The 57,272-nt window shown below is 60.5% G+C and carries 53 protein-coding genes and 2 pseudogenes (1 of these 55 running past the window's edge); 30 read left to right on the plus strand and 25 right to left on the minus strand.

What is annotated here, in order from left to right; genetic code table 11:
• The 8 genes from QZ964_RS01075 to QZ964_RS01110 all read left to right on the plus strand — a co-directional run.
• Positions 1-685: TniB family NTP-binding protein (locus QZ964_RS01075; protein ID WP_292528079.1), on the plus strand; the 685-nt coding region annotated here is incomplete at its 5' end.
• Entirely contained in the window at positions 682-1,725 is a 1,044-nt protein-coding gene (locus QZ964_RS01080; RefSeq protein WP_292528080.1) for a TniQ family protein, read from the plus strand. The genes QZ964_RS01075 and QZ964_RS01080, both read left to right, overlap by 4 nt.
• Positions 1,726-2,125: 400 nt before the next feature.
• Positions 2,126-3,082: a DUF1403 family protein gene (locus QZ964_RS01085; RefSeq protein WP_292528082.1), complete on the plus strand. Its 957-nt coding sequence runs from the start codon at positions 2,126-2,128 to the stop codon at positions 3,080-3,082.
• 68 nt (positions 3,083-3,150) lie between these two features.
• A complete protein-coding gene (locus tag QZ964_RS01090) occupies positions 3,151-3,861 on the plus strand; it encodes an SMC-Scp complex subunit ScpB (RefSeq protein WP_292528083.1) in 711 nt (236 codons plus the stop codon).
• A gap of 144 nt (positions 3,862-4,005) precedes the next feature.
• Positions 4,006-6,684: a DEAD/DEAH box helicase gene (locus QZ964_RS01095; RefSeq protein WP_292528085.1), complete on the plus strand. Its 2,679-nt coding sequence runs from the start codon at positions 4,006-4,008 to the stop codon at positions 6,682-6,684.
• Positions 6,685-6,689: 5 nt separating this feature from the next.
• Entirely contained in the window at positions 6,690-7,805 is a 1,116-nt protein-coding gene (locus tag QZ964_RS01100) for a hypothetical protein (RefSeq protein WP_292528087.1), read from the plus strand.
• 76 nt (positions 7,806-7,881) lie between these two features.
• Positions 7,882-8,250: a HepT-like ribonuclease domain-containing protein gene (locus QZ964_RS01105; RefSeq protein WP_292528088.1), complete on the plus strand. Its 369-nt coding sequence runs from the start codon at positions 7,882-7,884 to the stop codon at positions 8,248-8,250.
• A gap of 39 nt (positions 8,251-8,289) precedes the next feature.
• Positions 8,290-8,712: a hypothetical protein gene (locus QZ964_RS01110; RefSeq protein WP_292528089.1), complete on the plus strand. Its 423-nt coding sequence runs from the start codon at positions 8,290-8,292 to the stop codon at positions 8,710-8,712.
• 49 nt (positions 8,713-8,761) lie between these two features.
• On the opposite strand, the gene QZ964_RS01115 is transcribed toward QZ964_RS01110, so the two are convergent.
• From QZ964_RS01115 to QZ964_RS01125, 3 genes are all read right to left on the minus strand, one after another.
• Positions 8,762-9,352 (minus strand): hypothetical protein, encoded by a 591-nt coding sequence (locus QZ964_RS01115; protein WP_292528091.1) that lies wholly within the window; start codon positions 9,350-9,352, stop codon positions 8,762-8,764.
• Positions 9,336-9,782 carry a hypothetical protein gene (locus tag QZ964_RS01120; protein WP_292528093.1) on the minus strand — a complete coding sequence of 149 codons (447 nt, stop codon included), beginning with the start codon at positions 9,780-9,782 and terminating at the stop codon, positions 9,336-9,338. Before QZ964_RS01120 ends, QZ964_RS01115 begins: the two co-directional genes overlap by 17 nt.
• Positions 9,783-10,030: 248 nt before the next feature.
• Complete coding sequence (locus tag QZ964_RS01125; RefSeq protein WP_292528095.1) at positions 10,031-10,180, minus strand: hypothetical protein; 150 nt, start codon at positions 10,178-10,180, stop codon at positions 10,031-10,033.
• A gap of 239 nt (positions 10,181-10,419) precedes the next feature.
• Between QZ964_RS01125 and QZ964_RS01130 the strand changes: the two genes are divergently transcribed.
• Positions 10,420-11,700, plus strand: coding sequence for a DUF5624 domain-containing protein (locus QZ964_RS01130; protein WP_292528096.1), 1,281 nt, complete (start codon positions 10,420-10,422; stop codon positions 11,698-11,700).
• Here QZ964_RS01130 and QZ964_RS01135 read toward each other — a convergent pair.
• Positions 11,697-12,122, minus strand: a complete 426-nt coding sequence (locus QZ964_RS01135) for a hypothetical protein (RefSeq protein ID WP_292528098.1) — start codon at positions 12,120-12,122, stop codon at positions 11,697-11,699. The two genes, QZ964_RS01130 and QZ964_RS01135, sit on opposite strands and share 4 nt — an antisense overlap.
• Positions 12,123-12,232: 110 nt before the next feature.
• Between QZ964_RS01135 and QZ964_RS01140 the strand changes: the two genes are divergently transcribed.
• From QZ964_RS01140 to QZ964_RS01185, 10 genes are all read left to right on the plus strand, one after another.
• Complete coding sequence (locus tag QZ964_RS01140; RefSeq protein ID WP_292528100.1) at positions 12,233-13,243, plus strand: hypothetical protein; 1,011 nt, start codon at positions 12,233-12,235, stop codon at positions 13,241-13,243.
• A 408-nt stretch (positions 13,244-13,651) separates the two neighbouring features.
• On the plus strand, positions 13,652-14,104 hold the full coding sequence (locus tag QZ964_RS01145; protein ID WP_292528102.1) for a hypothetical protein: 453 nt from the start codon (positions 13,652-13,654) through the stop codon (positions 14,102-14,104).
• Between the two features lie 523 nt (positions 14,105-14,627).
• Positions 14,628-14,837, plus strand: a complete 210-nt coding sequence (locus QZ964_RS01150; RefSeq protein ID WP_292528104.1) for a hypothetical protein — start codon at positions 14,628-14,630, stop codon at positions 14,835-14,837.
• Positions 14,838-14,933: 96 nt separating this feature from the next.
• Entirely contained in the window at positions 14,934-15,473 is a 540-nt protein-coding gene (locus QZ964_RS01155) for a hypothetical protein (protein WP_292528106.1), read from the plus strand.
• A gap of 46 nt (positions 15,474-15,519) precedes the next feature.
• A complete protein-coding gene (locus tag QZ964_RS01160) occupies positions 15,520-16,551 on the plus strand; it encodes a GlxA family transcriptional regulator (RefSeq protein WP_292528108.1) in 1,032 nt (343 codons plus the stop codon).
• A gap of 70 nt (positions 16,552-16,621) precedes the next feature.
• Positions 16,622-18,622, plus strand: a complete 2,001-nt coding sequence (locus QZ964_RS01165; protein WP_292528110.1) for a hydrogenase maturation protein — start codon at positions 16,622-16,624, stop codon at positions 18,620-18,622.
• Positions 18,623-18,904: 282 nt separating this feature from the next.
• Positions 18,905-19,168, plus strand: a complete 264-nt coding sequence (locus QZ964_RS01170) for a hypothetical protein (RefSeq protein ID WP_292528112.1) — start codon at positions 18,905-18,907, stop codon at positions 19,166-19,168.
• 157 nt (positions 19,169-19,325) lie between these two features.
• Positions 19,326-20,060, plus strand: coding sequence for an SMC-Scp complex subunit ScpB (locus QZ964_RS01175; RefSeq protein ID WP_292528113.1), 735 nt, complete (start codon positions 19,326-19,328; stop codon positions 20,058-20,060).
• 102 nt (positions 20,061-20,162) lie between these two features.
• On the plus strand, positions 20,163-21,245 hold the full coding sequence (locus QZ964_RS01180) for a beta-propeller fold lactonase family protein (protein ID WP_292528114.1): 1,083 nt from the start codon (positions 20,163-20,165) through the stop codon (positions 21,243-21,245).
• A 169-nt stretch (positions 21,246-21,414) separates the two neighbouring features.
• Positions 21,415-22,253, plus strand: a protein-coding gene (locus QZ964_RS01185) for an IS5 family transposase (protein ID WP_292528115.1) whose coding sequence is annotated in 2 segments (ribosomal slippage) — positions 21,415-21,802 and positions 21,802-22,253 — 840 coding nt in all. Because the reading frame shifts where the segments join, the coding sequence is not laid out codon by codon here.
• 84 nt (positions 22,254-22,337) lie between these two features.
• Here QZ964_RS01185 and QZ964_RS01190 read toward each other — a convergent pair.
• A complete protein-coding gene (locus QZ964_RS01190; protein ID WP_292528117.1) occupies positions 22,338-24,014 on the minus strand; it encodes a hypothetical protein in 1,677 nt (558 codons plus the stop codon).
• A gap of 642 nt (positions 24,015-24,656) precedes the next feature.
• Between QZ964_RS01190 and QZ964_RS01195 the strand changes: the two genes are divergently transcribed.
• Positions 24,657-25,997 carry a cytochrome P450 gene (locus QZ964_RS01195; RefSeq protein WP_292528119.1) on the plus strand — a complete coding sequence of 447 codons (1,341 nt, stop codon included), beginning with the start codon at positions 24,657-24,659 and terminating at the stop codon, positions 25,995-25,997.
• Positions 25,998-26,249: 252 nt separating this feature from the next.
• Here QZ964_RS01195 and QZ964_RS01200 read toward each other — a convergent pair whose 3' ends face one another.
• Together QZ964_RS01200 and QZ964_RS01205 are read right to left on the minus strand one after the other, a co-directional pair.
• A complete protein-coding gene (locus QZ964_RS01200) occupies positions 26,250-28,391 on the minus strand; it encodes a M12 family metallo-peptidase (RefSeq protein ID WP_292528121.1) in 2,142 nt (713 codons plus the stop codon).
• A 270-nt stretch (positions 28,392-28,661) separates the two neighbouring features.
• Complete coding sequence (locus QZ964_RS01205; RefSeq protein ID WP_292528122.1) at positions 28,662-29,915, minus strand: Tn3 family transposase; 1,254 nt, start codon at positions 29,913-29,915, stop codon at positions 28,662-28,664.
• A gap of 319 nt (positions 29,916-30,234) precedes the next feature.
• On the opposite strand from QZ964_RS01205, the gene QZ964_RS01210 reads away from it, so the two are divergent.
• On the plus strand, positions 30,235-31,905 hold the full coding sequence (locus tag QZ964_RS01210; protein ID WP_292528180.1) for a caspase family protein: 1,671 nt from the start codon (positions 30,235-30,237) through the stop codon (positions 31,903-31,905).
• Positions 31,906-31,928: 23 nt separating this feature from the next.
• On the plus strand, positions 31,929-32,819 hold the full coding sequence (locus tag QZ964_RS01215; RefSeq protein ID WP_292528124.1) for a serine protease: 891 nt from the start codon (positions 31,929-31,931) through the stop codon (positions 32,817-32,819).
• A gap of 95 nt (positions 32,820-32,914) precedes the next feature.
• On the opposite strand, the pseudogene QZ964_RS01220 reads toward QZ964_RS01215, so the two are convergent.
• The 3 genes and pseudogenes from QZ964_RS01220 to QZ964_RS01230 form a co-directional block, all read right to left on the minus strand.
• A pseudogene (locus tag QZ964_RS01220) lies at positions 32,915-33,140 on the minus strand (IS5/IS1182 family transposase); the annotation flags it as partial.
• A gap of 280 nt (positions 33,141-33,420) precedes the next feature.
• Positions 33,421-33,795, minus strand: a pseudogene (locus QZ964_RS01225) (ISKra4 family transposase); the annotation flags it as partial.
• A 177-nt stretch (positions 33,796-33,972) separates the two neighbouring features.
• On the minus strand, positions 33,973-34,929 hold the full coding sequence (locus QZ964_RS01230; protein ID WP_292528182.1) for an N-acetylmuramic acid 6-phosphate etherase: 957 nt from the start codon (positions 34,927-34,929) through the stop codon (positions 33,973-33,975).
• 215 nt (positions 34,930-35,144) lie between these two features.
• On the opposite strand from QZ964_RS01230, the gene QZ964_RS01235 reads away from it, so the two are divergent.
• On the plus strand, positions 35,145-36,179 hold the full coding sequence (locus QZ964_RS01235; RefSeq protein ID WP_292528125.1) for an SIS domain-containing protein: 1,035 nt from the start codon (positions 35,145-35,147) through the stop codon (positions 36,177-36,179).
• A complete protein-coding gene (gene nagA, locus QZ964_RS01240) occupies positions 36,176-37,342 on the plus strand; it encodes an N-acetylglucosamine-6-phosphate deacetylase (RefSeq protein ID WP_292528126.1) in 1,167 nt (388 codons plus the stop codon). The genes QZ964_RS01235 and nagA overlap by 4 nt, the downstream gene beginning before the upstream one ends.
• Before the next feature lie 132 nt (positions 37,343-37,474).
• Here nagA and QZ964_RS01245 read toward each other — a convergent pair whose 3' ends face one another.
• The gene (locus QZ964_RS01245) at positions 37,475-37,768 is read right to left on the minus strand and encodes an integrase core domain-containing protein (protein ID WP_367119183.1); all 294 of its coding nucleotides are present in this window, start codon (positions 37,766-37,768) and stop codon (positions 37,475-37,477) included.
• Positions 37,769-37,833: 65 nt separating this feature from the next.
• Positions 37,834-38,445 (minus strand): nitrile hydratase subunit beta, encoded by a 612-nt coding sequence (nthB, locus tag QZ964_RS01250; RefSeq protein WP_367119184.1) that lies wholly within the window; start codon positions 38,443-38,445, stop codon positions 37,834-37,836.
• A gap of 150 nt (positions 38,446-38,595) precedes the next feature.
• On the opposite strand from nthB, the gene QZ964_RS01255 reads away from it, so the two are divergent.
• Entirely contained in the window at positions 38,596-39,624 is a 1,029-nt protein-coding gene (locus QZ964_RS01255) for an IS110 family transposase (protein WP_292528129.1), read from the plus strand.
• Positions 39,625-40,236: 612 nt separating this feature from the next.
• Here QZ964_RS01255 and QZ964_RS01260 read toward each other — a convergent pair.
• Both QZ964_RS01260 and QZ964_RS01265 read right to left on the minus strand, forming a co-directional pair.
• Complete coding sequence (locus QZ964_RS01260; protein WP_292528131.1) at positions 40,237-40,626, minus strand: DUF5615 family PIN-like protein; 390 nt, start codon at positions 40,624-40,626, stop codon at positions 40,237-40,239.
• A gap of 12 nt (positions 40,627-40,638) precedes the next feature.
• Complete coding sequence (locus tag QZ964_RS01265; protein ID WP_292528132.1) at positions 40,639-41,220, minus strand: DUF433 domain-containing protein; 582 nt, start codon at positions 41,218-41,220, stop codon at positions 40,639-40,641.
• 759 nt (positions 41,221-41,979) lie between these two features.
• Between QZ964_RS01265 and QZ964_RS01270 the strand changes: the two genes are divergently transcribed.
• From QZ964_RS01270 to QZ964_RS01290, 5 genes are all read left to right on the plus strand, one after another.
• Positions 41,980-42,366, plus strand: a complete 387-nt coding sequence (locus QZ964_RS01270) for a single-stranded DNA-binding protein (RefSeq protein ID WP_292528134.1) — start codon at positions 41,980-41,982, stop codon at positions 42,364-42,366.
• A gap of 603 nt (positions 42,367-42,969) precedes the next feature.
• A complete protein-coding gene (locus QZ964_RS01275) occupies positions 42,970-43,719 on the plus strand; it encodes a ParA family protein (RefSeq protein WP_292528135.1) in 750 nt (249 codons plus the stop codon).
• Complete coding sequence (locus QZ964_RS01280; RefSeq protein ID WP_292528136.1) at positions 43,716-44,708, plus strand: ParB/RepB/Spo0J family partition protein; 993 nt, start codon at positions 43,716-43,718, stop codon at positions 44,706-44,708. Before QZ964_RS01275 ends, QZ964_RS01280 begins: the two co-directional genes overlap by 4 nt.
• A gap of 355 nt (positions 44,709-45,063) precedes the next feature.
• The gene (gene mobC / locus QZ964_RS01285; protein ID WP_292528138.1) at positions 45,064-45,585 is read left to right on the plus strand and encodes a plasmid mobilization relaxosome protein MobC; all 522 of its coding nucleotides are present in this window, start codon (positions 45,064-45,066) and stop codon (positions 45,583-45,585) included.
• A complete protein-coding gene (locus QZ964_RS01290; protein ID WP_292528140.1) occupies positions 45,582-46,607 on the plus strand; it encodes a relaxase/mobilization nuclease domain-containing protein in 1,026 nt (341 codons plus the stop codon). The genes mobC and QZ964_RS01290 overlap by 4 nt, the downstream gene beginning before the upstream one ends.
• A 493-nt stretch (positions 46,608-47,100) precedes the next feature.
• Here the strand turns inward: QZ964_RS01290 and QZ964_RS01295 are convergent, their stop codons facing one another.
• The 11 genes from QZ964_RS01295 to QZ964_RS01345 all read right to left on the minus strand — a co-directional run.
• Entirely contained in the window at positions 47,101-47,397 is a 297-nt protein-coding gene (locus tag QZ964_RS01295; protein ID WP_292528142.1) for an addiction module antidote protein, read from the minus strand.
• Between the two features lie 2 nt (positions 47,398-47,399).
• Complete coding sequence (locus QZ964_RS01300) at positions 47,400-47,699, minus strand: type II toxin-antitoxin system RelE/ParE family toxin (RefSeq protein ID WP_292528183.1); 300 nt, start codon at positions 47,697-47,699, stop codon at positions 47,400-47,402.
• A gap of 423 nt (positions 47,700-48,122) precedes the next feature.
• On the minus strand, positions 48,123-48,971 hold the full coding sequence (locus tag QZ964_RS01305) for a P-loop NTPase (RefSeq protein ID WP_292528143.1): 849 nt from the start codon (positions 48,969-48,971) through the stop codon (positions 48,123-48,125).
• 745 nt (positions 48,972-49,716) lie between these two features.
• The gene (locus tag QZ964_RS01310; protein WP_292528145.1) at positions 49,717-50,529 is read right to left on the minus strand and encodes an LPD7 domain-containing protein; all 813 of its coding nucleotides are present in this window, start codon (positions 50,527-50,529) and stop codon (positions 49,717-49,719) included.
• Positions 50,522-52,597: a type IV secretory system conjugative DNA transfer family protein gene (locus QZ964_RS01315; RefSeq protein ID WP_292528147.1), complete on the minus strand. Its 2,076-nt coding sequence runs from the start codon at positions 52,595-52,597 to the stop codon at positions 50,522-50,524. Before QZ964_RS01315 ends, QZ964_RS01310 begins: the two co-directional genes overlap by 8 nt.
• Positions 52,587-53,660: a P-type DNA transfer ATPase VirB11 gene (gene virB11 / locus QZ964_RS01320; protein WP_292528148.1), complete on the minus strand. Its 1,074-nt coding sequence runs from the start codon at positions 53,658-53,660 to the stop codon at positions 52,587-52,589. The genes QZ964_RS01315 and virB11 overlap by 11 nt, the downstream gene beginning before the upstream one ends.
• Positions 53,657-54,814, minus strand: coding sequence for a type IV secretion system protein VirB10 (gene virB10, locus QZ964_RS01325; RefSeq protein ID WP_292528150.1), 1,158 nt, complete (start codon positions 54,812-54,814; stop codon positions 53,657-53,659). Before virB10 ends, virB11 begins: the two co-directional genes overlap by 4 nt.
• A gap of 30 nt (positions 54,815-54,844) precedes the next feature.
• On the minus strand, positions 54,845-55,708 hold the full coding sequence (gene virB9, locus QZ964_RS01330) for a P-type conjugative transfer protein VirB9 (protein ID WP_292528152.1): 864 nt from the start codon (positions 55,706-55,708) through the stop codon (positions 54,845-54,847).
• On the minus strand, positions 55,705-56,379 hold the full coding sequence (locus tag QZ964_RS01335; RefSeq protein ID WP_292528154.1) for a virB8 family protein: 675 nt from the start codon (positions 56,377-56,379) through the stop codon (positions 55,705-55,707). Before QZ964_RS01335 ends, virB9 begins: the two co-directional genes overlap by 4 nt.
• Complete coding sequence (locus QZ964_RS01340) at positions 56,372-56,680, minus strand: hypothetical protein (RefSeq protein ID WP_292528156.1); 309 nt, start codon at positions 56,678-56,680, stop codon at positions 56,372-56,374. Before QZ964_RS01340 ends, QZ964_RS01335 begins: the two co-directional genes overlap by 8 nt.
• Before the next feature lie 43 nt (positions 56,681-56,723).
• A protein-coding gene (locus QZ964_RS01345) for a type IV secretion system protein (protein ID WP_292528157.1) crosses the window boundary here: on the minus strand, positions 56,724-57,272 show its 3' portion. It continues 435 nt past the right edge of the window; 549 of the gene's 984 nt are visible here — the last part of the coding sequence; its start codon lies beyond the right edge, outside the window; the stop codon is at positions 56,724-56,726.

The following is a 57,272-nucleotide window of genomic DNA, read 5'->3' on the forward strand; positions in this document are numbered from 1 at the left end:
GTCCGGCATGGGCAAGACGATGATCGTCGAAAAGTTCGCGCGCGATCACCCCGCCTATTTCGACGCCGTCAATGGGCTCAAGCGCATGCCGGTCGTGCTCGTCCAGATGGTCTCGGGGCCGGATGAAACGCGATTTTACAAGCGGCTGCTCGCGGCGATCGGCGCGCCGGAGCCGTCCCGGCCGACGCTCGGCGCGCTGGAGAATGTGGCGTTGCGCGTGCTGGAGCAGGCGCAGCCGGGCATGCTGGTCATTGACGAGGTGCATAGTCTGCGGGCGGGGACGGTGCGCGAGCAGGCGCGGTTTCTCAACATGCTGCGGTTTTTGGGCAACGAGCTGCGCATCCCGCTCGTCTGCGTCGGCACCCAGCAAGCCCGAAATTCACTCAGGACGGACGAACAACTCGTGCGCCGCTTCGAGGCCATCGCGCTCCCGCCCTGGCGAAACGACCAGGATTTCGCGGCGTTGATCGGAAGTTTGCAGCGCACGCTGCCGTTGCGCCGGCAAAGCGAGATCGGCGAGCGGGCGCTCAAAAGCATCCTCGAGACGACGGGCGGCGTCACGGCGGCGATCTTCTCGCTGATGACGCGATTGGCCGTCGCCGCCATCGTGAGCGGTGAGGAGCGGATCATGGGATCCGATTTCGAGGACGCCAAGACGACCTCGTTGCTCGGGGAGGCGGTGTGAACGCGGAGGCGCTCGCCTCGCTCTTGCCTGTCGCGCCGCGACCGGCGCCCGAAGAGCGCCTGTCGTCATGGCTGTCGCGGGTCGCGGAGATATACGGCATGTCAGCGAACGCGCTGCTCGCCCATTTCAGGCTCGCGGGATTTTCGGCGCTGAAGCTCGAACAGGGTTTATCGCCGGGGCAGGGGGCCTTGATCGCGACGCGCGCCGGGTTGAGCGCGCGGACGATCGACAACATGACATTCGCTGCTTTGGCGCCGCACGCCCGTGTCATGATCGCGCCGAGCGCCAGATATTTTTGCCCGAGTTGCGCTCAAACCCCCGCGATCGGCCGCAAGGATGCGGCGCTGCCCTGGACGTTTTGGTGTTCCGTGCACGGCGTTCGGCTGTGGGCGCGCGACAAGCGGCCGATGAAAAGCTTTCTGCCCGAAAGTGTTCTCGAACGTCTCGATCGACTGGCGCGCCGCGGCGCCGCCCGCTTGGCGGCCTGGGCCGAGGATTGCGACGCCGTGGGCGAGATCGACCCGCCAACGGTTCCGGAGCTGCTGCGGTTCCTGACCACACCCTATCGTCGCCCGTCGCCGCCATCCCTGGCGGAGCAGCCGCGACTCTCACTCGAAGCGCGCCGCGCCAACCACGCGTTTCTGACCCGACCGATCGTCCGCCAGGCCCTGCTTGTCGTCGCGCCGGAATATGATCGCTTCGCGCCCGTGCTCGCCAAGCCAGTTCGCCCGGGGCTCGCCGCTCTCGCGTGCGGCTCGCTCTTACAGAACTACGCTTTGGCGGTCGGCGTGGCGCGCCTGACCGAAAACCCCGTCGAGCGCGCCGCGGCGGCGCTGGCGGCCGCCGACGCCGAGGGGGAAACGAACTTACGCCGAGTTTTGGGGGCGTGGCCCTCTGCGACGCGTCGGCGCATCGACGTCGAGTTGCGACGCCTGACCGACGCGCAGCCGGCTGGAAAGGCTCCGCGACGGCGTCGATTGCAGCGCAGTTCCATAAATTATGCGCGAGTCCCACAAATTTCGGCGCGGCTTGTCCCATGAATTGTGAATCGGAATTCCGAAATTATGCGCGGTCCCGCCGCGCCGAGCGCCCAATCCCACAAATTATGGCTGTCCGACATCGGGCTCGAAAAATCCGACGCCTCGGAACGCGCGCAGCGCCCGATTTCGGATCCGAGCGCCCCGGGATCCGGGCGTCTCGAATCATGTCCGATAAGCCCACATTATCGGACATGGAAGAGAGAAGACAAGCGCGGCGGATTGGGCGCTAAATTTAACGATAAAGCGCCGCCGTGGCTTGCCGCCAGACTCGTTCGGGGGCTAGATTCCGCCCATGCTGCAGAGCGATTCGTGCGACTCATTTGAGCTTGATCCCCTCCCAACCGAGGGGCCGCCGCGTGGCCGTACCAGGCGGGATTCAGGGCCGTCGCTTTCACAAAATGTGAGAGAGATTCAGCCGCTGCCACGCTGGGCGCGGTTCGAAGCGAGCGCCCGTGATGACGCCAAAACGGCGGCCTTCCTCGCTGGCGCCAATCTTCTTGCTCTCGACCAGATTTTGCGATCCGGCGAAGCGGGCGGCGAACCCGTTTTCTCTGGCGCGTTGCGCCAGCGTCTGGCCCTCAAGGCCGCTGCGACGTGCGCGCGGCTCTCTCGATTTCGAGAGGACGAAACAGCATTACGAGACGCCGAGCATCTTGGCGGCGGCGGCGAGACAAGTCCTGCCGGACGCGTGCATCGCCTGTTTCGGCTCTTTGCGTCGCGCTGCGTGAGATTGGATGTGGCGACTCTATCACTTGCCGCCGAACATGTGGGAGCGCAAGATGCCGTGAACGTGCAGGAACTTGCCGACGCATTGCGCAAAGTCGTCGCAAACGCCAGCGACCCACTTGCCGCGGCGGCGGCCGCGAGCGAAGCGGCGACGTCTTACCTGGCGGCCGTCTCCCCGATTGACGGCGAAATCTTCGCCCTGTGGTTCGCCGACGTCGCTTTGGCGCAAAAGCTCGGCTGGCAGGCGCCGGTTCCGCTGCTTGCCACGGTGATCGCTCACCCCGCATTGCGCAGCGGCCCAAACGGCCGCCGCCCGCGTCCAGGCGACCGCGACTGGTCGAACGCGCTCGCCGGCGTCTACGCGCTCGCCGCGGGTGAGGCGATGGATCTCGCTGGCGCCTTGTCGCGACAAACACAAAAACTTTTCGATGCAGCGCCGAAACTGCGCGCCAAAGACGCGGCGCGCGTGATCGAAATGTTGCTCGATGACGACTGCGTTTCCGCGGCGCGCGTGGCGAAGAGGGCGAAGCTCTCCGACCGCAGCGCGCGACGGTTGTTTGATCGGCTGACTGAACTGGGGGCTGTGCGCGAGCTGACCGGGCGCGCCAATTTCCGCCTCTATGGGTTGTAGCCTTCTCGGGCGACGCGGGAATCAGATCGCATAAAGCAGGCGCGACAATGCAATGTGAGGCGCGGATCATGGGCCGTCCGAAAAAGCGCGAAGCATACGAGGATTTCGATCCCATTCTAGCCGACCTGCCGGAAGCGGCGCGCTGGCGTGAATGGATGGGGCGGGTCGAAGCGGTGATTTTTGCCGCGCGAAACCCCGTGCCGCGCGATGCGCTTGCAAGACTAGTCGGTTCATCCTGCAATCTCGACGACCTCATCGCTGACATCCGCGACGATTTGCGCGCGAGGCCCTATGAGCTCGTATTCGTCGCCGGCGGCTTTCAACTGCGCACCAAGCCGCGTTTCGCGCCAGCGATCCGGGCGGCGAGTGGCGAGGATTTGCGCTCTGCGGGCGCGCCCGAATTGACGCCAATAGAGCTTCTGGCCGTGACGGCCATCGCTTATCTGCAACCCGCGACCCGCAGCGACTTGTCCCGACTTGCCGGCCGGGAGATCAGCCGCGACGTGATCGGGGCGCTCAGGCGTCATGGGCTGATCGACGGCGCGCTTCGCGCGCCAGAACCCGGCGCGCCTTTCGCCTATGTGACGACGAGGAAGTTTCTGGAGGTGTTTGGGCTCGCCTCCTTGCGCCATCTCCCCGATATCGAGCGACTCGAGGACGAGGGGCTGCTGCAACGGCCTCAGTCGGACATTGATCTCGACGGGGCGATGGGCATTTTGCGAGAGAACGACCCGCTCTTCGTCGACGCCATGGAGCTAGGCGAGGCCGATGAGGGGTGAAATTCGCACCATGCGCGGCGGCTATGGCCGATATCGTCCCGGTTTCTTGCGGACAATCGGGGACCTTGCGCGCTTTGACGTCGAAGCGCCTTTGCGCTGCGTGTTAGGCAGAGGGATGAAATCGGCAAAAACTTCGCGCTGCTGATGCCGCGATCGCTGACATCCGTGCTGACGCCGCACGGCGTCTTGCGCCTGCAGCCGGGCGAGTCGGAGGCTCCCCTCGACGAAGCGGTTGCGGAGCGCCTTGTAGAGCATTTCGCCCGGGGGCCGGGACACGGCCTTTTGCAATTGGGGTTGAGCGAGACTGGAACTCTCCTGCCGCCGGCGCTGGCCTTTTGGCGCAGCTTCGCCATGCGCTTTGTCGCGGCGCTCTGTTCCCGCACGGAGGCGATAGCGGTTCCTCCGCCGTCATTGAATGAGCTGGGAGTGCTGATCGACGCCGCGCCGCCGATGCTGGGCGGCGAATATTTGCGCCCCGAAGTCCTGCTTCAGTTCTGGCGGGCCTTGCAGGAAGCGCTTCAAGGAGAGCTTTCGGCCGGCGGCGGGTCGCTGCAGGAGTTTCTCAAGAGCCGCGACAGCCGCTGGCGGTTGGTCGGGCGCGTGCACTTCAATCTCGCCGAAAATCGGCGCGACCCAGACTTCCCTTTCGCCTTCATGGCGACCTACGTCGCATCGCTCGCCGAACACGGCGCCTTGCGCCATTCACCGCTCGGCCAAGCGCTGCATGACTACGCCGGCGAAAAGAAAAAACTGCTCGACTTGCTCGAGCCGGTCAGCCGTGCCGCGGATCGCCTCGATTGGCTGAAGGAGATCGTCGACGCCGGCGAGATCTTCCATCCCTTGCGTTGGACGCCCAAGGACGCCGTGCGCTTCCTCAAAGACATCGAGGCGATGGAGCAGGCCGGGCTCATCGTGCGCATGCCGGCGAGCTGGCGCATGAATCGTCCGAGCCGTCCAAGCGTGGAGGCGACGGTCGGCTCCGCAACCCCTTCGATGGCCGGCGTCGCCGCGCTGCTCGACTTCGACCTGCGCGTTAGCCTCGACGGCGAGGCACTCACCGCCGAGGAAACCGAAGAGTTGTTGCGGACGACCGAGGGCCTCGCGCTGCTGCGGGGCAAATGGGTCGAGATCGACAGCGAGCGCCTGAAGGCGACCCTCGATCAATTCAAGGCGGTGGAGCGTCTTGCACGCAAGGAAGGCCTTCCCTTCGCACAGGCGATGCGGCTGCTCGCCGGCGCCGACCTGGGCGATGCGAGCCGCCCTGCTACCGACGTCAAATGGGCGCGCGTCGAGGCCGGTCCCTGGCTCACTAAGACGCTGGAAGGGTGCCGGGATCCGCAGGCGCTGGCCGAGGCCGACCCGGGCGCGGCGCTGAAAGCGGAGCTACGGCAATACCAAGAAACCGGCGTGCGTTGGCTCGACTTTCTGACCCGGCTTCGGCTTGGCGCCTGCCTCGCCGACGATATGGGGCTCGGCAAGACGATCCAGGTGCTCGCCCTGTTGTTGACATTGCGGCGGCGGGAGCCGGCCGGCAGTCCAAGCCTCCTCGTCGCGCCGGCGTCGCTGCTTGCCAACTGGGCGTCGGAAGCGGCGCGTTTCGCCCCAAGCTTGCGGGTCATGCTGGCGCATCCCGCTTTCGCTCCCGCTGCCGAGCTGAGGGACTCGACGCCGGAACGCTTTGCGGCCTCCGATCTCGTCGTGACGAGCTATGGCTCGCTGCTGCGGATCGAGGCTCTCGCCAAGACGCCCTGGCGGCTCGTGGTGCTGGACGAGGCGCAGGCGATCAAGAACCCCAACGCCAAGCAGACGCGGGCGGTAAAGGCGCTGCAAGGCGAGGCTCGCATCGCACTGACCGGCACGCCGATCGAGAACAATCTGCGCGACCTCTGGTCGATCTTCGATTTCATCAACCCGGGTCTGATGGGATCGTCGAAAGCTTTCGCCGATTTCGTCAAGCGCCTCTCCGCGCAGGAGTCGCCCTCCTACGCGCCGCTGCGCAAGCTCGCCGCGCCTTACATCCTGCGCCGGCTCAAGACTGACAGAAACGTCATCGCCGATCTGCCGGACAAGACGGAGGTCAAGGCCTTTTGCTCGCTCAGCAAGCGACAGGCGGCGCTTTATCAGGCGACCGTGGCCGAGCTCGAGCAGAGGCTGAAGCAGGCCGAGGACGACATAGCGCGGCGCGGGCTGGTGCTCGCCATGCTCATGCGTCTCAAGCAAATCTGCAATCATCCGGCGCAATGGCTCGGCGACGGCTCCTATGTCGCCAAAGACAGCGGCAAGTTCGCCCGCCTCGTTGAAATCGCCGAGACGGTCGCCAGCCGCCAGGAGAAGCTCTTGGTTTTCACCCAGTTCAAGGAGATCATTCCGCCGCTGGAGCGACTGCTCTCCGGCGCCTTCTCGCGCCCGGGGCTGGTCCTGCATGGCGAGACCGCCGTCGGCAAGCGCAAGGAGCTCGTCAAGAAATTCCAAGAGGACGAGTCCGTTCCCTTCTTCGTCCTCTCGCTCAAGGCCGGCGGGACGGGCCTCAATCTGACCGCCGCGTCGCATGTCGCGCATTTCGACCGCTGGTGGAACCCCGCCGTCGAAAACCAGGCGACCGACCGCGCCTTCCGCATCGGGCAAAAGCGCAACGTTCTCGTGCACAAATTCGTTTGCCGTGGCACGATCGAGGAGCGAATCGACGCGTTGATCGAGACGAAGCAGCAACTGGCTCAGGACGTTCTTGGCGGCGGGCAGGAGGTAATCCTGACCGAGATGAGCGACCGGGACCTGCTGGCGCTCGTCAATCTCGATCTCGACGCTGCGATGAAGGAGGGGTGAGGCAGATGAGCTTCTGGAGCTACCGCCCCTATGTTCCCGTGGCCAAGCGCCGCGCGCAGGCGGCCAAGGAAGTTGATAGGCTAAAGAAGAAGGGCCGCGCCATCCTCCCTGTCGTCCTTGAAGGCCGCAAGATCGCGCAAAGTTTCTGGGGCAAGGCTTGGTGCGACAATCTCGAACGCTATTCGGATTTCGAGAATCGCCTGCCGCGCGGTCGAACCTATGTTCGCAACGGCTCGGTCGTCGATTTGCAAATCGCGCGCGGCGGTGTGCGGGCCTTGGTCAGTGGCTCCGATATCTATGAAGTGAAGATCGATATCGCGTTGGCTGCGCCAGAGCGATGGAAGGCGATCTGCCGGGACTGCGCCGGCTCCATCGGTTCGCTGGTCGAGCTGTTGAAGGGCAAGCTATCGAAGAACGTCATGGAACGCGTGTGCAGGGAGAATGACGGTCTATTCCCAGCGCCGCGCGAGATCAAAATGTCTTGCACCTGTCCGGACTGGGCCGATATGTGCAAGCATGTGGCGGCGACTCTTTACGGCGCTGGGGCGCGTCTCGATTCGGGGCCGGAGCTTCTGTTCACCTTACGGGGCGTCGACAGCGCCGAATTGATCGCATCGGCCGGCGCCGACGGCGCCCTCTCCGAAGCGGCCGCCTCGAGCCACCGCATTTTGGCGGATGAGGATGTTGCGGCGATGTTTGGAATCGAGATGGCGCCGCCGCCTCCCCGAGCCGCTCCGCCAAAGAAGAAAGCCGGCAAACGAGCCAAGGAAAAAACGCCCGCCACGAGCAAGCAAAGCAGCCAAGGAAACGCTGACGAAACCCTCGGCTCCGACAAGAAGCCGATGAAGGCGCCAAGCACGCGGAAAGTCGTGGCGAAGGCCGGGGCTCGGAGCAAAGCTCGCGAGCCGCGTCCTTCCGCGCCGACGGACGTAAAGAAGGGGAAATCCGCGGCGCCAAGGAAGGGCGCGATGCGTGCGAGAAAGATGGAAACACGAGAGCCGATCAATCTCCAGACTGTAGCCAGCGCGTCGATCGGCAAATCGCGCAAGAACGAGCAAGCTTCCGGACGCACTCGCGCGGCCAAATGGATCGGCGCCAAAAAGCGAAAATCGCGCGGTTAAGGTCTACCGTTGCGCCAGCCATCGGCCCTCTGCGCCCATAGGGGCATGATGGCGAGGTCGGGCAGAAGGGCAGGGGATGGCCGACATTATCGAAGCGATCGAACAGGTGCGGCACGTTTTGGGAGACATGCCGCTCGAAGCCTTCGAAGCGGAGTGGGAAAAGCAGTGGCTCGTCGAGCGCGGCGTCGAGATCATTTCCGAGGCCGGTCATCACTTGCCCGACGACCTGAAGATACGCAACCCGGAGATTCCCTGGAAGAAGGTCGCCGGCGTCGGCAACCTGCTGCGCCACGATTACGAGAGCATCGCGGCTCCCGTCATGTGGAAGCTGGCGCACGAAGATCTCTTTGATCTCGAGCGCGTGTGTGCCACGAACTGGAAGCCGAAGAGAAACGTAGGTGAAATGGATGTAGGGCAGGGGGACCGGTCGGGTCAGGAAGGGTAAAGGACATGGCATTGGACGATATCCCGGTGCGAGGAAGCCTTGCGGGTCAGCTTTAAAGACCTACAGGAAGCCTTCGAATTCGTGTCCGCGGGCGGCGGAGACGAGCACGGAGCGTTTCTGTGCAAAAAGACCGGCAAAATTTATTGCCATTCCGAGCTCGTCGACGATCTCGGCCCATTGCCCGACGACATCGGCGACAGTGACAAGTTCCTTCAAATCCCGGACAAACGCGAGCTCGATCTCGGCAAGCCTCTCGCCTTGGACTTCGCTCACGAATTCCTGGCCGATGACTTTGATGAGGTTCGGCGGTTCTTCGGCAAAAAGGGCGCATACGCCAGATTCAAGGAACTGCTGGAACGAAGAGGCTTACTCGATCAATGGTATGCCTTCGAGGCAGAAGCCGAGGAAAAAGCCCTGCGGGTGTGGTGCGAGCTCAATTCTATTGCAGTCGCTGATGAATAGCGGCCTGTGTTGGGAGCCATCTTGGCTGAGACTGGCAAAAAGCTGGGGGTCAGGCGGCTTGTCGAAACGCGTTGTCGTTGGGCCATGTCCATTCAACGTGCTGTGGCAGACCGCAGTGGCGTTTGAGGATTCCGTTGAGATGAGCAGTCCGGACGTGAAGCATCAGCTGAGCGCCTAGCCGAGGCCATCGCATCTGGCGCTTCTTGCACATGCGTTGATTGACCAATTGGTTCACCGTCGATTCGATGTTGGCGGTTGCGATCCGTTCGCCTTGGCGCCACGTCCTTCCATAGTCGGTTAGCGAACGGATGTTCGAATAAAGATAGCCTTCAAGTTCTTTGAAGCGCTTGTAAGCGGCTTCAATTTTCGAAAGATCGTCGCCAGCCGCGTCAATTTCATTGCGATGAGAAAGCAGCTGCGCACCTAATCGAGACAGCGTTATGATCCATCGCGCATGGCGTGATTTGCCGTAATGCCAAACATTCCAGCGCACGCTACGCAGATTGCGTCGGTAACGAGCAAGCCTTTCCTTGAAGGCGGGCTCGACATAATTTAGCGCCCAATAAATACTTCGCCAGAGCCATTGAATTCGGCGGCGCAGGTGAAACCAATCCAGCCGATGTTCAACGCGGCCGTTCAACCAATTTACCCGCCATCAGTCTCATGGCGTCCTCTCCGTCGGAAAGAACGGTGAGATTGGTGGCGGGCCCACGTCCGGCGCTGCGAAGAGCGAAGCGAACCCGTTCACGCGCGAGATCGTCGAGATCGCGGACGGCGGCTAAAATTTTGTCCTGGCGCCCGCAAGGTTCGATCCGGCCGAGCACGATCTCGAAATTCCTGCGTTGATTTTTCGAGCGCGTGGCTTTGACAAGCGCCCCATCAATGCCAACGATCAGATGCTCGACGGGCTTTTCGACGGTCGGCTTTCCCGCGATCTCGGCTCTCGTTTCTGTTTCGATCGCCTTTCCCACGGCGAGGACACGATTGCGTGTCGTCGCATGATTGAAACAAGAGAGATCTGGGAGAAATTCATTCAGAATATCGGCGGTTGCTGATAGGAAAACTTGCATCCAAGCTTGGTCTGCAAATATCTCAATTCCGGCGTAGAGCGATGCGGAAAGAGGACGGCCATGGGAGACGGCGCTGCGGAACCCCCGCAAGCACAGGCCTCGAAGCGAGGCGCATGAATGCGCAGATGTCCAAACACCGTGTCGATCCGCCGGCGCCGATGATCTTTGATGGAGCGGAGTCGACCACAGCAAGGACACGGCCGAATTTTCGAGATAAAGGCGCGAACCTGATCTTGGGCAATTTCCACCTAGACGCGCCGGATCAGGAATTTGCCGTCGTCATGGGTGAGACCAAGGTCGGACTCGGACGTCAGCTCGGGCCGCTCGATGTGGCCGACTGTTGCGGAATGAAAATTTTCAGCCTCGTCGATGCGCTCCAACTTCACCGTCCATTTCATGGAGAACTCCCTCAGGCAATTTCCCAAACGATATTCGTCCTTTATCTTTCGACCCCCAACTTCTTTCCGGTCTCGATACATCCGCAACCAGGAAGTCGAATATGCGCGTTTGGAGTAGTTGAACCTGTGGCGAGGACGCTGCGCCGCGGTTTTGCCGGGGGGATACTTACACGACCCCCCCACTTCTTTCCGGTTTCCCAAGCCACTCTTGTGCCATTGCAACAGAAGGAGCCCGAGGGATGCGATCCATTTGCCTTTCTTGGTTCGCGCTGAGCATCCTGCAGCTTTTCGCCACGCCTGGTCTGACGCAGACGACTAGCGGATATACCGCGCCCCCCGAATTCATGAATCTGTTTTTTGACTTCACCGGTAGTGAAGAACCTGACTATCCTGTCGGGCAACCCACTCTGGGTCAGATGCTCACACAGGCCATCGTAGCCAAAGAATCGGCAAGCGGCGCTCCCGGTCCACTAGTGCTCGTAGTCGGCTCCGATATCTACGTCTACGATTCGACCAGCCGGGCTCGGCTGAGCCAGGAACAGTTTCGCGCGGATCGCGGCAGCGGTTTCTATGAGCTGACGGCAATCAGCCATATTGGGCCGGCGCTCGCCTACTTGGCCCAGATCAAGGCCAACGGCGATATGCGCTGGAAGGCGCGCCTCGCTTCCTTGCAGACGCACGTTACGCAGGTGCGCGCGCTCAACCGGCGCGCGGCGAACAACTGGCTTGATCAGCTAAACCAACCCGCTTGGAGCGCGCGCAAGGCACAAATTCGCAACATGATCGATTATGCCTGCGCCCGCACGTTGGACTACATCGGCTCTCTCGGCAAGGGCGACCGCTTCACCGTCGACGGCGTGAATGACGATTTTTTCAACGGCGCGTCGGCCCGGTATCCGATCCCATACATCAATGTGATGATTGGCACTTTCATGCTCGAAGCGCTGCGCGGCGCTTCGAACGTCCATGACTCGTTGGCCCGCCTCAAACTCGACTGGCCGCATGCGATGGTCTTGGTGAGCAGCCGAGCCGGGACCAACGTCTCTTCAGGATTGACCGAAGGCACCAATTGGCTGCCGCTATTCCTGAAGGCGCTATCCGGTTTCACCTTGCCCGACGATCGGATCAAGATCGTCCCCTACGCTGAAGTAAGGCCTTCGCTCGGTGAAGCGCAGTTGGCGCCAGCGGATCTTAGTTATTATGTTCAGCGCGTTTGGGGCCCGTTGTTCTATCGCAAGGTCGTTTCCGATAAGGTGTTCGCGGGCATCTCAACAATCTACCTTCCTGACCGCCCGCCGTTGCCAGGCGATTATTTCGTGACCGAGAATGGCGCCATCGATCAGTTCATGATCCGCATGAAGCATTCGCTCCGCGATTCACGCGAGATGCTGTCGAATACCGTCGCGTTCTGGATGGTACAGGAACTCGCAAATAAGAACTGGGATCCGGGCGCGGTAAACATTCCCGGCCTGACCATTGGCTTCGCGGCCGGTGTCACGGGATACCCGCAGGTCCCCTAAAATAAGGGCTCCGAGTGAAACTCGAAAGAAAATTGTGCGTCCATTTGTGCATGCGGAGCGAACGCACGTTCGGTCACGCACGAGGTCAATGAAGCGCCAATGGCAGACATGTCTTTTTCATTGCGATTCACGTTGTTGCTCGCAGGAAAACCGGCAGCCACTACACATTCTCTGGCCGCTCGGTCAAGGCGGGGAGCAATGCACGTCAGAACGAAGCCTGCCGCGAGTTCTTCGTCGTCGAGGACGCAAACGGCGTCGCGCTCGCCTATCTCTATTTCGAGGACGATCCGACCCTGCGGGCGCCGACGCCAGAGGCCGTTGCGCAGATGATCGCCAGGGCGCTGACGGCGCGGAGCGAGACGGCGACCTGTTAACGAAAAAAGGGATTTGAGGAAAACCGACTTATGTCGCATCTTGCTCACGCCGCTTTTCCCTCAATGCTCCCGTTGCGTCGTGGACATCTTCGCGGTTTGCCGGCAGCTTTGTTGGAATTTCTGTTTTATTTGGGTCCAGCTTCACTGGAGTTCAGCGCATGAGCACCGCTTCAGAGTCCGCTCCTATTCTTGTGAGCCCGGTTCCGCTATTCAACTATCCCGATTTATCGGTCAGCGACTATCGTTTGGCAATTAGCCCGGACGGCTCGCAGGTCATTTTCGAGCGGAACGTTGAGGGCGCCCAAACGCAACTTTACATCGCCACACTCGGCGACACGGTGGCGCCAACTGTCTTCCCGCCAGTTAGCCCTTTTATTCCCTCCACGCGTCCTGATTGGTCCTGGACGAATGGTCAGGTCGCTTTCTGTGCCGGAAAAGGCGAAGAGATCGTGATCACGGACGCGGCGGGGACGAGTATCCGTGAACTGCAAGACACCGCCAAGATGATCTATCCAGCTTGGCTGCCGTCCGGTCTTTCTCTCGCCGTCATGAATCAAAACGCCCGCAATAAGAAAACGCACAAGAAATTTATCCACCCGCGAACGAGCATCATTGACAGCTTCGGAGACATAGAACTGAACATCGTCGCCAATCATACGGTCTGGGCAGGAATGCCTTGCGTCAATCCGGGGAACGCCAACCAGTTCGTCTTCGCCGGGCAGTGGCGGCAATCGGACGAAAAATACCATCAAGACAAAAATTACGTCTGGTTCGTGGACAGAAGCACCGATCCAATTACGCTTCGCCCGCTCGATCAGAAGGCCAATCAGGGTGGCGCTTATGAACCCAAATTCCAGGGGCGGGCGCCATGGTATTCGCCGGACGGCAATTGGGTGGCCTTCGAATCGAGTCGCGCCGATCCCAACGCCTATAAGAAAGGTGTCAAACTTAAAGATTTGCGTTATGCGATTTTCATACAGGATGCGGCGGGTGCCAGTCCTGCGATGCAAGTGACGGACATTGAATACAACGCCAACCATGCGAAGTGGTTTCCCAACGGCATCGAACTTGCCGCGACCTTATACCAGACGCCCTTTCAATCGCTTCAGCCCAAGAAGCGGGGCCTCTATCGCCTCGATGTGACGAGTTTTGTTAATCCGGCAGGCTAACGCTGCCGCGCCTCAAATCCTCGAGCATATCCGCCTGGCTCTTTGCCCCAATCATCGCAGCGCGTTCGTGTTGACGACGACCCCCGAACTTCCGAGCGATTCCGTTCTTTCACATCACCCCCATGGTCGCCCTCGATTGCATGTCGCCTTGCGGTGATAATCCTTCCTCGGACTCAGACTTCGACGCATAGGTTCGCCTTTCCCAAGGAGGCGACCTTAACCCTCGATAATGCACATACTGCCCACAACCTTGCATGCTCTCGACGCCCAATTGGGCGTCCATTTTGACGTCTCTCATCATACAGCCATCCTCGAAAGTAAGGTGACCCCAACGATTTTCGCGGCGGCAAACGCGCGCCCGCCCGCTTCGTCGACTGGCAGACTTTCTTCGATTTCGGCGATGGCAATGTGCGGCCGAACAAGAAGATCGACACCAAACTGTCGAGCCCGCTGTTCGACCTTCCGGGATTCCCGCCAGGCGATGTCCAATCGCTGGCGCAGCGCAACTTGCTACGCGCGCTCACTTTCAGCTTGCCGTCGGGCCAGAGCGTCGCCAAGGCCATGAGCCTACCGCCGCTCGACGCCATACATTTCGACGACCTGAAGCCGCTTCATCTGCACGTCCGCACGCCGCTCTGGTTCTATATCTTGCGTGAAGCCGATGTTCAGCAGGATGGAAAGCAACTGGGGGCGGTAGGCGGACGCATCGTCGCCGAAGTGTTCATCGGGCTGCTGCAAGGAGACGCGTTGTCGTATCTCGCGCAGGATCCTGCCTGGACGCCGACTCTGCCCGGCGCCGCCGCTGACGATTTTAAAGTTACGGATATGTTGAGATTCGCAGGCGTGGTGGCGACTCTGTAGCGTGGTCGGGCGCGGGGCAAAGAAGCTCCCATTAGGCATGGGTTCGAGGCTTCGCTCGACACCTGGACGCATCTTTGCCGCACTCAGCACGGCGAAAGCACAATCAGCGCCTCACCGGCGCGCTGCTCGACCGCCTCACGCTCATGTCCATATTCTGGAGATGAACGGCGAAAGCTATTGGCTCAGGCAATCGAAAACACGTCGTCGCAAAGACCCGGCGACGTCAGACGAGCCGTTCATCGATCCAGAGACCGGCTCGGCCCGCCGGTGCGTGTTGGCGATGTTGTCCTGCTGGCCCGGTTTTACTCCGCCGGTTGGAAATTGCTCCGCCGTTGACAAGCGTCATCTTGTCTTGGCCGAAATCGAGGGATTTTTGGCCTTGCGATCACTGAAATTGCGAGTGAGCATGGTTTGATCGATTGCGGTTGTATGGATAGGGACCGCCTAACTCTATCTGCGGGCACTCGTTCTTTAGCTGAGGTGGAAGAGCATTCATACTGAAATTGCAATGAGGAGAACACAAATGACAAGTCATTTAGAACCACCAACCAGGCTGCAGTCGTCGATCGACGAACCCGGCAACTATGACAACATTTATCGGCAGGCGTCGGATGCTTTCGAACGCCTGCTTAGGCAACAGGAAAAGCTTCAAATGAGGGTTTCGGATTCTGAAGAAATTTCAGATCATGAAGCAGAGGGAGCCATGCTCTATGTCATGTCGCGAGGTCGATGATCTGACCGATTGCATCGATGTTGATGCTGCGATGCGCCACAGCCCTCCGATGTGAGCCTGCACCTCCCGAGCCCCTTTTATCGCATGGGGGAAGCCATGAGAATTCTGACGGACTGCTCGTTTTTAACCAACAAGCAAATCAGAAAAATCGAGGAAAGATACGGCGCGAGGTATGTCTTTGAATCGCAGTTGAAGCTGCGGAGCGAAAAGTGGAGCGACTTTTCATCGGCGGTTTTTTATACGGATGAGCCTCATCCCGAAGGATCGAACTGGTTTGCCATATGGGATAATGATGGGCGTTTCATGATCTCCAATGCGATCTCCGCCGTCGAAGAACCGTTCTTTGGCGCCCTGGCGGAAAATGGGGACGTCATTTACTCCCGCCATTGTCGCGATTTCCGGGAAAGCGACGACAAAACGGTTTTCGTCGACGGTGGGAGGGACCGGCTTCGTCATGATCTAATTCATGAGATTCTCAAACTTAAGGTTCTGAGAGACAGGGTGGTCGTTGTGCCGCGGGAAAATAGGAGGCCTGGCTGCGAGGTGCCGTTCACGGCAGAATTAGATTGGGACATAAATCAACCTGAGTTCTCCTATTCTGGCGATCCCCTGCCAGTCGGTGCTTTGAGCAAGTAAGGGTTTTGGTTCTTGTGGCAAAAAATGCATTATCGAGGGTCACATTATGGACATGCAAATTTCAGAACGGGCCATGGAAAAGACCGGTCGCTTCCGTCGCGTTGGCTTTTTGATTTTCCCTGATTGCGAGATCCTCGACATTTGCGGTCCGCTTGAAGCGTTCTTCTTCGCAGACCATTGGTTGGGCCGCCTCGGGAAGACAAAGGAGCCGGGCTACCAATCCATCATCATGGCCGCGGCTCCAGGACCGGTCCAGACCATGTCCGGAACTCAGATCGTGGCCACGCACTGCTTCAGTGAGATAAGCGATGGCTTGGATACGCTGATCGTGGCTGGGGGAACGGGTGTTGAACAAGCGAGCAAGGATGAGAGGCTCGTAGAGTGGGTGCGATCGATGGCGCCAAGGGTACGGCGGGTGGCGTCGATTTGCTCAGGCGCGTTCATATTAGCCGCCGCTAAGCTTTTGCATGAAAGACGCGTCACCACGCATTGGATGTTCTCCGAGTTGCTTGCCCAGGAGTACTCGTCCATCGAGATAGACGCGAGCAAACTCTTCGTCCGCGACGGGAATATTTACACGTCGGGCGGGATCACGGCGGGCATCGATTTAGCGTTGGCTCTTGTGGAGGAAGATGTTGGGCCGGAAGTTATGCTTGCTGTCGCTCGGACAATGGTGGTCTTTCCACGGCGCCCCGGCGGCCAATCCCAATTCACTGCTCAAACGAGTTTGATGGAAAAGACGGACCGTCCAGACCTTGCGGAACTTCGAACATGGATGATGGCTCACCCCGAAGCGGATTTAAGCGTGCCTGCTTTGGCGGATCGCATGTCCATGAGCCTTCGCAACTTCTCGCGGCTTTTTCAAAATGAGGTCGGAGAAACGCCAGCGCATTTCGCCGAGAGAGTTCGAGCTGAAGCCGCGCGCTGCAAGCTTGAACAGACCACTCTGCCGATCGAGAGGATCGCAAGAGATTGCGGCTTTGGCGATCCGGAGCGTATGAGGCGAGCGTTCCTACGGCTTTATGACGCAAGCCCAGCCGATTACCGCGCGCGTTTCCGGTCGGCTCTACTCACTTAGGGAAATGAATAAGAAGCGCGGTACGAGATGGGGATTGCCGAGCAAAAATAATAATCGAAGGAGTAATGCCGTGGATATTCTGTTTTTGACTTCGGCCCATAACAGCCTCAGCCAACGACTTTTCATTGAGTTGTCTGAACGCGGCCATGAAATAAGAGTCTGCGTGGTGACGAGCGAGAAGGATATGATCGATGCGGTCTCAGAGCGAGCGCCTGATATGGTCATTGCGCCAATGCTGAAGAGCGCAATTCCGAGCGAAGTGTCGTCTCGTTGTCTCTGCCTAATTGTGCATCCAGGAATTAAAGGGGATCGAGGCCCGTCTTCGCTGGACTGGGCTATCGCCAATAACGAACGGACTTGGGGTGTATCAATCTTAGAGGCTGCACCGGAATTCGACGCAGGGCCGATTTGGGCGTCGCATGAGTTCCGCCTCGAAGCCGTTCCTCCGGCGAAGAGCAGCCTTTACCGTGGCCCGGTTACGGAAGCTGCCGTTCGCGGCGTCCTTGAGGCGGTGTCGCGAATTGAGTTGGGCGAGTTCAAGTCAGGAGCGTGGCGTCCCGAGGCGCTTTCCGATGCGTTATCCTATGCGCGCGGCCGCTTGCGCCCGGCGATGAAGCAGTTAGACCGGGCCATCGACTGGCGTCAGGATTGTACGGCGGCGATTATTAGAAAAGTCCGCGCGGCGGACAGCGCGCCTGGCGTTCTCACGACCCTCCTTGGAACGAGTTGCTTTCTTTATGGAGCGCACGCGGAGGACTGCATTAAGGGGCCCGCCGGGCAGATCCTTGCCAAGAGAAATGGCGCGATTTGCATCGGGACAATTGACGGCGCCGTTTGGATTTCCCATCTGAAAGCCAAGGGCGATCCCAAGGTAAACAGTGAAGCTTGCCAGAGCGCCCAAGCGGGCATCGCGTGTGACTTCTGTTACGTTGAATTCTGCGCCGTCGCTGGGGTCAAGTTGCCCGCTACCCAGGTATTAGGGCCGTTGCTTCGTGGAGTGCCTGAGGTGCCGCTCCCAGTAGACGCACCAACTGACCATCAGACCTTCCGTGAAATCGTCTATAGAGAGGAAGGGCAGGTCGGCTATCTTTCATTTGATTTTTACAATGGAGCAATGAGCGCAGACCAATGCCGCAGGCTGCGCGACGCCTTCCTGCATGCCCGTTCGCGTCCCACCAAAGTGATCGTGTTATTGGGCGGCAAAGATTTCTGGTCGAATGGCATCCATCTGAACACAATCGAAGCTAGCGCCGACGCGGCTGAAGAATCTTGGCGCAACATCAATGCCATCGACGATGTCGTCTACGAGATAATCAATACATTCTCCCACCTCGTCATTGCCGGACTGCGCGGCAACGCTGGCGCGGGCGGCGCGATCCTCGCTCTTGCAGCGGACCACGTGTATGCCAAGTCCGGGGTTGTCCTCAATCCTCACTACCGGAGCATGGGCGAGCTGTATGGCTCCGAGTATTGGACCTATCTGCTTCCGCGCCGTGTTGGGCAGGCCAAAGCTTTCGAATTGATGCAATCGTGCATGCCAATCGGCGCGAAGACTGCATGCACGATAGGATTTCTTGACGACGCCTTCGGCTGCGATGGCGAGATATTCGAGGCGGAGCTGCGGGACCGTGCGACGCGCTTGGCGCAAGACCCATGTTTGCGAGTTATGTTACAAAAAAAACATATGATGCGTCTCGACGATGAGGAATCCAAGCCTCTCGCATGCTATCGAGCTGAGGAACTCGAACGCATGAAGGCCAATTTTTTTGGCCCGGACCGTGCCTATCACGAGGCGCGTCGCCGCTTTGTCTTCAAGGGCAACGCACCAGCGAACGATACTCGTCGGGCCCTTGTTTCGCAGATCGACGTAGAATTTGGCGAACGGGCAAATAAAGCCTCACACCCCGTGTGCAACCAAGCCAGCTTAGTTTCTCGTGCTCGGCAAACCAATGGCGTCGAGCTTCCGGATATAGAGAAACCTGACTCGAGGGTCAAACTTTCGGGCGCTTTAGAGCTCCGGCTGATAAAGATGCTTCGGCAAGCTATGGTGCCGTTTAGACATGATTACTGATATTGTCACTTTCGCGTGTGTCGCGTTGCTCCGAGTCGGCGAGCGATATCGGCCGCGACGGCGTGTCGCTGCCGAAATCTAGATTCGAGCGTACTGATAATTTAGCCCGCCAAGGATTGGATGTGCAACGACGTCTCCGAACCGCTCAATCGGCCGTATGCGGGGCGCATCCTTCGCGAGCGAAACATGCGTTCGCGCCTTCTTATAATAGGCGGCGTATTTCGCGAGGATTCATGGAAGGTGCTGCGCGTTGAACGCGATCAAATGATCAGAGATCAATCAATGCAATCTCCGCCGCATGATTGCAAAGTTGCGGGGCCGCTCGAGCGGCAGCTGGTCGACAGTGACGTCGTAACGTCCGCGCCGCGGCCCGCGCCTTTCGTCGCGCAGACGCCGCTAGACGTCGACGACGTGGCCCTGGACATCGCCGGGGCCTGCAACATGGGCTGCACATACTGCTTCGAGTCGGACATCGGCGCCCGGCGCGGTCCCATGGACGACTCCACGCTCGACCTCATCTTCGCAGCTCTTCATAAAGCCTCATAAGCGTCAGCTGTTCCCGCGACACCTTTCCTTCTGAAGCCTTTTCGAACCGAAGTGGACGCCGGTTCGACGCGGGAAACGCGCTTTAAAGAAGCGCTTTTCAAAAGGTGGAGCCGGTTTGATGAAGCAAACGCGGCAGGAAGCAAGGTGAGGCGCAAACATGGGCCGCCCCAAGAAAAGCGAGCTGCATGACTCATTCGATCCCCTGCTTATGGAGTTGCCGGAAGCGGCGCGCTGGCGCGAGTGGATGGGACGCGTGGAAGCCGTCATCTTCGCAGCGCCAAGCCCCGTGCCGCGCGAGGCGCTCGCGCGGGTTGTCGGCTCGACCTGCAATCTCGACGATCTTATCGCCGACATCCGCGACGAATTGCGCGCGCGGCCCTATGAACTCGTCTTTGTCGCCGGCGGCTATCAACTCCGCACCAAGCCGCGCTTCGCGCCGGCGATCCGCGCGGCGGGCGGCGATTTGCGCGACGCCGGCACGCCCGAATTGACGCCGACCGAGATCTTGACGGTAACGGCGATCGCCTATCTGCAACCCGCCTCCCGCGCCGAACTCTCGCGACTCGCCGGCAAAGAGATCAGCCGCGACGTCATCGGCGCGCTCAGGCGCCATGGGTTGATTGACGGCGCCTTGCGCGCGCCGCAGCCCGGCGCGCCATTCGCCTATGTGACGATCAAGAAATTCCTGGAGGTCTTCGGGCTTGCGACCCTGCGCGATCTTCCTGACATCGAACGGCTTGAAGACGAGGGCTTGCTGCAACGAACTCCATCGGAAATCGATATCGACGCCGCCGTGGGGCTCGTTCAGGACGACCACATCGAATTTGACGACGTCGCGCTCGAGGACATCGTAAAGGCCTCTTGGAGACAGGCTCAAAACCCGTCATATTAGAGATTGGGAAATTTTTAATGAGATTATCGGCCCCCGTTGAGCTCCTGGTGAGTTGGGTGGGGCGCCGGCGATAAGATCGTTCGATAATGAGGGATATACTTTATGGACCGCATTAAAAGAAACGGGAACGGCGCCTCGCGGCCGCCTGGATTTGTTGAAGTCTTCGGCATGCTCGCGCTGGGGCTCGGCTTGGCGTTGGCGGCTTTGCCAGCTGCGGCGCAGCCCTTCGCCTATGTCACGAACTCCGAGTCCGAGGATGGCGCCGTTTCGGTGATCGACACAGCCACAAACACCGTGCTGACGGGGAAAGGGTTTCCGATCTTTGTTGAGTCTTCCCCAATTGGGGTCGCCGTCAGTCCGGATGGGAAACGCGCCTACGTTGCAAATCAGACCTCCAGCAGTGTTTCGGTGATTGATGCGGCCACTAACAAGGTGGTGGCCACGGTCGCGCTCCCGGTGGCTGGCGGCCCCTCTGGGGTCGCCGTCACCCCGGACGGGAAATACGTTTATGTAACGAATAGTTTCACCGATCATGGAAACACCGTCTCGGTGATCGACACGGCTACAAATACCGTGGTGGGCCATCCGATCCCGGTGGAGAGATCCCCATCCATGGTCGCTATCACGCCGGACGGGAAACGCGCCTATGTCACGAACCGGTTCTCCGACAACGTCTCGGTGATCGACACGGCCACCAGAACAGGGGTGGGGAGCCCAATCCCTGTGGGCCATTTCCCACGCTGTATATCGATTACCCCCGATGGGAACCATGCCTATGTCGCGAACCAAGACGGCACTGTTTCGGTGATCGACATCACCACCAACACGGTGGCGGCCACGATCCAGGTTGGCGCCAACTCAATTGGGGTCGCCATCACACCCGACGGGAAACGCGCCTATGTTACGAACTTCGGCGACGGCACTGTTTCGGTGATCGACACGGCCACCAAAACCGTGCTGACGGGAGCGGGGCTCCCGGTCCCGGTGGGGATCGGCCCCTTTGGGGTCGCCGTCGCCCCGGATGGGAAACGCGCCTACGTCGCGAATAGGCGCTCCAACAATGTTTCGGTAATTGACACGGCCACTAACACCGTAGTGGGAACTCCACTCCCGTTAGGGACTCTGCCCACTGCCGTGGGCATTATTCCGCCGGCGGGGGGTGCAATTCCTCGCCTTAACCACTAAGCCCAAGTGTAGGTGCGACGATTCAACCTACGCGCAAGCCCACGAGCGGCCAAGTCTTCGATATGCTGCCGGTGCTGATGCCTTTATCTTAGTGTCTGTCCGAGGGGAAGTTGAGTCGGATGAGTCTTTTATGATTCCATGGGCGGCCTGATTCTCGAAGGGGTCGCCGATGTGGACGAACGAAAATCGTGCTCGCTACGACCGTAGTGGTCTGCGCTATCCGAGCGATCTGACGGATGCGGAATGGGAACTGGTCAGCCCCTTGATCCCGCCGGCAAAGCGCGGCGGCGGCAAGCGCAAGGTGGACATGCGCCAGGTCGTGAACGGGCTGATGTATGTTCTCTCGACCGGCTGCCAGTGGCGCGCGATCCCGAAGGATTTGCCGCCCAGGAGCACGGTTTACGGCTATTTCGATCTTTGGACCTATGACGGCACGATCGATCGTCTCCACCATGCGCTTTACGTGAAGTGTCGCGAGGCCGCCGGGCGCGAAGCCAGCCCGACCGCCGCCGTCATCGACAGCCAGAGCGTGAAAGCGGCGGAAAAAGGGGGCGCTGCATTGATCCGCACGGCTATGATGCGGGCAAAAAGATCAACGGCAAGAAGCGGCATATTCTCGTCGATACGATAGGCCTGCTGCTGCATGCAATTGTTCATCCCGCCGACATCCAGGATCGGGACGGCGGCGTTCTCGTTCTGCGCACATTGTTCGGGAAATTTCCGTTTCTGCAAAAGCTATTCGCCGATGGCGGCTATCAGGGACCTATCTTTCGCAAGGCGCAGAAGAAAGCCTTGCCAGGCCTCGTGACGGAAATCGTCAAGCGTTCCGATGCGGCGAAAGGCTTCGAGGTCTTGCCGAGGCGGTGGGTCGTCGAACGAACTTTCTCCTGGCTCGGTCGGTGTCGAAGATTGGCCAAGGATTGGGAGTGCCTCAACCGAAAGGCGCTCGCTTTTCTGCGCATCGCATCCATCCGGCTCATGCTCAGAAAGCTATGCATTCCCGCATGATGTCTTCGGACAGACTCTTAGGTCCGCAATGGAGGCGGGTGAAGCCGCTACCTTGCTGATCGGTGACACGATATACCTCATCGCTCAAGACCGATCGAGCTGAGATGGAGAGCGTTCGAGGTGCGCGCGCCGCGCCACGAGCGCATCCCAGCAATCCCACTCCCAGTAGCTTCGCGAGGCGCCCGAGGGGTCCTTTGGACGCCCTTCCGCCTCGCGTTCGTGTTGCCATGCTTGGTCGTAGAGAGGTAGTGAGTCCGCGGCGAAATAGGCGGGCTTTTTTCCGTGAAGTGCAAGGCCGGCGGCATGAATGCTGCACGTCCAGCGCACCGGATCGAGAATGTTCTGGGCGAGAGGCTCGTCCTGCTGAATAATCTCCGCCACCTCCTGCTCGAACCAATATTCAGGGTCCGACGCTGGCGATCCATTGCGCTTTCGTCGAATGGCCATTTCTTTGGCGATGTTCGGGAAGTGACGCGCCACCCACGAGTGTTCGACGACGCGAGACGGTCCGGTGATCGTGATCGACGATAACGCGGTGTGGTCGTCCCAAATAACGATCGCTCCTCGCGGGTTCGACCAAAGCTTGGCCGCATGCCCGTGCACGGCGTTCCCGGAAAAATAGGGAACAAGCAGACGCGTCTTTTTCCCACGTCGCGCAATGAACGCCGCTTTGCCGATGTCGCCATTCCGAGGGGAAGCGCCAGGCAAGCCTGACGACGATGCGGTAACTTGGAAAAGCTCAAATTGCGATGCGACCAGTTGATCAAGCGGCTGGACGGGGCTCCAATTTGATCGCCGTGCTGCGCCGTGCCCAACAGCTGCCGCTTCGGCCGGTCGCTTTACGAAGAGATTTTGGGAGCACTGCGTGAAGGCTTCTTCGACGCCGCCGACGCAAAACCGAAGTAGGCAGTTTTGGCTCCAAGCGGCATACCGCCACGGGTATAAAGTGTCGGCATCCATAGCATAGTCGTGCTGCACGGTTTCGATCGTTAGCGCCTCAGTCCCAAAGAGCGTGAGGTGTAGCCCCATGGCGTCGGGGTCGTAAGGATGCAATGCAAGAACCGCGAGCTTGCCGGCGTTTCGAACCGCGTCGACAACTTCGATCAGAGCGCCTACGGCGGCGCGGCGGAGCGCGCGAGCGTAGGGCGTCGCGCAAGATACTATGTTGCCCTCAACGAGTTGCCGATAGGAAGGCGGCATTTGGCCGTCCCCCGCAAGCCAGCGATCGATAGCAACTATCTCCTCAGGAGTTGCGGGCATCGGCAAGAACAGGGGAACGGCGATTGTCTGATGGTCGAGAACAATGATCGGTGAGGCGCCCTCAGCTTCCTCGACCATGGCGGCATGCACCGGCCGATGACGACTCCACAACCTGCCCTTAGGGCGGCCTCCACAACCTAACAGCGCGAGCTTCGCGGTCATGGCGAAAACGCCCATGGTGGCGTTGAGAAATTGGCGATATTGGCGCTCGTAAAATAAGTCGGCGGCTTTTGTGACCAGCGCTTCTGCGGCCGTTGCTGGCGCCCGCTTGGAGTTCTTCGCGCTCAGCCTGTACTGAAAGACATGCTCGCTTGCCGGCCCCGGCGAACCTTTTCGGCGCAACCACCGCTCAGCAGCTGCTTCGCGCCAATGCGCCGGCGCCGCGTCGCTCGCCGCGTTAGCAAGATTTCGAAGTCGTGTCAGCCGATAACGATCGTCGCCAGTGTGGCGCGGCTGGGTAGTCGTTGTCGGCGACGCAACGAATTGTTGAATCTGCGCCATCGAAATTTCTCCTCGAAACAAAATGCACACGGCAATTTGCAAATTTTGACTCCCTTTATGGATCGAGGCAAGGAATTGTTATTAGACCAAAACAAGGAGGGGTCAGACTCGACGGTCGGATCTCCAATATTAGCGCGGGCGCTAGGAGACTTCACGCCATTTACAGCCCGGTTCGCGAACGACCGAGGAAAAGCGCTTTTGCGACGGCGACATCCCGTTTGGCGCGCAGAACAATCCGACGTCAATGCAGTCTTGTCGGCAGCGCCATGGAGATATGCCCGACGGCCGTTTAATCTTGACGTAGGTTTCGTCCCTGCGCCAGTGATGGTCGCGCGATCGAAATGCCGGCCCTGAAAAAGGATCATTGAGCTCAGCGTCGCGCTTGCCCCATCACCCGCTTGCCGACAATCTGTCTCGCTTCCGCCGTCCGCTGAAAAACGCGCCTCGCCGTTGCGCCGAACTTCGTCGAGCGAGAGAGCGTTGCGCATCTTCAAAAAACTCGATCCCAACGAAAAATTCTGTAAAGTGCGCCATGGCTCGCGCGACGGGAACAGCTTGCGAGACAGCGACATCTTGTTGCGCGACAAGCGTCGCAACCGCTGATTTCTGAGTTAACGTCTTATGTTTCACGACGCCGAGTTTATGCCATTTTCGCCGCGCGCTAAGCCGTCTCTGCGTGCGGCCGTCACCAATATGATCGAGAACTGGCCACCGGAGGCCTATAGAGAAGGCCACGCGGTGATGCGAGGCCTTTGGCCAATCCTACCTGCAACGGTCTTGCTGACCGATCCAGTCTTGATTGAAGAAGTGCTCATTGCCCGCGCGGAAGAATTCGTGCGCGATCGGTTCCAAACGCGAGCGCTCTCGAGCGCGTTCAGTCGCAAGAGCCTTTTCTTTGCGGAGGGAGCCGATTGGCGATGGCAGCGGCGCACTGCGGCGCCCGCCTTTCGTCATGAGAAGCTTATCGAGCTCGTTCCGACCTTCGCGCGCGGCGCTCATGCACAGGCCCAGGAGTGGCGGCGCACAGCAAATGGAGGCATCATCAACGTGGCGCCGGCCATGGCGCAGTTGACTTTTGCAATTATTCTTCGAGCGGTGCTTGGTCAGGGCGCGGAGACGCTGGATCAGAGAAAATTCCTTGCCGAGCTCCGTCCCAGAGTGTCGACCACCGCTTGGCGGTTTCTCTTCGCCAGGATGGGACTGCCCGAGGCGACGCCGTTTCCGGGCTCGCGCAAGGCGGCGGCCAGCGGTCGCTGGCTTAGCGACGCGATATCACGGCTCGTAGCGAACAGGCGGGCTGAAGGCCGGGAGTCGAAGGACATTCTGGCGCTGCTCCTTTCCGCGAAAGATCCGGAAACGGGACGCGCCATGAGCGACGCGGAATTGATCTCCAACTTATACATGTTCATGGTCGCCGGTCACGAGACAATGGCGACGGCGCTGGCATGGACTTTATGGCTCCTTGCGAAGGATCAGGCGACGCAGGAGCGACTGCGGGCTGAGATCCAAGCCGCTCTCGGCCAAAGGCCGATTGGTCCTGAGGACATCGACAGACTAACCTTTACGCGACAGGTACTTCAAGAATCGATGCGGCTCTTTCCGCCGGCCTTCGGCGTCGGCCGCGCGCCGCGCGAGGACGTCACGATCGGTCCACATAAGATCCGCGCTGGCGAGCTCGTGATCATTGCGATTTGGTGTGTGCATCGGCATGAGAAGTTGTGGGACGAGCCCTACGGTTTTGATCCTGATCGCTTTGCTTCTGAAAAGGTGAAAGCGCGCCATCGTTGCGCCTATATGCCCTTCGGCGCGGGGCCACGCATATGTATTGGATCGAATTTCGCCATGTTGGAGATGACAACCATTTTGGCGACGCTGGTGCGCGGTTTCCGTTTCAAACCCGCGCCAGGTCATCAAGTCGCTCTCGCATCGCATCTGACCCTGCGTGCCAAAAATGGACTGCCGCTTGTTATTGAAGTCCTGTGAGCAACAACAGTTCGGCGTTGACACGGTTACGCGCTGAGCTCGCCTGACGGGTCAGTCTTGTCGCAAACCCTAAATGAGCGCACGCTCTTTCGTGGAAATTGTTCACTTTGACGAATTTCGGCTTTGCGAGTTGCGAGTGTCGGAGGGAGCCGGCGACGAAAACCCGCCGGGACTCTGATTTTCCGAACCGATCACGTGCTCAGTGCGGCGCTAGTGCAGACCGCGCTTGCTCGCGCGTTGCCGTCCGATGCCTCAGTGGAGCTGGTACAGCCGATTGCCGTCCGAAACGATGCTTTCCGTGCGAATATTGTTATCCAGTCTTTGCCATCCGGGGCAGGAATCGCCGCTGCAGGGCGTTCCGGTGTAGCGCCAGATCCATCCGTCGTCGTGAAGCTGATATAGCTGACTCCCGGCCGCGATGATAGCGATCGTCTTGGGATTTCGATCGAGGCGCTGCCATCCGGGGCAGGAATCGCCGCTGCAGGGCGTTCCGGTGTAGCGCCAGATCCATCCGTCGTTGTGTAGTTGGTAAAGTTCGCTTCCTCCCGCGGCGATGGCGATGGTCTTGGCGTTGCGGTCCAGGCGCTGCCAACCGGGGCAGGAATCGCCGCTACAAGGCGTTCCAGTATAACGCCAAATCCATCCGTCATTGTGCAGTTGGTAGAGCTGCGTATCCGACGCGGCGATCGACGCAGTCTTGGGGTTGCGGTCCAAGCGTTGCCATCCGGGACAGGATTCGCCGCTGCAAGGCGTTCCGGTGTAGCGCCAGATCCATCCGTCGTTGTGCAGCTGATAGAGTTGGCTGCCCCCAGCGACGATGGCGATCGTCTTGGGGTTGCGGTCCAGGCGCTGCCAACCGGGGCAGGAATCGCCGCTGCAGGGCGCGCCGGTGTAGCGCCAAATCCATCCGTCATTGTGCAGCTGAAAGAGCTGATTCCCTCCGGCGGCGATGGCGACTGTCTTGAGATTTCGGTCCAGGCGCTGCCATCCGGGGCAGGAATCGCCGCTACAGGGCGTTCCGGTGTAGCGCCAAATCCATCCATCATGATGCAGCTGATAGAGCTCGGCGCCCGCCGCGGCGATCGCAGATGTTTTTGGATTATTATCGAGCCTTTGCCAGCCGGGGCATGAATTTCCGCTGCAGGGCGCGCCGGTGTAGCGCCATATCGCGCCCGTTGCGGGTCGAAAGGCCGCGACGGCCGCGCCCGTTTCATTCAGCACGCGGGCGTTGTTATGGGTTGCCGCCGTGCCCATGGCGGTTCCGTTGTAAGTGACGTTCGGGTTCGACCAATATTGAAGTCGGGAGCAGCTCGGCGAGCAGTCATAGGCCATGATCGTGCGCCAGCTGGAGCCGTTCCTGAACCCGTGACCATAGGCGAAAGGCGAGGTGTTCGGGTCGGCTTCGGGATTGTGCCTTGCTCCCTGAAGATGGCCGATCTCATGTCCGAATGAATAGTAGCCGGTGGCGCAATCATGGTGCACGAGGGCGAAACTGGAGACGGCCGCCGCCCGGATCGTGCGCGCCAGACCGCAATAGTCCGTCTTGTTGATGATGAGCACCGCGACGTCGGCCTGAAACTTCTGACGCAGGCCGTGGATCTCGTCCATCACGCCGTCGCCGACGCGCGAAAAATCGGCCATGATCATATCGAAGCTGCGGCCGGCTTCGTTGTAATTCACCTTTTGGGTGTGCGCCAGATGGACGCGCGGCGTAATTCCGCTGTTCTGGTAGCTTAGATTGGTCTCGTCGATGGCCAGCTGAATCAGCGCGGCGATACCGCCGCTCGCCGTTTCGGCCGAAGGGGTGTAGGCGACGAGCACTTCGACGATCGGATTGGCGGCGGCCGTCGGCGGTGCCCTCTCGAGCCCCTCCTGGGCCGATGAATCCTTGTTTTCCGGGAGACCATTCCGCTTCTCCAGCTTCTCGAAACTGGGCGGATCGTCGGGAGGGAACTTCGACTGGTCCACCTCGATCAGCGCATGAAGCCCCGAGCCGACTGGCCGAATTTTAAAGAGTTCCTTATCGCTTCTGACCGTCCCCGTGATGTTGCCGTCGCGGACGACCAAGGTCGCCGCTCCTGGGACTTCCGACAAAGTTCCGTACCAGGTGAAATCGGTCTCGGACCGCTTTTCCATATCCTTTTTGGCCGCCTGCACCGTCAGGCCGGCGCGAAGTCCCAGGGTGACGGTCGGCTCTTTGAGCGAATCGAGGTTAATGTTCACCAACCGCACGCTCTTGGTAGTCTTCTGCTTTTCAAGCGTTGTGAGCATCTGTCTTTGATCGGGCGCCATCGCCGCCACGCGAGTCTGAGGCACCGGAATAAACAAATCCGCCGCAAGCGTGGGACTGGAACACGCTAACATCAATGCGATGAGCCAGAAGCGTAGGGTCATTTGCTTGTCCCCATAATCTTTCGTTATGAAAACAGACATCACGGGTACCATCAGGCTTCGCGAAGTGTTTGCGGAGCAACGGCTACTCACACGATCGGCATGGAGATACAGCGCGACGGTATCCACGTGAAAAAGGGCTTGAACATACGACCTGAAACCGCGCGCCTGAAACTGAGAAAAGGCTACGCGCGATCCATCGCCAAGTAAAGCCTTAAGGTTTGGTTAATGCGGAAAGGCGTTGCTGCTGGTTAGCAAGAACCAGCCGGCAGCTCACGTATAATGTGCATTGGCAGAGCACAGGGCGGCCCAAACCGGGGTCATATCCAGCGAGCATTCGTGGTGAAGCAGACCGTCCAGAATATGCGCGGGCTCGCTGGCGTTGGCGGCGATGACCTTGGTGTGAAACGGCGCGTAACGATCGGAGACATGCGTATAAAACTTGACGCCCGGCTCCGAGCCATATTTGGCGTTGTAGTCGGCGCGCGCCTCTCCATGGCCGCCTGCCTTGAGAAATTGTCCATCCGACGATGACGTGCCGCCGTCGCCCCAGACCCTTGTGAATGGCTGCGCGTGGATTGCTTCGATCAGACACGCGAGCGCCGCCTGATAGGTTTCATCGCGAACATGCCATTCGGCGATCCAGAGCAATTTGGAATGGCTAAATATTTTGGAGCTGCGCGCCATTCGGGCGAGGCCGAGATTGGTGGCGTCTGCCAGCAACGCTGTCATCAGCCCTATATTTTCTGGCGGCGCGCCGGTTCGCAGATGGCCGAAGCGCTCGGCGAATCCCGTCCAACCATTGCCGGCCGACGCGAGCGTATCGATCTCATTGAGCCGCGATTCAAGCAAGGTCGTTCGCTCGGTTTGCCAGTCATCGAAGCGATCCTGGACAGCAAGTCCCAATTCGCCCTCTCGTCGCCGAGCGACAAAAGCCTCCGCCGGCAGAAGAAAGTCGCCGAAGACGCGGAACGCGCGGCTGCCTTCGACCCAAATGTCTCCGGACCGCAAACTGTCGCGTAGCGCCAGCATGACCGCGACCTCATATGCCCGACGATCAAATGTGGAGCCTCTTCCGAGCTTGCGCCACGTCGATTTTAGAAATGCTGTCGGCGGACGTTGAGGGAGTTGTCTCGGTCGCGCCGCATAAAGTCCACGCAACAGATCGAGCGCGTCGAGCAATGAGTCGTTTGGCTTCCATGAGCGGAATGCAAATGCATTGAGCAGGACCGAAATCATCCGGCGCACCGTCGGATACCTTTCGACGATTTCGGTCAAATTGTCTTCGCGCGTGTTGGCAACGACAATTTCTGTTTCCGCGACGAGCGCTTTCAAGCGTTCCCAACCGAGCGAACGTTCGAGGGCAGAGCCTTGATCCTCTCCAGATTCCTTCGCCGCCAACATGGCTTTCGCCATATGGAGAAGCGCTCGCGCCGATGCATCGAGCGCTTTTGCTCGATGAACAACATTTTCTCTGTAGGCGCGATCGGCGCGACGGTAGACACCGCCAAGCATCTTGTCGAACATGACGAGCGCCGTCCGTGAGGATCGCTTCCATCTCGCGGGCGAACACGACTAGAGTCGCCAGTCGGCGCGGCGTGTCGAACCGCGAAAGGTGCTGGGCGCTGAGAATAGCCGTTTCTTTGGCGATGGCCCTATAACGCGCGCGATGAATCCGTTGCTCGCGATCTGGCCCAACTTTCGACAACGACCACCATCCTGGCACGATGATGCCGCCCGCGGCGCCGTCCACTTGCGCGCGAGCTTGCGCGGCGCCATCATTGGCCTAATTTCTCGGCGACGCATTTCCTTCGAGTGTGCGGGTCCTTAAGGGAGCATGGCCGTGATGCGACCGCTATTTTTGTTTTTCATGCTGTCGGCGCTCGTCGCGCCAGCCCCTTCAACAGCGCAATATAATGAGCCGAAGCCCGTCAAGCGCATGGCGCTCGTCATTGGCAACGCCGAATACGACAACGCCGACAAACTTCCCGGCTCGCTTACCGATGCGCGTACCATGGCGCAGAATTTGCGGGACGCGGGTTTCGACGTGACGCTGTCCGAGAACGTCCGGACGCGCGACGATTTTCTCGGCCTGTACTTGCCGTTCGTGACGAAGATTGATCGCGGTTCCTTCGCGGTTTTTTACTACTCGGGTCATGGTTTCACCTATGGCGGAGAAGGCTTTCTGACGCCGACCACGTTTCCAAAAGTCATACCTTCCACCGAAGTGCAGGATGTCTTTTTATCGGTGTCGGGATTGCAGGATCTGGCTAATAGCCGGAACCCCGCGCTGCTTCTGCTGCTGCTCGACGCGTGCCGCAATATTCCCGATTTCATCGTTGAGCCAGGCGAAGGCCAGACGCGCGCGGAAATCAGCAAGGGGTTTCCCGAGTTCGCGCGCAATCCCAACAATGTGCTCGGCTACTCGTCGAGAGCGGGCACGAAATCGATCGGCGACGGCGCTGGCGGCCTCAGCAAATACACCGCGGCGCTCAACGAGCACTTGATGAAGACGGATGTCGAGTTACTCGAAGCGCATCGGCTGATTGCGCTGAAAGTCAAGCAGGACACGAACGACCGGCAGAGCCCATGGATGTCCACCAATGCGACGCCATACGTCTATTTCAAAATGTCGAAGGACAAAGAAGCGCAGGCGCTGACCGAGTGGATCGCGGCGCAGAAGATCGGCGAACCCTATGTGCGAAACTATGCCGAGCTATGGGGGCTCGGCCCCTATGCGGCCTCGGCGCGAAAGTGGCTTACGGACAACAGTCGTCGCGCGACCGTAAGCCGTGCATCACATGTTTCACCCGCGCAGGTCGATGCGAGCTGGGATGTCGCCAAATCGGCCCCCATCTCGATTCCGCAAGTCTCCGGACCGCTCGCCATGCCACGCATCGCCGCGGACACAAAAGCGGAGCCGCCGCCGGCGCCCCAAGCGACCGGCGGGCAAAATCCGCAATTTGTCGCCGAGGTGCTGGCGAGTTCGAAAACGGTCGTGGTTATGAAAGAACTCATCGCGCGTTTCGAACCTAAGGCCGGCGGCGGTGTTGCGGAGGACTTGAAGCCCGGCGCGAAAATTGAGGTGCAGTCGGTCGAGCAGGACGATTCCGGCGGCGTTTGGCTGCGCGGCAAGACCGCCGAAAGTGAGACGCCGGTCTATGTGCAGGTGCCGAAAAACGCCGGCACGCAGAATGTCGAGATCGGGCGCGCGCTGCGAGAATTTACGCTTGGAGACGCGCCGCTCGGAACGGCGCTTTTGGGCGACACCAAGCTCGTCGTCGAGGAACTGGCGCGGTTGAAACTCGCACGGGCAAAAATCAACTGGGTTTCGATCGCGACGCCGACGTCCGATCGCGAACGCTCCACGCGCGAAAAAGCGGCGATAAGAGCCCGCGCCTATTACGTCGCCTTTCTTATCGGAAAGACGGTCCCGCCCGAGAACATCACCATGGTCGAGGAGGCAGCCGATCTCCATGGTGAAAATCCCAGAATACGCATTTTTGGAAGCAACTAACCGCTAAGCAATTGGAGGAACACATGCGTAAATATCTTGCTCCCATCGCCGCCATCGCCGTCCTGCTTGGCGGCCCCGCATGCGCGGAAGCGCCGACCGCCCAAACCTTCAAAAAGACCGGCTCGGCTCCTTATGACGATACGGTGATGCGCTACATCAATAAGGAAAAGCCGAAGATTGTCGGCGGCGTGCCGGCGAAGGACGGCGCCTATCCCTGGCAGGTGTCGCTCGTCGTCGCCGACATTCCCGATCCCGGCGCCGGGCATTTTTGCGGCGGCTCGATCTACAGCGATAAATGGATCGTCACGGCTGCGCATTGCATGCCGGGCCTGACCCCCGACAGTCTCGACGTGATCGCCGGCACGAATACGCTGAAGAGCGGCGTGAAGCGGCACGACGTGAAACGCATCCTCGTTCATGGCGATTATGAAAAGCATGCGCCGCAGGACAGCGATATCGCGCTGATCGAACTGAAAGAGCCGCTTGCTCTCGGCCCGAAGATCAAGGCAGTTGCCGTGCTCGCGCCCGTCGATGAAGAGAAGACGCTGGTCGCCGGCAAAGAACTCGTCGTCACCGGCTGGGGCGCGATGGAGGAAGGCGGCGGCGTAACCCGCACGCTGCAGGAAGTCGCGGTGCCATTCGTCACCAAGAAATCCTGCGCCGATCCTCTCGCCTATGGCGATTCGATCACCGACAACATGATCTGCGCGGGCCTCACGGTCGGCGGCAAGGATTCATGTCAGGGTGACAGCGGCGGACCGCTGGTCAGGACCGCGGACCCGCTGCTGGTTGGCGTCGTGAGCTGGGGCGAAGGCTGCGCCCGGCCCGGCAAGCCGGGCGTCTACACGCGCATCTCGAATTTCAAGTCCTGGATCGAAGGCTGCGTCGCCGGAAAGAAGTGCAACGCGAAGTAACCCCGTAACCGTTTCGCGCATCCGATCGGCTCGCCGGCCGGATTCGCGAATCTAGAGCGTGATTGTGCACTGTGGATCATCAACTCTGCGGCGTGTCTGAGCGTGAAACATGCGAAGGCAACGACGTGGAGCCCTACGAAAGTCTGGGCATAACGCTCGTAGTCTTTGACGAGCCGCCTGCATCGAGTTGCCCAAGCGAATGATCGCTCGACCTTTGGGCAACAAAACGAAGCCTTTCTTCGCTTCGGCGAGTTTGACAACGCAAAGCTCGGCGCCTTGCGCCTTGGCTGCGTTCTCGCCAGTGTAGCCCTGATCGACATAATACCAACGGCTCTGATGGCTGACTCACGTGGGTGTCAGAAGCCATCTTGGATTGAGAATATCGGCTGCGCATTGCCAAAGCGGAGCTTGGCACCTCAATAGCGCATGACGAAGAAAACGAATTTAGCTTTTGGACCCGGAGTGGTTGTGCGCAGCGTTGTATTTCGGGAGAACCGGTGGTGCGTATCGGCGGACCGAGCCGGGCCGCGGTCGTGTCCCGCATGCGGAGGAGCGTCAGCATCGCGTCATAGTTGGAGGCGCCCCTGTCGTTCTCGAGTTGCGTCGCCCGATCGGGGCAGATATCGCGCAAAACGGCCGAAGCGTCACAAAAATAGGGAAGACAGCGCCGACAATGCATGATCCGCGGGTTGCTGACTTCGACACGTCCATAGACCGTCCGGATCTTGCGCTTGCCATAATCCTTGATGCGCCGGAACGTCTGACAATCGGTGCAATACCGGCTCGTCAGGACGTAGGCATCGCATTGCTGCTTCACCACAAGCTGCTGCAATAACGCCATGATCGACTCGCCATCCGAAATCGAGAGGCCAATCTCTCCCTCCGACAGCCGGCTGAATGGCTTTTCGATAACCATCTCAGCGGTGTCGCGTCCGCTGAATTCGTCCAGGCCTTCAATTGTGATCTTCCAACGCATCGCCGTCCTCCGTAAGGTCGGCCATTTCTCGCGTCGGAATTCGTTAACGTTCGTCGCAACCCAGTAAATTCTACGGTCCCCATCTCATATCAGCAAGGACGCACCGAGCTTTTCGAGGCTCGGCCATGGACACATGGCGTTCGGCCACTGCTGCAGCATAAATAAGGGCGCGTTCTCTTATTCATGAGTCGCCCCCTCGCTGGAGCAGGTGGAAATTGAAGGCTGTGTTCCTTCGAGAACGTCCTCATGAAATTCGCGGATCAGGCTTATTGCTCTGCGCAGATGCCCATCAGCGCGATCGAGCGCGGCCTGTGCCTCGTCGCGTCGGTATCCCTGAAGAAGAAGAAAGGCGAGCTTGACGCTCCCGCCGGCTCCGTGCAGGGCCTCTTGCACATCTTCGAGGCCTCGACCGCTCAGGCGCGACAATATCTTTTCGCTTCTCCGGACCAGTTTCTTGTTCGAGGCCTGCATATCCACCATCAAGCCGTCATAGACGCGTCCGAGCGAGATCATGACAAGAGAGGACAACAGAATAAGGGTGATCCTCTGGGCCGTCCCCGCCTTCATGCGAGTCGAACCGGCGATCGCTTCGGGGCCTGTATCAAGAAATATCGCGTGGTCGGCTTCCCTAAGGAGCGGCGTGTCTCGATTGTTGGCGACGCCGATTGCAAGAGCGCCCGCTTCTTTTGCCGCACGAAGACACGCCACCGTGAACGGCGTCGTGCCGCTCGCCGCCACCGCAATAGCGACGTCAGTCGGACCGATGGCATTGCGCCGCGCAAGTTCCACTCCCTGCGCCTCCTGATCCTCGGCGCCCTCGACGGCTCGAAGAAGGGCGTTCTTTCCGCCGGCCATGAGCAGCAGGAGTCGCTCCTGTGGCCAGCCGAATGTCGGCATGAGTTCTGCGCCGTCCTGGACCGCCAAGCGGCCGGACGTTCCAGCCCCCATGTAAACGAGCCTCCCGCCGCGCTTTAGCCGCCGCTCTATCGCAAGCCCCGCGCTTTCAATGGCCGGGTGCGCGGCCCGCACGGCCGCGACGGCGGCGAACTGCCCTTCAATCATCGCCTCCAAGATCTCCGCTGGCTCCCAGAGGTCGATGTTGGAATAACGAGGGCTCGGGCGTTCGGTTTCCATCGGCGTCATTCACCGGCGATCGCGAGGTTTTTGGGGATATGCCCACCTACGAAGCAGATTCAAGAGAGTGGCCCACAAGTGAAACGGAAAGCTAGAACCGGGCGCACTCCCCGGCCTTCATGAGGCAACCTTCTTTGAGCCCGCTCCGCCGTGTTCGCTTCACTTGGGATGTTATGCGATGATTGAACCATGACTACCGCTAACAAAGCAATAGAATGACCTTCGCTGACTTCCAAATGACCGCCGAGTTGCGAACGGCGCCAGAGGCGGTGAGGCGGCAGGAGGAGCGGCTTCTGTCGAGCGTCATCGCCGCGCTTGTCGAGCGGCTACGACGCAAACCGCCGCAGGTTGTCGTTACTTGCGCACGGGGCAGTTCCGCGCATGCGGCGACCTTCGGCAAACATTTGATTGAGCGATATCTGGGTATTGTTGTCGCGGCGGTGGCGCCAAGCATTACGACGATCTATCACCGGCGTCTCAGTATGAATGGTCAGTTTTTTCTGGCCATTTCCCAATCCGGGAAAAGCTGCGACCTTATCGAGCAAGCGGTCGCCGCGCGGCAATCCGGCGCCGTAACCGCCTGCATCACAAACGACGCCAAAAGCGAGCTTGCGCGGAGCTGCGAGTTCGTCCTGCCGATGGAGGCCGGACCGGAACTCAGTATTCCGGCGACGAAGACTTTCATCGCATCGCTCTCGGTTTTGGCGCGCCTTACGGCGCTGTGGGCGGAACATGAGGCGCTTGCCAACGCGTTGCGGCGTTTGCCAGACCGGCTCGCCGCCTCCAGCGAACTCGATTGGAGCAACTTGGTTGGCGTTCTCACCCGAGCGGAGAGTCTTATCACAATTGGGCGAGGCCCCACGCTCGCCATTGCGAGGGAGGCGGCGCTGAAATTGAAGGAGACTTCGCGTCTCCATGCCGAAGCGTTTTCTGCGGCCGAATTTCAGCATGGTCCGATCGCCTTGGTCTCTTCGAATTATCCGATTGTGATCTTCACGCCCACCGACGCCGCAGCCGCGGGAACGAACCAGTTGGCTCTTAATCTGAAAGCCAAAGGAGCGGCATTGTTCGCCACCGGCTCGAACGACGCCCCGCCTGGTCAACTCGAGACGCTCGCTCCCGATCAGCCCGAAACCGATGCTATTTGTCAGATCCAAAGCTTCTACGGGATGGTCGTCCGCCTCGCCGCGGCGCGGGGCATCAACGTGGACGAGCCCCTTCATTTGCAAAAAATCACGCGCACGCGATGAGCGTGCCGGAACTGCACGCCATCGCTGCGGATTTCGTCTTCGACGGCGTGATGATTCATCGAAACAGCGTTATCCTCATCAATGATTCGCAAATCGCGGCGGTCACGCCGCGCAAGGAATTGTCCACATCGATCGACGTATTCGAAGCGCCGAAGGGCGCGTGGCTTGCGCCGGGATTTATCGACGTACAGGTGAACGGCGGAGGAGACGCGTTATTCAATGCTGATCCGACGCCCGAATGCCTCGCGAGAATTGTCGCCACCCATCGAAGATTCGGCACAACGGCGCTTTTGCCGACGCTGATCACCGACACCGATGCGATCATGGCTGCGGCGTTGAGCGCCGTCGAGGCGATGCTTCCACGAGAGCCCAGCATTCTCGGCATTCATCTCGAAGGCCCCTTCTTGTCGCGTGACAAGCCCGGAGTCCACCGCCGCGACCTCATTCGGCGTCCCGCACCTCATCACCTCCAAATGCTCTCCTCCTACAAGAAAGGCGTGTTGCTCGTCACCTTGGCGCCGGAAGTGGCGCCCACGGGCTTCATTGCCGATTTGATTGCGGCGGGCGCAAAGGTTTCGCTAGGCCATTCGATGGCGACTTTTGAGCAGACCCGCGCCGCGATGGCGGAAGGGTTGACCGGCTTCACGCATCTATTCAACGCCATGCGGCCGCTTTCGGCCCGCGAGCCCGGGCCGATCGGAGCGGCGCTAGAATCGCCCAATGCCTACTATGGAATTATTGTGGATGGCCAACACGTCGCTCCAGCGACCCTGGGGCTTGCAATCCGCGGCGCCGGCCATCCGATGCTTGTCACAGATGCGATGCCGCCTGTAGGCGGATCCAAGGAGTTCATGCTACAGGGCACACAGATCGCGGTTCGCGATGGCCGTTGCGTCACGCCGAACGGCGTCCTCGCAGGATCATCGCTCGACATGGCGACTGCGGTCAAGAACTGCGTTCGGCTTTTGGGGCTCCCGTTAGAGCGCGCCTTACGTTTTGCCTCTACTGAGCCCGCCGACTTCTTGAGCGTCGGGCATTTCCTCGGCCGACTCGCTCCAGGCTACCGCGCCGACATTGTCGCCTTAGATTCGACTGATCTTTCAGTTCTCGCGACGTGGGTTGCCGGAAAGAAATCTGACGAATCCGGCGCGGGAATCGTGTGAAGTTGTGCGAGAGTTTCGGAGAGATTCCGGAGCGCATGCGGGCGAATCTCTGACTGTGCGAGCGCCATTCCGCAGGGCACGCCTTCGACCTTCGCGCAGATCATGGCGCCGGCCGCCAGTCGCTTCCGAAATCTAGATTCGGGCGTACCGATGATGTAGCCCGCTAAGGATCGGATGCGCAACGACGTCTCCGAACCGCTCAATCAACCGCACGCACGGCGCATCCTTCGCGAGCGAAACATGCGTTCGCGCCTCGTTATAATAGATGGCGTGTCGCGCAAGGATTCGTCGAAGGTGCGCCGCGTTGAACGCGATCAAATGATCAGCGCACTCGCGCCGGACCGAGCCGATCAGGCGTTCAGCGTGGCCGTTCTGCCAGGGCGAGCGGAACGCGGTGGGCCGATCCCGAATGCACACGGACCCCACAATTCCACCGGCGTGAACTCGACGATATAGACGGGCATCGGATCGCCAATGCCGTCCCCAGTGCGCTAGAAGTAGGCGTAGTCGCCTTCGAGCACCTGCGCCACCGTACCGCTCCGCCCCCGAAGGTAGCCGGGCAACCGAGTGTGCGCGCCGGCCGGGAGATTTGCGATCCGGACGAGTTGCCCGACCGCGAACTTTGGATGAGCGACGTCGCGGCGAGGACTGTCGCCATTGCGCAGATATGCCATGATCTGCTCGTCAATGGCGACAGTTCCACCCGCGACCCCTAGCCGAGCGCCGGGCGGCCGGGCCGCTTGGCCGCGCAGTTCTGTTGTCCGCGACGCCAATTCGTCCTCGCGCAGGTATCCCTCGTCGACAGGGAATGCGGCAATGCCGTTGAGCCACTTCTCGTAATAACGAAATTTAAAGTAGTCGAATGGATCCATCGCCTCGGCGCGGGCGCGCAGATGCGCCCATGTCCACATGTCTCGGAAGGTGGTCGGCACATCGGCGATCGCGTAGGCCGGCACGGACGAGCCGAGATGGCCCGACAGACCCATCATCGCAACATGGACGCCGAATATCCGCCTCTCCCACTCCTCGGCAAAGACGCGCCGATCCAGCGTTAGGGGCTCCAGCAACCCTTCCAGGCCGCCGATATGGTGCCGTAATTTCATGGCGCCAGACGCCTTCTGCGCTGGCCCAAAGTCCAGACAGTAGGCCAGGGACCGATAAATTTAAGTGATGGAGTGGATGCCCCCTCCTGACGGCATCGCGATGTGCCAAGGTGGCGATGTTTGTGCATCCCACGAACGGAGAGGGCATCCATGGAAAAGGTTAGCATTATCGGTCTCGACCTTGCAAAGCGGTCCTTTCAGGCGCACGGCGCCCGCGCCGACGGCGGCGTGGGGTTCCGCAAGAAGCTTTCGCGCGAGAAGGTCCTCGCCTTCCTTGCGGAGCAATCGCGCTGCGTCGTCGCTATGGAGGCCTGCGGGAGCGCGCATCACTGGGGGCGAGCGATTCGCGATATGGGGCATGATGTTCGGTTGATCCCGCCGGCTTACGTCAAACCTTTCGTCAAGCGCCAAAAGAACGACGCGGCCGACGCGGAGGCGATCTGCGAGGCGGCGAGCCGGCCGACCATGCGCTTCGTCGCGGTCAAAACCGAGGCGCAGCAGGCGCGCGCCATGTTGTTTCGCGCCCGCGATCTTCTGGTGCGCCAGCGCACGCAACTGATCAACGCGCTGCGCGGTCATTTAGCCGAGCATGGCGTTGTCGCCCCTCAAGGGCCGGCGAATGTGAAGGTTCTCGCAGAGGCGATCGAGGATGCGACGACATCGCTTCCGCTTCTCGTCGTGGAGCTGTCGCGCGTTTTCCTCGAGCAGATCGACGGGCTGTCGAAGAAGGTTGCCGACCTCGAGAAGGTGACGCTTCACGAAGCCGCGCGCGGCGCGACAACCCGCCGCCTGCAAACCATGCCGGGCATCGGTCCGATTACGGCCATGGCGATCGAGACCTTCGCGCCGCCGATGGCCATCTTCAAACACGGGCGTGATTTTGCAGCCTGGCTCGGACTTGTTCCTAGGCAACATTCGACCGGCGGCAAGCAGGTTCTTGGAAAGACCTCGAAGATGGGACAGCGCGACATTCGGCGGTTGCTGATCATCGGCGCGATAGCCGTCGTGCGCTGGGCTCGCCGGAAAGGAGCGTCGGACGGAACCTGGCTCCATCGCATGCTGGCGCGCAAGCCGCGCATGCTCGTGGCGATCGCGCTCGCCAACAAGATGGCGCGTTCGATTTGGGCCATGCTGACGAAGAATGAGGATTACAGGGCTCCTGTCGCTGCGACGGCCTGATCGAAAATCAGAGCAGCGGCATAGGCGCGTCGGGCGTGTGAGGAGGTCGACGAACGGTAAGGTCAAATGATCGGTCAGATCCGGGTCTGGAAACGCAGTGGTATCCACGGAGCTCACAGCTCGCTTAAGTGATCTGCGCCAGACCCGCGCATCTCCATACCGGCCAGCGGTCGAGACAGGCCGCAACTCAAAGGCCTGATACATGACCGCACCCGATCACGCGATGAAGCCGCTCGAAAAACTTCTTGCGCGAACGGGGGCATCCATACATGGGTTTCATGCAGCTCTCGGCAAGGGCGGTATACGCGTTTGCGATCCTTGCGAACTTCGAGGCGGTCGACGTGCTCGCGGTACGGCGTGCGTCGCCTTGATGCGGCCGATATCTTTCGCGCTTCGGCGACGGCGCGGCGACGACTGGCTATCGGTCGAGATCCGTGCAAAAGGGGATGCATTCGCGCCAACGGGATTTTCTGGAGGCACCCGGTTTCTTGTCCGACAATCCTTCTGTCCGGCGCGCAATTATCGAGCATCGTTTCCAGACAGATCGCTAATCAACCGGCAAAGGATCGATTGCCGGACAGGCGGGCGACTTCGCAAAAGCAGCGTTCGCTCTCACTTGTTACTTCGCGGCAATCGAAGCCGCCTCGCACGAAATCCGCTGCCCTCCGGTTCGACGAGCAGCTCTAAATTTACGAGGTCCGCGTCGGCGTCAATCTCGTCAAGGGCTGCGGCGAAGGCCAACCGCTGCACGTCCCGTCCGGCGTCGACGTCGACGAGGAAAATGGCGCCCGCGTGCAGGACGGCCTTCCGAGCGTAACGTTTGCGGAATTCGTCGACGTTGTTGGTGACCAGCGTCCAGTCTTCGTTCTGGATTTTTTCCAGCAAGGTCCAGTCCTTGGCGTTCAAGAGCCCGAGATCGCGCATCGCCATCGCCTCGTAGCCGCGTTCGCGCGCAAGCTCGACGAGCGTCGGCGAGAGGTTCTCGTCGACCAGAAATCGCATCGGGCGGCAATCTCAGCCCGAAACTGAAATCGATGGACGGCCCCGCTGCGGGCGCGCATCCGCATAGACACGCGCCGCGGCGATCTGTTCTTGAGAGAGCCCATAGTCCTCGATGAGCTCCTCGGCCGGGACGCCACGCTGCAGCGCGGCGGCGATTGGACGCACGAGAATTCTTGTGGCCCGAAAGGTCGCGGCCCCGCCCTGGACCTCGTCATCTTCGACGATATAGGCGCGCGCCGCCTCGAGCGCCGAAAGACGTTTGGCCACGCTGTCTGACACCGGCTTGAAGTCGATCGTCATCGGCAAAGCGGAGGAGGGCACCGCGAGCTTCCCGACGGATTCGATCGGCTTCTCCTTCAAGAGCGCGGCTAAGCGCTTGCGCAATTCCTTGCGCGCCGGCGCAGCGATGTCGCGCGCGATCAGGTGGTCGGCCGCGATGAGGAACGCGCCCTTCGGCGTTAGGAGCCGCGTGCGTTGGCGGCGCTGCACGAAGGGCCGACCGATGCGGAGCCGATCGATTGCACGGTCGACGACCGTGGCGTCGAGACCTGCGACGAACGCTGCCTCGGATTTTGATAGCAGTTGCGCGGACATAATGGTTCTCCAGTCGATGAATATATATTAGGCCGAGCGCTTGGTGCAAGGGTCTGGCCGCTCATGTCGCCCTTGGCGGCGCGGCTGGCTGGCAGGCATAGAACTGCTGACTACTAGAACCGGAAAACAGGCGGCGCCGACGCCATGCCGCCCTTTTCGCGCACCCCGCGCTGCGGCGATCCGCTTTTCGTCACCCATCTGTTCAGGCGTTGTCGCGTCGGGCGAGCGTCGCGTCTTGGTCGAGGTGAACGATCGATTCGCCGCCTTGCTTGGGCCTGCATCATCGGTTCCGCGTGACAGTGACGGGCGGCCCTCGCGCGCGTGATTTTTGTCTCGGTTCGTCGTCGTCTAATCGGGCCTCGTTCCTGGGTGCGCCGAGCGTCTTCGCCGAACGATCTCGGGATATCCGGTTGCAATGAAATCAAAGCGCGTTCCGCCGAGTTCCGCGAGCCTGGGGTCTCGGGCGCGCTCTGAATTCAGCGCGTGTTTTCCCATCGCTCTCCGTTGCGCGCGCTCGCCTCCGGTTGCATGGCGATTCGTCCTATGGCCACATTCGCCGCCCAAAACCCTGCGGCCGCGACGATTTTCCCCTTGGCGCTTAAACGCCAATTCCTCGCGCATCAAAATCGCCGCGGCCTTCGGGTCCTCCGCTCTGCTTCGGCCTCGCGCCTTTTCGGCGCTTCGGTTCTGACGTCACCTTCGCGGCCATCACGGACAGCCATCGCAACCGGGGCAGTCGCCCCAACGATGGAGAGCAAGATGAAGACTTTCGCGGAATTTCAGATCCTCGGCCGCATCGGCAAGGTTCGTGAAGTCGGGCAGACGACACGCGTTTCGATCTGCGCCAACTACGCCTTTAAGGACCGCAACGGCGAGACGAAGGACAAGCCTTACTGGAACGAGATCACGATTTGGAGCGAGAGCGCCCGCAAATATGTCCGCGACCATGCGAAGTCCGGCGATCTCGTGGTTGCGCGCGGCACGCTGAAACAGGGTAGCTTCGAGAAGGACGGCGAAAAAGTCTACACAGTCGACCTGAACTGCGACGACTTCTCGATCCTCGCTTCCGCCAAGACGGACAGGTCCGACACGGACGAAGCCGACGCGGCACCTGAAGCGACGACGAAGACCGCGAAGCGCAAGTGACGCGACGAACAAGGCGGCGCACGCCGCCCCGCCTTCTAAGCTTCATTTGGATTTGTAGCGGGCCAGTGGATGGCTCGCCCCATTTTTTGTTGCGTCGAGTGTTCTCGACGCCAAGCACGGCTGATTTGCGACTGACCCTCGCAGGCGGTAGCACGCTTACCCTTTCTTCGAGACACCGCTGCGCAGAAGTTTGTCTGGCAAACTTCTGAGGGGGAGATTTCGCGACACACTTTGATCCAACTCGCGCATACGAGGACCGTCCCTGCGAGCTTGGCCGGCAAAGTGCTCTGACCCAGGGCCAACGGCGATTCCCGCTGAAGCCGTCCACTCGGCGAGGCGAAGTTTGTCTGGCAAACTTTCGAGGCGAGACTTGCCCTCCGATCTGCGGGTCAGGGATCCGTCTCGCGCAGCCGACGATCGCTTCCTCTCGAAGTTTGTCGTGCAAACCTGATTCTACCCCTGTCAAATCTCACAGTCGCGCAAGAACAGTTGAATTTGCTTCTTGCGTTGAAACGTCCCGCCGACTGATTCGTCGAAACATCAAATGTCTCGAACCGATGAAGGACTCATTATGCGTCCCATTGCTTCGACTGGAGCCGTCTCGTGAAAGTGATCGTCGTGAACAACGAGAAGGGCGGCGTTGGCAAGAGCACGATCGCCGTCCACCTCGCTTGGTATTTTGCCGAGCATCGCAAGCGCGTGCTCTTTCTCGATCTGGACCCGCAGAGCAATGGCACGACGACGCTCTCGGCTCAGACCGGCGAGCCCGAGGCCGCCACGTTCTTTAGCCGGCCCGTCGCCCTTCCGCCGCTGTCCGCGCCCGGCATCCGCGTCGCGCCCGCCACTCCGGCCTTGCGCGGAATTCTCGCGGTCGACGGAAAGATCATTCAGCAGTTTCGTTCGAACATCGAGGACGCCTCGCGATCTTACGACGTCGCGGTGATCGACACGCCGCCGACCTTTGGCGTGCGCAATCTCGCTGCACTAGTAGCTGGCCATTTCGTGTTGGCGCCGATTGACCTCGACGATTACGCAATCGACGGCATCGAGACGCTTTTGAAGCATATTGTCGGCGTGAGGCAGAAGTACAATCCTAACCTCAATTTTCTCGGCTTGATCCCCAACCGCCTGCAGACAACATCCCCGCGCCAGCGCGACAACCTGAAGAGCCTCGTCCAGAAATTCGGCACGAAATATCTCTTCGACGGGGTGATCCCGCAGCGCTCGTCGATCGGCGAGGCTCTGGCGGAAAAGAAGCCGGTGTGGAGCCTGCCGAAAACAGCTGCGCGCGAGGCGGGGCGAGAAATGCGGATGGTCTTCGACAAACTCGCCGCCAAAATGGAGCTTGCATGAGCTACGCCCAAAAACTCGACGACGTTGCCTTGCTGCTCGACGAGCTCGAGGGACTTGAACCCGCAGTCGGCTCTGGCGCGGCGCTCGAGATCGCTTTGAGCCAAATCGAGGAGGACCCAGGGCAGCCGCGTCGCAATTTCGACCAGGCCGCTCTCGAGGAGTTGGCCGCCTCGATCCGCGAACGCGGCCTTCTCCAACCGATCGGCGTCACCAAAAAGCAAGAAAGCGGCAAGCATCGCATCGTTTTTGGCGCGCGCCGATTCCGTGCGGCGAGTTTGGCCGGTCTGAGGACCATCAAAGCCATGATTCAGGCTGGGCAGGCGGACGATCCATATGACCAGATGGTCGAAAACATTCAGCGCGACGACCTTTCGGCCACGGAGATTGCCGCTTTCATCGAGGCGCGTCTCAGGGCGGGAGAAAAGCAAAAGGACATTGCGAGACGACTCGCCAAGAGCAAGGGTTTCATCGCCATGCACGCATCGATTGGCCAGATGCCGCATGTGCTCCGAGATAAGCTTTCAGCCTCACCGCTTCGGGCGGTCTATGAACTCTATCAGCTGTGGAAGCGAGATGCGGCAAGAGTCGAGGAATTCTGTGCGCAGCATGAATCCTTTTCGCGTCCGCAAGCCGAAGCGTTCATCGAAGAAGCGCCTGCTAAGCCAAACCAAAACGATGATGCAGAGCCGGCTACAGAACATATTATCCGCGGGGAACCATCCCTACCTCAGCCAACGAAGAATGAGACGAAACACGGCGCAGCAGGGCTGCCTGAGGGTGAGTTCGTTCCGGCGGCGCAGAGAAAATCTGCATCGGAGGTCATCATGCGTGTCCGCCATGAGCACAGAGGCGGTCGCTTAATCCTGGGGCGCGTTTCGAAAAGAGGCTCGCACTTCGGGATTGTCGTCTTCGATGACCACGGTGAGGAAGCACAAGTGTTGCTCGCCGAACTCGCTCTCGTCGAGATTCGAATGCACGAGCCGCTCTGATGGCGGTCGATCCGGCAGCGAGCGGCAAAGCGGCTTTTCCATCCCGAAGGGACGAAACGAAGCGGAGCGCCCGGAGGCCGAACGCGCCCATCAGATTGCGCCGTAGTGAGGCCGGAGGGTGTGGGAAAGGCGCGGGCAAGAAGGGAAACTAGCTGGACGATCGCATCGATCTTCACGCCGTCCTGAACGATCCGAGGCAACCACCGGACACTGCCGCCACGCGAAGTCGGCTAATTGGATTCGAGCCATGAGACCTGAAAATGGAGCGCACCGTGTTTTTCGAATGCGAGTGCAGGATAGGCTTGCCGCCAGCCGTTTTTAAACACTCCGTCCCTTGAGAGGTCGAAGCAAACGCATGGCGTTTTTGGGATTTCAGATCGACGACGCGCTCGCTGAAAAATTCGCGGCGCTGGCGGCGACCGATGGCGGCAAATCGGCCTTAATGCGGCGTCTCGTCGAACGAGCGGTCGGCCACGGAAGAGCGCCCGCGCATGCGACGATAGCGACAAGCGCGTCGCGCAAGGTGACGATCAGATTGAGCGAAAGCGAGCTGCACCTTCTGGCGACCTTCGCTGCGCAGCGCGGCATGAACCGCACGCAGTGGGTTGCATCGCTGGTAAGGGCGCGGCTCGGTTTTCCGGTGCAGCAGACGCCTGACGAACGTCAGGCGTTACGAGCCGTAGCGCGCGAACTGAACCGCATTGGCGGCAACATCAACCAGATTGCCCATGCCGCCAATCTGAATAGGCTGATTGGCCAATCGGTGAGGATCGAGGCCGAAGCGATCCAAGAGGCTTCGGCGCGAATCGAGGCCGCTCTCGCCGAACTACGCGGCGCACTCAGGCGAAACGCCGATTATTGGCAGGGCCGTGGATGAGCGGCGAGGGCGACCGCGACCTCGAATTACCGCCGATCTCCTATGTCTGGCGAACGCCGGTTCGAAGGCCGAAGCGCGCGAAATGGGAGATACCTGATCCTGTCGACTGCCGGAAGCTCACCCCCGCCATGCGGGCCAAGTTGCAGCGGATCGTCGCCAAGGCGGCTGAGGTGATGGTCAAGATTACCGGTAAAACCAAGACCGTCGCCCATTTGAAATCACACCTCGAATATATCACCCGCAACGGCGAACTGGCGGCCGAAACGGAAACCGGCGCGGTAATGCACGGACGGCAGGGTTTGCGCGATATCCAAGAGCGGTGGGCAGACGATGCTGAACTAGATGGCAGTCGGCGTCGGGACGGGCCGTTGTCTCATAACATCATTTTATCGATGCCGCCCGGAACCGACCCGATGGCGGTGAAAGACGCCGTCCGCGCCTTTGCGATCGAGACCTTCGGCGGTGAGCATGACTATGTCTTTGTGCAGCATCTCGACGACGAACATCCGCATGTCCACCTCACCGTGCGCTCCCTCGGCTACGACGGGAGGCGGCTCAATCCTCGCAAGGCCGATCTCGCGACATGGCGCGAACAATTCGCCGGCGAATTGCGATTGCGCGGCGTCGAGGCTGAAGCGACGCCGCGCCGCACACGGGGCAAAGTCAAAAAAGCCGAGCGCGGCGTCGTTCGCGTGATCAGGGAACGCGGCGAGCTGCCCCGCGTGGAGCGGCTCTCCCGCGAGGAGACCGTCAAGGAATCGCGGAGGGGAAAACGTTCGGCGCGCCCTTGGGAGGCAAAGACGCGGGAAAGGCAAGCGGATGTCAGAGAGGCCTATCGCCAACAGGCCGAGGGCCTGCGGCGTTCTCAGAACGCCGCAGACCTCGAACTCGCAAAGCAAGTGGCGCAGTTCGTGGCGGATATGCCCGAAGTTGAAACCAAACGCGATTCCCTTCTCAAAGAATTCGCCAAGGCCATCGGCAAGAGCCGGCTGCCGCGAGTTGGAAAAAACAAGGATAGGTGAGGGCCTCGGTCGGAAAGGCGATCGGTGCGCCCCGATCCCCTATGCAATCGACGGTCACAATCGTTCGCTGGACACAGCGAGAAAGTTGGTTAGGGGTCGGGCGAGGGAGTCGCGCCAATCAGTTGCGAGTCTTCCCCTTATAGACGCGACCTTTGCTCGCTGGTCGCTCCTTCTTCGATTTCGGGGTCGCCGGACGCTTCGGGCCTGGCGCGTCCGCGTCACGGTTCGGCCACCGCCGCTCCTGTGCGTCGCCAGGAAACTTCACGTTGTCGAACTTGGCCATCGCGTGGCGCTTCAAGACTTTCCCCCCGCGCCAGGCATGTAATGACGTGAGCCGGAATTTTCATTGCCAGTCGTTCGGAAGATGCGCAGCGTCGGCTCGCGCGTCCACTCAGCAGGCGTTCACTTGAGATCCGCGGCGCGCTTGTCAGCGCGCCTTGGGCGTGCGTGTGGGGTTTTCACGGCGCTAATCTAACGCCCGGCTCAATAGGGATTAGGCCGCATGATGAGTCGGCGCAATCGTCAGCTTGAGGCCGAGCGCCTTGATCACTTTCAGCACGGTGGCCAATTCTGGGTTGCCGTCGGCGCTGAGCGCCTTGTAAAGGCTTTCTCGCGACAGGCCGGCGTCTTGGGCGATTCGCGACATGCCCTTCGCCCGAGCGATTACGCCGAGCGCATGCGCGACGATCGCGGAATCATTGCTTTCCAGCGCGTCCTCCAGATAGGCCTCGATCGCTTCGGGGCTGTCGAGATATTCCGCGCTGTCGAACGCCGATGTTTTCGTGGCCATCGTCACTCATCCTCCAACTCTGCCGCCAGTGACTTCGCTTGCGCTATGTCTCTTTCTTGGCTGCCTTTGTCTCCGCCGTACAGCAAAACCACGACCGTCTTTCCGCGTCGCACGAAGTAGACCCTGTAGCCTGGGCCGAAATGTATCCGCAGTTCGCTCACGCCCTCTCCAACCGGCGCGACGTCGCCAGGGTTGCCGAGCGCCAAGCGATCGATTCTCGCGACGATCTTCGCTTTGCCGCGCTGATCTCTCAGCCCTGTAAGCCAATTCTCAAACGCGTCCGTTTTCCGAACTTCGAACAGCATTTTGTATCCTATAGGCTACGCGATAAAATGTCGAGAGCCAACGAGGGGACGGTTTCTACGTGATTGCATGGCACTGTCGCGGCGGCGAAACTTTTAAGTCGACTCAAACCGCCGCAGGCGCCGAAACGGAAAAGCGAGGGGGCTTGTAATCAATCGTGAGCCGAGATTGAGCGCATCTACATAGGCCAGTTCGGAATTGCGCGAGTGGACAATTGGATAAGGTTAGGCGAGCGACGCAATCCATCGCGGAGGGCGGGCGTCATTTACGCCCCCGCCAAACTGTATCGCGTGGTCGAGCCAGGCCCGGAGGAACCGTGCAGGATTGACGAAATTTATCGACAGAAACGCAATCAGCCCGCCACTAGAGAAGCCCTCCGCAATAGTGAAACGGGCCATTATGCGGCCCCGAGTTGCGTCGCTTCACGAGCCAAGAAAGGGAAGGCCCGGCGTCAGGGCCGCGTCGAAATCGCGCAGGAATTTCGCGACGTGCGCCCTTTCGGTGATCGTCAGCAAACCGGCCTTGTCGGCGCGCGTGAAGGGGATGTTTTCGGCGTCCAACTTGGCGAACGTGCCGGCAGACAGAGCGGGAAACTCGATTTCGACGCCGCCCATGGCGAGCAATTTTTCGCGCGTCTTGCCGCCTTTCGCGACGCCCTTTGCGTCGGTGAAGCCATACCAGAATGGAAAATCGCTCGGCGGTTTGCCGTGTTTGAGGTTGATCACCGCGACGTGATCGGCCCTGTCGCCGATCAAGCTCAACCAACGAGCGACGGACTGAGCGGCGCCGACGTCGGGCGAAATGACGTGAAATAGCGCCAGCCTGTAGCCATGAGCTTCGAACGCGTCGAGAAGGCCGTCCAGCCCCTCGCCGCCGTCGACGATCCGCGTGAGATCGGCCAAGAGGCCGCCGGCGAGATCGTGAACGTAGAGCTTTTCCCCAGACTCGATCGAGTCGAGCAGAATGTTGCGTTCATCATCGGCCCGACCATTGTAATAGCCGACGCCTTCGACAGGATTCTGCACGCGTTCGACGGCGCCGCTGGCGTCGCGGCTGCCAAGAACGCGCGCGGTCGCGCCGACGCTGCCGTCGGCGTCATAGGCCGCGACGCGCTTGCCGGTGGCGCGGAGATGATCGACGAGCGTGCGCGTAAAGACGGATTTGCCCACGCCGCCTTTCTCATTGGCGACGAGCGCCACGCGCTTGACCGCGGCGGGCAAGGCCGCCGCGCGAGGACGAGGTTTGACGGCGGCGGCAGTAGCAGTAGCCATGTCCGAATGTCCTTTGCTGTCGGGGTTAAGCGTCGCGATTTGGCGCGACACTGAGTCTTGCTCGTTACACATCGTCATCGAAGCGATGCCCAAGAACGTCCTTCGCAGCTTTTCGAGCTTGCGCCGGAGGCTTCGTCGCCAATAGCGAAGGAGGCGTCGCCATCGTTCTCGCCGCATCGGCTGTCCTTGAGCCAGATTTAACTGTCGTCGTTTTTGATTCGGCGGACGCGATGGGCGCGATCTTCTTTTTGCGTCGATCGGAGGGACGAGCGCGCGCTTCGCTGATGTATTTGTTCAATGTGCGGCCGGCGATGGCAAAGCCATTGCTGCGCATGATCTCAGCGAGTTCCGCGCTCGTATATCCTTTTGCGCGGAAAGCGAGCAGATCCGGCAGCAATTGCGCGACCGCGGCTTTGAGAGGGCTGCGGGAGCCTGCGCCTTTTCTCGCTGGCGCCGAGCGTAACGCCGATCGCAAGGCTGACACTTTATCGGAGGTCGCCAGGCTTGCTTCAACCGCGTTTTTGTCCACAGCGTCGCCGTCCTTCAACCTTTGCGCGATCGTCATGTGTTTTGCTCTATGTTCAGTTGAAGAGCGCGGGAAATACCAGCTCGGGGTGGCGCGACGATCACGAATCGAATCAAGATGACGTGCGACGAAAATATCGCGCCATTTGCGACGAGATCGCGGCGTGAATAATGAAATCTTCAAATATCGCGCCGCACGCAGCAGCCTGCATGGCGGACGTTATCGATTCCTATCGGCGCGCTCTGTGCGATCGGCATCTCTGGTTCTTCCAGCGGACTTCTTTGCCGACTCCCGCGACTGCTTGGTTTTTCCCTCGACGATTTCCGCCCGATCGAAGCGAGCGCCACGACGGCGGTGGTGCGCCATCCGCTCGCGCGCGGCGTCGAGAATGCGCTTGCGCGCTTCGGCGTCTTTGGGGAAAGCCGCAAGCGCGATGCGCTCAATGACGGCGAGATGCGAGCGGGCGTTGCGGTCGTCCGCTCCGCTATTCGAATTCCGCTCGGTTGACGGCGACCGCCGAGCCGGCGCTCCTGCGGCTTCCCGATTGCGTTCGAACGAACGCTGTTGGCGATGTTCAGTTCGTCCTTGCATCTTGACGAGCGCGGCGCGATCGAGCTCTGACGGCTCATAGCCTTTCGTCTCGATCCCGCGCGCGGAGGCGGCGAGCCAGGCCTCCCGCCGAAATTCTAACGAGCCCGTCAGCTCGATCCTTTCCCAGCCGCGATGCGCGGCGATGGCGACCAGGTCACGGACGATTTCGACGTTCGCGACGAGCGTCACCAAGCGGCCGTGGCCCGCCTTCGCGACGAGATATTCGCCGTCGCGATCAGCGTAGATTCTCGCCTCCTGCGCGTCGACCTCTACCACGTAATATTTGCGGCGCAGATGCGCGGGTAGAAAATCGAATTCGGCCGCGCCGCTCGATCCCGAAGCCGAGAGCCGATCGGTTGCGTGTTCCCGCCGATCGTCGTCGTCTTGCGGCGCTCGCTTCAACTCGAAGGCGCGGCCGTCGTCTTTGTTCTTCTCAGCCACGGCTCATCTCCCGGGTTCGCTTGCGCCGCTGGCCGCGTCCAGACGCGCCCTTGGCGCGCGCGTCTTCGCTCTCAAGGGGCTGGGCGGCGCTCGAATTCTCGCTCGCCTCAGCGGCTTCCGAACTCGCGTCATAGCGGGCGGCGCTGTCGATATAGCCCGCGACCCAGGCGTTGAGCGCCTCCTCAGAGACGTTCTCCAGATCGAGCGGCACGTCGCCGAGACTTGAGAGCGCGTCGGCTGGGATCGACGCCGGGTCGTCGATTTCCGGCTCAGTCAATGGGCGGCGAACGATGATAGCGCGCAATTCGGCGACGTCCTGTTTCAATTGAAGAACCTGCGAGGCGAGCGCTTCATTGGTAGGCGCCGGCATCGGTTCAATGATCGGCGGCGGGAGCAGCCGGGCCGTAAAGCGGCGATCTTCGTAATAGACCAGCTTATCGGCGAGGATCGGCGGAACCCCGGCCATCAACACGAAGGCCTTGCCTCTGGGCGTGAGTTTCAATTCCTGTGGCAGGAGGAGGGGACGCCGATGATCCGAGACCGTCTCGGAGCGGGAGCGATTGGAAAAGCCCCAAGGCCGCGAGCGGCTCTTCGCCTCCACCGTCTGCGTTCCGAAGCGTTCCGAGAGCTCGACGGCGACGTCGTGCTCCTTTGGCGTAAAGACGATCTCGACGGCGTGGTTGGTCAGAAAATTCTTGGCTTCGTCCGCGCCATAGATCGCGCGCAATTGCGAGGGGCTTTGCAAGACAGTTAGCAGCCTGACGCCATATCCGGCGACGAAGGCGACGCTCTTCGCCAGCACCCCGACATGGCCGAGAGAGGGGAATTCGTCGAGGAGTAGCAGAAGCTGGCGCGAATGCGCCGGATTGTGCTCGGGCAGTTCGCGGGCGTTGAGATCGACCACCTGCTGGAAGAAGAGATTGAGGAGCGGCGCCAGCCGGTCGAGATTGTCGGGCGTCACCGCGAGATAGATCGAAATCGCCTCCGAGCGCAGCTTGGCGAGATCGAAATCGCTCGCCGATGTCGCCGCGTCGATGCGCGGATTGAGCCAAAGCCCGAGGCGGGCGGTCACGGTCTTGCGCACCGATTGCAGCGTATTCTCTGAAGCCGCGAGAAAATCGTTGAGCGCCGCGATGCAAGAGGCGGAGAGCTGATCGGTGCCCGCCTTTCGTGCGCTCAAGACGCTCTCGAAATGCGCCTTAACATCGCTTGCCGCGGTCAATTGGCGCAGGATTTCGCCGATAGTGAAGGGGAGTTGCGGCGTTTCGGCGATATAGCCGCCGATGGCGATGAAGGCCGAACGCGCCGCTTCCGTCCAGAAGGGATCGCCGCGGGGTTCGGGCGGGAACAGCATGCCGGCGATCCGCTGCAGATCGTCGTAGAGGTCGGCGGGATCGCGGCGCACGAAGGAGAGCGGGTTGTAGCGCGCAGTGCGGCCCTCGGGATCTACGGGATCGAAGAGATAGACATTCTGGCCGTGCGCCGCGCGAAAGCCTGCTGTCTTGATAAAATTCTCCCTCTTGACGTCGAGAACGACGACGCTGTCGCTCCAGGAAAGGAGATTGGGGATGACGACCCCGACGCCTTTGCCGGATCTGGTCGGCGCATAGACGATGACATGCTCTGTCCCGCCGAAGGTCAGGAGCTTGCCGTTCACTTGAGCAAGCAAGAGACCGTTTTTGGCGCGCAGGCCCGCCGCTTCGATCTCGCGTGGCGTGGCGAAATGCGCCGCGCCGTGCAGCGGCCGCGGCCGGACGCGTAGGATCATGCCGAGCAGGCCGAACGTCGTGATAGCGCCAACGAGGAAGCCAATGGTCAGCCAGCGGTCGAGGCGCTTGTCTGTCCCGAACTGCGGCGCCAGCGTCAGAATATCAAAGAGATGCAGCCCGCCGTCATGAGCGCGCAGGCCGAGCAACAGCACGTTCGACGCGACGAGGAGAAAGATCGCCGCCGCCAAGAGCGAAAGACTTATCGGGAGCGCCAGGTTCGGCCGGGATCGCGCCCATTCCGGGTGCGCCATCTTGCCAAGAGCGGAGAAACTTGTGAGCGATCTCGATTCAGAACGCATTTCGGCGCTTGGCCTCGGGATCATAGTGGATTTCCGTAATGCGGTAGCGGCCATTGCTGCGGCTCATCTGCACCACGACGTCGACCGTGAGATGCAAGAGCCGCCTGATGTCCTCGCGAGCGAGTTCGCGCCCCTCGGCGCTCTCCTTAACGAGTAGGGTCAACTGTTCGAAGGCGAGCCGCGCGCTATCGGCATGGACCGTGGTGATCGAACCCGGATGACCCGAATTGACATTGCGCAGATAGTAGAAGGCCGTGCCGTCGCGTAGTTCCTGCAGCAGGATGCGGTCGGGCCGCATGCGCAGGGCCGATTCAAGCAATTCGCGCGGGCCGATCTTTGCGACGCCGGAGCCATCTTTGGCGTAAAGCAGCCGGACATGGTTGGGCTGCGGAATGGTGAGTTCCGCCGTGTCCTCGATAGTGAGGATGCGCTCATGATCGGGGATCAGCGCGGCGAGACCTTTGGCGAGCGTCGTCTTACCCGAACCTGTTGCCCCGGAAATGACGATGTTGCGCCGGCCGGCGACAGCGCGTTCGAGAAATTCGCGCCAGTGGCCTGAATCTCTGAGCCGCACAAGCGCCTCTTCGTCGTTCGAGAGTCCGCCGCTTGCCTGGCGAACATCGGCAAAAAGCGAGCGGCGTTCGAATTCCTCGAGGGTCATCGTTGCCGCGGCCACTTTGCGGATCGTGAGGCTCACCGTGTTTGCAGGGACAGCAGGCGGAATGACGATCTGGCAGCGCTCGCCCACCGGCAGAACGGTCGAGACGATTGGATGGTCGGCGGCGATATCCTGGCGAGTGAAGGCCGCGGCGGCGGTCGCGAGGTTCATCAAATGCGAAAAGGCAAGGCCCTTGCGCACATGGCGCGTCCAACCCTGCGGGCCTTCGGTGAAGACTTGGCCCGGCCGGTTGACGACGATCTCGGTCAATTCGGGGTCGGCGAGGAGATCGGCGATCGGCTCGAGCAATCGCAGCAGGACGCGGCGCTCGGCCGATGATTCGGCGCCATTCAATCGGTCCGTCGCAAGAAACTCGTCGAGAACGGCCGCTTCTTCGCCGCTCATGGCTTCGTGATCCGTTGCGGTCCTAGGATGCCGCCGGCAATCGCGCGGTCAAGAATTTGCGTGCGCCCTTCGATGATCCTCAGGCGATAGACAGAAGAGAAGTCAAGGTCGCGGGCGACGAAGACCGAAACGAGTTCGCCTTGATTCTTGTAGAGCGTTGGCGGGATATTGATCGATTGTTCGGTGGCGATCGCCGCGGCGCCTTGCCCCGAGTTTTGGATCGAATTCACTTGCACATTGGCCTGCGACAGCCGAGTGGCGGCGATTTGTCCGGCGTCGTTGACGATCGACAGCAAAAGAGCGCCGCCGAAGCGCTCGAAGAAATGATTGTCGATTTCGCCATCGAATCCGGAGCGCCCAAGCGCGTCGGTCGCCGGGCTCGAGAGCGCCACGATCACGCCGGTCGGCGTTTTTGCCCGGGTCCACAGGACGAACATGCGCCTCGATCCGCGTCGCAGAGTGCTGCGATATTCGCCGACGATTTGCGTCCCTTTCTCCATCAGCACGACTTGGCCGGAGTCGGACATGACATCGCGTTCAACAACGCAGGAGACGAACCCGGCTACGTCCGACGACATAGCTGTCTCCAAGACGCAGGGGATGGCGGTTCCCTGCGTTACCATGAGATGACGATTGGGGAGGCGCGCCGCGCGCACGCCTTCGATCGCGGTTGGCCTGAGGTTGCTCGCGAGTTCGTTGCGAGCCTCAGAAGCGCCGTAGCCGTTCGCGTAAATGGAGCCCGTCGGCTCAGCGTCTACGTCTGGAAACGGGACCGTCGGCGCGCCGGATCTGGCTTGCGGCGGCCGATTGAAGGCCAGCACAGGCGCGCGCCGCGCGCTGTCCATGAGTTCATCCGCCTTGGATCGCTCGGCTGTTGCCGGGATCGCGACCGGAAGCGCGACCGGCTCCATCCGGGCGATTGGCGGATCGCGCGGACGTTCGAACGCATTCGCCACGGAAATCGTCGGCTTCTGTCGTGCTTCTACTTCGGCTGGCGTGCGCTTCCAGCTCGCCCAAAGCACGAGGCCACACAGCGTGACAAGTCCGATGACGCCCAATCCTTTGCGCCATGGCAGCTGCGCGTCTCCAACGGAGGAGACCGGTGTGATGCGACGCTCCTGATCGAGTGGCCCGGGTGCCGGATCTTCATTCATTGTTTTCGCTCTTGAAGGTGATTGCGATCGTCATCGCGTCCGCGCGGCGCGCCGTGGCAGCCGGGCGACGCTGGGGCTCGTCGTTCGCGTGATGTGATTGACGCCTACAGGGTCGAAGGCTTCATTGAAGATGCAGAGAACCTCTGCGCCTTGGCGCAGGCGCAATTCACGCCCGACTGCATGGATTACGACGAGTTCGCCGCGCGCATCTTTCGGCACGAGACTTTCCGTCCCATCGGAGGCAACGAGAAAGATCGCCGGCACCTCGCGATTGCCCTCAAAGCGCAGCGTCGTCTCCTTGCCATCGTCATAAACCGCGTCGGGCTCCAGATTCGGCGTCCCCTGCGCCGAATAGCTCCAATTGCGCGGCGCTGTGGCGTTATGGAGCGCGAAGACTTCATCGACCGCGCGCGCCTCCATCTCGTTGCTCCTCGATGCGGCGGCGTAGTGGCGAGCCTCCGCCTCGTCGCCCGGATAGGCGAAGCGGACCATGAAGTAGCTTTCGCCTATTGAGCTTTCAGCGATTGACAGCTCGAATTGATAGGAGCGCTTGCGGCCATCGCGGCGCGTCGTCACCACCTGCAAATTGGTGGGTGGGTGCCTTTCGCGCGGTTTCAGGAAGAGGATGTTGCCCGCCGGCGCGACTTCCCAGGAGACGGAATCGCCGATCGCGACATGGGCGATTTCTTCGTCCTCTGAAAAGACCACCTGGGTCGAGGCGCGGATGACGCCGTTGATTTTGACCACATTGAAGGGATCGTAGGCGACCATGCGCATGCGCGCGTCGCGCGATCCAGCCATCGGTTGTTGCAGGGCGAGGCTCGGCAACGGCGCGAGCAAAAACCCGCACGCGACCATCGCTATGGCGCGAGCGAAGGAGAGTCGGTTCATCATGGCGCGGTCTCTGGGTCTGACCGATATTCGGAGACGAGAAAACCGAGAGGGTTGATCAGGCGATCGGAAGAGGAGATCGTCGCCTTCTTCTCGAACAAGAAGGCGACCGTTGTGATCCAATGAGAAATCTTAATCTCGTCGCCATGACGGACTTCGCGCAGATAGCGCACTGAAGCCAGATTGGGACCAAGCAGCGAAATCGCCTTGATGCGGATTTCGGCGACGCCACTCTTGCCATAAGCGACTTGAGGACTGTCTGGATTTGAGCCGCGATAAAGGGTCGAAAACCGTGTCTGCTCGCCCTGCGTCGAGAGCAACGAAATAGTGCGGAAATTCGTGGGCGCCTCGATGAAACTATAGCCTTCCCGCGCTCGCACATATTGAGCAAGAAAATATTTTGCGATCGCTTCGTCATAGGCCTGCGGCTGGTCCTTTAGCGCGGAAACCACATCGACAATGCCGGTCGCATTGTCGACGCGAATAACGAAGGGCTCGACGGTCTTGAGCGGAGTGAGCGCCGCGACCGCGCCAATTGAGACAAAAGCAAGAGCCGAGGCCGCCGCCGCGACGCCCCAGGCGGTGCGCTTTGAGCGTTGCGCCGAGAGGAGAAGATCCTGCTCCCAGAGGCGAGCGCGTTCAAAATATCCCTTCAAATCGCCGCTCTCAACCATGGTCTCTATCCCCGCAGCGCCGCGTCGAAGCGGCGATATCGAAGATGGGGAGAGCGGCGGTTCGCTCGTTCGCATGCGCCCTGTCGATTTCGCCTTTGCGGATGATTGGCTCGCCAACAGCGGGTGGTATAGCCGGCGCCGGCGTCTCGATCGGCGCAGCGTTTTCCCAATCCCACATCGACCGGTTGAGGGGCCGCCGCGTCCACCCGTCGCAGGAGGGCGCGCTCGCGCCGGTGAGAGTCGCGCAACCGGTAAGAGGCGTGGCGAGCGCCAGCACCAGAAATCCCATTCGTGCCCTCATTTCGTCTCCGAAAACCATGACCATTGAGATGGCGAGTAATGCGTTATTCCGCGGGAGCGTGGCGGATGCTGCCGCCTCTCCGCCTTCGTTGCAGCGCCTGCAACGACCGTGTTGCGGCGACGTGAGCGCCGGCATAGGCGCCGATCGTCGCGCCCAGGGTTGCGGTGGTCGCGGTGGCCGCCATCCAGCGGTTGAGCATGTGGGCGGCGAGCGATGCGCCGCCGCCGGCGAGCGCCCCAGCGATTTCCGGCAATTGCAGAGCGATATAGGCGGCGAGGCCGAGCACGGCGCTGATCGCTACTGCGCCGACGATCAACTGGCCGCCAGTCGCGGCGTTGGCGCCATATTTGTCGACGAAATGTCCGACGGTCGTTAGCATCAGCCCGATCAACGCGACGACGAGAACGTGCAGGATCACGAAATTGGCGAGCTGACGCGTCCAGGCTTCACCGAAGGTGCGCGTCGCCTCGAACAGCATGAGCGCGATAAAGATCGGTCCGAGCGCCAATACGAGCGCCAAGCCGACCTTGGCGTAGAGCATGATCGCGAATTGCAGAAAACCGCTGACGGCCGTGAAGACTAATAGGATGGC

The organism is Methylocystis sp., from assembly GCF_021731785.1.
Classification (GTDB): Bacteria; Pseudomonadota; Alphaproteobacteria; order Rhizobiales; family Beijerinckiaceae; genus Methylocystis.

What these genes read in the sequence shown, in the direction of transcription:
- nagA (WP_292528126.1), top strand. Translation starts at nt 36,176, where the DNA reads ATGAGCGTGCCGGAACTGCACGCCATCGCTGCGGATTTCGTCTTCGAC.
- QZ964_RS01195 (WP_292528119.1), top strand. Translation starts at nt 24,657, where the DNA reads ATGCCATTTTCGCCGCGCGCTAAGCCGTCTCTGCGTGCGGCCGTCACC.
- QZ964_RS01170 (WP_292528112.1), top strand. Translation starts at nt 18,905, where the DNA reads ATGCAATCTCCGCCGCATGATTGCAAAGTTGCGGGGCCGCTCGAGCGG.
- QZ964_RS01210 (WP_292528180.1), top strand. Translation starts at nt 30,235, where the DNA reads ATGCGACCGCTATTTTTGTTTTTCATGCTGTCGGCGCTCGTCGCGCCA.
- QZ964_RS01105 (WP_292528088.1), top strand. Translation starts at nt 7,882, where the DNA reads ATGGCCGACATTATCGAAGCGATCGAACAGGTGCGGCACGTTTTGGGA.
- QZ964_RS01340 (WP_292528156.1), bottom strand. Translation starts at nt 56,680, where the DNA reads ATGAGGGCACGAATGGGATTTCTGGTGCTGGCGCTCGCCACGCCTCTT.
- QZ964_RS01295 (WP_292528142.1), bottom strand. Translation starts at nt 47,397, where the DNA reads ATGGCCACGAAAACATCGGCGTTCGACAGCGCGGAATATCTCGACAGC.
- QZ964_RS01120 (WP_292528093.1), bottom strand. Translation starts at nt 9,782, where the DNA reads ATGCAAGTTTTCCTATCAGCAACCGCCGATATTCTGAATGAATTTCTC.
- virB10 (WP_292528150.1), bottom strand. Translation starts at nt 54,814, where the DNA reads ATGAATGAAGATCCGGCACCCGGGCCACTCGATCAGGAGCGTCGCATC.
- QZ964_RS01335 (WP_292528154.1), bottom strand. Translation starts at nt 56,379, where the DNA reads ATGGTTGAGAGCGGCGATTTGAAGGGATATTTTGAACGCGCTCGCCTC.
- QZ964_RS01190 (WP_292528117.1), bottom strand. Translation starts at nt 24,014, where the DNA reads ATGGCGCAGATTCAACAATTCGTTGCGTCGCCGACAACGACTACCCAG.
- QZ964_RS01305 (WP_292528143.1), bottom strand. Translation starts at nt 48,971, where the DNA reads ATGGCTACTGCTACTGCCGCCGCCGTCAAACCTCGTCCTCGCGCGGCG.
- QZ964_RS01095 (WP_292528085.1), top strand. Translation starts at nt 4,006, where the DNA reads ATGCCGCGATCGCTGACATCCGTGCTGACGCCGCACGGCGTCTTGCGC.
- mobC (WP_292528138.1), top strand. Translation starts at nt 45,064, where the DNA reads ATGGCGTTTTTGGGATTTCAGATCGACGACGCGCTCGCTGAAAAATTC.
- QZ964_RS01130 (WP_292528096.1), top strand. Translation starts at nt 10,420, where the DNA reads ATGCGATCCATTTGCCTTTCTTGGTTCGCGCTGAGCATCCTGCAGCTT.
- QZ964_RS01180 (WP_292528114.1), top strand. Translation starts at nt 20,163, where the DNA reads ATGGACCGCATTAAAAGAAACGGGAACGGCGCCTCGCGGCCGCCTGGA.
- QZ964_RS01155 (WP_292528106.1), top strand. Translation starts at nt 14,934, where the DNA reads ATGAGAATTCTGACGGACTGCTCGTTTTTAACCAACAAGCAAATCAGA.
- virB9 (WP_292528152.1), bottom strand. Translation starts at nt 55,708, where the DNA reads ATGATGAACCGACTCTCCTTCGCTCGCGCCATAGCGATGGTCGCGTGC.
- QZ964_RS01200 (WP_292528121.1), bottom strand. Translation starts at nt 28,391, where the DNA reads ATGACCCTACGCTTCTGGCTCATCGCATTGATGTTAGCGTGTTCCAGT.
- virB11 (WP_292528148.1), bottom strand. Translation starts at nt 53,660, where the DNA reads ATGAGCGGCGAAGAAGCGGCCGTTCTCGACGAGTTTCTTGCGACGGAC.
- QZ964_RS01315 (WP_292528147.1), bottom strand. Translation starts at nt 52,597, where the DNA reads ATGCGTTCTGAATCGAGATCGCTCACAAGTTTCTCCGCTCTTGGCAAG.
- QZ964_RS01280 (WP_292528136.1), top strand. Translation starts at nt 43,716, where the DNA reads ATGAGCTACGCCCAAAAACTCGACGACGTTGCCTTGCTGCTCGACGAG.
- QZ964_RS01215 (WP_292528124.1), top strand. Translation starts at nt 31,929, where the DNA reads ATGCGTAAATATCTTGCTCCCATCGCCGCCATCGCCGTCCTGCTTGGC.
- QZ964_RS01140 (WP_292528100.1), top strand. Translation starts at nt 12,233, where the DNA reads ATGAGCACCGCTTCAGAGTCCGCTCCTATTCTTGTGAGCCCGGTTCCG.
- QZ964_RS01290 (WP_292528140.1), top strand. Translation starts at nt 45,582, where the DNA reads ATGAGCGGCGAGGGCGACCGCGACCTCGAATTACCGCCGATCTCCTAT.
- QZ964_RS01205 (WP_292528122.1), bottom strand. Translation starts at nt 29,915, where the DNA reads ATGTTCGACAAGATGCTTGGCGGTGTCTACCGTCGCGCCGATCGCGCC.
- QZ964_RS01255 (WP_292528129.1), top strand. Translation starts at nt 38,596, where the DNA reads ATGGAAAAGGTTAGCATTATCGGTCTCGACCTTGCAAAGCGGTCCTTT.
- QZ964_RS01175 (WP_292528113.1), top strand. Translation starts at nt 19,326, where the DNA reads ATGGGCCGCCCCAAGAAAAGCGAGCTGCATGACTCATTCGATCCCCTG.
- QZ964_RS01270 (WP_292528134.1), top strand. Translation starts at nt 41,980, where the DNA reads ATGAAGACTTTCGCGGAATTTCAGATCCTCGGCCGCATCGGCAAGGTT.
- QZ964_RS01260 (WP_292528131.1), bottom strand. Translation starts at nt 40,626, where the DNA reads ATGCGATTTCTGGTCGACGAGAACCTCTCGCCGACGCTCGTCGAGCTT.
- QZ964_RS01265 (WP_292528132.1), bottom strand. Translation starts at nt 41,220, where the DNA reads ATGTCCGCGCAACTGCTATCAAAATCCGAGGCAGCGTTCGTCGCAGGT.
- QZ964_RS01230 (WP_292528182.1), bottom strand. Translation starts at nt 34,929, where the DNA reads ATGGAAACCGAACGCCCGAGCCCTCGTTATTCCAACATCGACCTCTGG.
- nthB (WP_367119184.1), bottom strand. Translation starts at nt 38,445, where the DNA reads ATGAAATTACGGCACCATATCGGCGGCCTGGAAGGGTTGCTGGAGCCC.
- QZ964_RS01160 (WP_292528108.1), top strand. Translation starts at nt 15,520, where the DNA reads ATGGACATGCAAATTTCAGAACGGGCCATGGAAAAGACCGGTCGCTTC.
- QZ964_RS01150 (WP_292528104.1), top strand. Translation starts at nt 14,628, where the DNA reads ATGACAAGTCATTTAGAACCACCAACCAGGCTGCAGTCGTCGATCGAC.
- QZ964_RS01235 (WP_292528125.1), top strand. Translation starts at nt 35,145, where the DNA reads ATGACCTTCGCTGACTTCCAAATGACCGCCGAGTTGCGAACGGCGCCA.
- QZ964_RS01125 (WP_292528095.1), bottom strand. Translation starts at nt 10,180, where the DNA reads ATGAAATGGACGGTGAAGTTGGAGCGCATCGACGAGGCTGAAAATTTT.
- QZ964_RS01100 (WP_292528087.1), top strand. Translation starts at nt 6,690, where the DNA reads ATGAGCTTCTGGAGCTACCGCCCCTATGTTCCCGTGGCCAAGCGCCGC.
- QZ964_RS01090 (WP_292528083.1), top strand. Translation starts at nt 3,151, where the DNA reads ATGGGCCGTCCGAAAAAGCGCGAAGCATACGAGGATTTCGATCCCATT.